This is a genomic window from Pseudoduganella sp. R-31 (assembly GCF_049913235.1).
Classification (GTDB): domain Bacteria; phylum Pseudomonadota; class Gammaproteobacteria; order Burkholderiales; family Burkholderiaceae_D; genus Rugamonas.
Map to the genome: position 1 here is coordinate 5,497,477 of NZ_CP183986.1, position 56,780 is coordinate 5,554,256.

At 62.2% G+C, this 56,780-nt stretch carries 50 protein-coding genes and 1 tRNA gene (2 of these 51 only partly in view); 33 read left to right on the forward strand and 18 right to left on the reverse strand.

From position 1 onward, the window contains the following. Positions 1–126, forward strand: the end of a protein-coding gene (locus ACN9MY_RS25025) for a hypothetical protein (RefSeq protein WP_426318984.1). The gene continues 168 nt to the left of window position 1, outside the view; 126 of the gene's 294 nt are visible here — the last part of the coding sequence; the start codon falls outside the window, past its left edge; the stop codon is at positions 124–126. A gap of 117 nt (positions 127–243) precedes the next feature. Here the strand turns inward: ACN9MY_RS25025 and ACN9MY_RS25030 are convergent, their stop codons facing one another. Genes ACN9MY_RS25030 through ACN9MY_RS25045 form a run of 4 tightly spaced genes read right to left on the reverse strand, consistent with a single transcriptional unit; the run spans position 244 to position 3,293 of the window. Next, positions 244–1,242, reverse strand: coding sequence for a S49 family peptidase (locus tag ACN9MY_RS25030; RefSeq protein WP_426163837.1), 999 nt, complete (start codon positions 1,240–1,242; stop codon positions 244–246). Further along, a complete protein-coding gene (locus ACN9MY_RS25035; RefSeq protein ID WP_426163839.1) occupies positions 1,239–1,604 on the reverse strand; it encodes a Rieske (2Fe-2S) protein in 366 nt (121 codons plus the stop codon). The genes ACN9MY_RS25030 and ACN9MY_RS25035 overlap by 4 nt, the downstream gene beginning before the upstream one ends. Further along, positions 1,604–2,263 carry an HAD-IIIA family hydrolase gene (locus ACN9MY_RS25040; protein WP_426163841.1) on the reverse strand — a complete coding sequence of 220 codons (660 nt, stop codon included), beginning with the start codon at positions 2,261–2,263 and terminating at the stop codon, positions 1,604–1,606. Before ACN9MY_RS25040 ends, ACN9MY_RS25035 begins: the two co-directional genes overlap by 1 nt. A gap of 10 nt (positions 2,264–2,273) precedes the next feature. Then, positions 2,274–3,293, reverse strand: a complete 1,020-nt coding sequence (locus ACN9MY_RS25045) for an RluA family pseudouridine synthase (RefSeq protein WP_426163843.1) — start codon at positions 3,291–3,293, stop codon at positions 2,274–2,276. A gap of 563 nt (positions 3,294–3,856) precedes the next feature. On the opposite strand from ACN9MY_RS25045, the gene ACN9MY_RS25050 reads away from it, so the two are divergent. Genes ACN9MY_RS25050 through glp form a run of 4 tightly spaced genes read left to right on the forward strand, consistent with a single transcriptional unit; the run spans position 3,857 to position 11,383 of the window. Further along, the gene (locus ACN9MY_RS25050) at positions 3,857–7,006 is read left to right on the forward strand and encodes an Rne/Rng family ribonuclease (protein ID WP_426318985.1); all 3,150 of its coding nucleotides are present in this window, start codon (positions 3,857–3,859) and stop codon (positions 7,004–7,006) included. After that, complete coding sequence (gene chrA / locus ACN9MY_RS25055) at positions 6,999–8,360, forward strand: chromate efflux transporter (protein ID WP_426318986.1); 1,362 nt, start codon at positions 6,999–7,001, stop codon at positions 8,358–8,360. The genes ACN9MY_RS25050 and chrA overlap by 8 nt, the downstream gene beginning before the upstream one ends. A 13-nt stretch (positions 8,361–8,373) precedes the next feature. Next, the gene (gene moaA, locus ACN9MY_RS25060) at positions 8,374–9,486 is read left to right on the forward strand and encodes a GTP 3',8-cyclase MoaA (protein WP_426163849.1); all 1,113 of its coding nucleotides are present in this window, start codon (positions 8,374–8,376) and stop codon (positions 9,484–9,486) included. Between the two features lie 7 nt (positions 9,487–9,493). After that, a complete protein-coding gene (gene glp / locus ACN9MY_RS25065) occupies positions 9,494–11,383 on the forward strand; it encodes a gephyrin-like molybdotransferase Glp (protein WP_426318987.1) in 1,890 nt (629 codons plus the stop codon). A gap of 36 nt (positions 11,384–11,419) precedes the next feature. Here glp and ACN9MY_RS25070 read toward each other — a convergent pair whose 3' ends face one another. From ACN9MY_RS25070 to ACN9MY_RS25080, 3 genes are read right to left on the reverse strand one after another with little or no spacing between them, the layout of a single operon-like run. Then, a complete protein-coding gene (locus ACN9MY_RS25070; protein WP_426318988.1) occupies positions 11,420–11,755 on the reverse strand; it encodes a hypothetical protein in 336 nt (111 codons plus the stop codon). A 3-nt stretch (positions 11,756–11,758) separates the two neighbouring features. Continuing rightward, a complete protein-coding gene (locus tag ACN9MY_RS25075) occupies positions 11,759–13,009 on the reverse strand; it encodes a DNA recombination protein RmuC (protein WP_426163858.1) in 1,251 nt (416 codons plus the stop codon). Beyond that, positions 13,009–13,401, reverse strand: a complete 393-nt coding sequence (locus tag ACN9MY_RS25080) for a group II truncated hemoglobin (protein WP_426163861.1) — start codon at positions 13,399–13,401, stop codon at positions 13,009–13,011. The genes ACN9MY_RS25075 and ACN9MY_RS25080 overlap by 1 nt, the downstream gene beginning before the upstream one ends. 91 nt (positions 13,402–13,492) lie before the next feature. On the opposite strand from ACN9MY_RS25080, the gene ACN9MY_RS25085 reads away from it, so the two are divergent. Together ACN9MY_RS25085 and ACN9MY_RS25090 are read left to right on the forward strand one after the other, a co-directional pair. After that, complete coding sequence (locus ACN9MY_RS25085) at positions 13,493–14,722, forward strand: sensor histidine kinase (protein WP_426163864.1); 1,230 nt, start codon at positions 13,493–13,495, stop codon at positions 14,720–14,722. 3 nt (positions 14,723–14,725) lie between these two features. Beyond that, the gene (locus ACN9MY_RS25090; RefSeq protein WP_426163867.1) at positions 14,726–15,721 is read left to right on the forward strand and encodes a response regulator; all 996 of its coding nucleotides are present in this window, start codon (positions 14,726–14,728) and stop codon (positions 15,719–15,721) included. A 57-nt stretch (positions 15,722–15,778) separates the two neighbouring features. Here the strand turns inward: ACN9MY_RS25090 and ACN9MY_RS25095 are convergent, their stop codons facing one another. Together ACN9MY_RS25095 and ACN9MY_RS25100 are read right to left on the reverse strand one after the other, a co-directional pair. Beyond that, positions 15,779–18,304, reverse strand: coding sequence for an ABC transporter permease (locus ACN9MY_RS25095; RefSeq protein ID WP_426318989.1), 2,526 nt, complete (start codon positions 18,302–18,304; stop codon positions 15,779–15,781). A gap of 6 nt (positions 18,305–18,310) precedes the next feature. After that, the gene (locus ACN9MY_RS25100) at positions 18,311–19,324 is read right to left on the reverse strand and encodes an adenosine deaminase (RefSeq protein WP_426163873.1); all 1,014 of its coding nucleotides are present in this window, start codon (positions 19,322–19,324) and stop codon (positions 18,311–18,313) included. Between the two features lie 346 nt (positions 19,325–19,670). Here ACN9MY_RS25100 and ACN9MY_RS25105 point away from each other — a divergent pair, with 346 nt between their 5' ends. From ACN9MY_RS25105 to ACN9MY_RS25190, 18 genes are all read left to right on the forward strand, one after another. Then, positions 19,671–21,593, forward strand: coding sequence for a PrkA family serine protein kinase (locus tag ACN9MY_RS25105; protein ID WP_057260456.1), 1,923 nt, complete (start codon positions 19,671–19,673; stop codon positions 21,591–21,593). Positions 21,594–21,642: 49 nt separating this feature from the next. Beyond that, on the forward strand, positions 21,643–22,911 hold the full coding sequence (locus ACN9MY_RS25110; RefSeq protein ID WP_130310792.1) for a YeaH/YhbH family protein: 1,269 nt from the start codon (positions 21,643–21,645) through the stop codon (positions 22,909–22,911). 5 nt (positions 22,912–22,916) lie between these two features. Next, complete coding sequence (locus ACN9MY_RS25115) at positions 22,917–24,446, forward strand: SpoVR family protein (RefSeq protein ID WP_426172297.1); 1,530 nt, start codon at positions 22,917–22,919, stop codon at positions 24,444–24,446. Positions 24,447–24,810: 364 nt separating this feature from the next. After that, entirely contained in the window at positions 24,811–25,473 is a 663-nt protein-coding gene (locus tag ACN9MY_RS25120) for an energy transducer TonB (RefSeq protein WP_426163877.1), read from the forward strand. A gap of 87 nt (positions 25,474–25,560) precedes the next feature. Next, a complete protein-coding gene (locus ACN9MY_RS25125) occupies positions 25,561–26,484 on the forward strand; it encodes a MotA/TolQ/ExbB proton channel family protein (RefSeq protein ID WP_426163880.1) in 924 nt (307 codons plus the stop codon). 4 nt (positions 26,485–26,488) lie between these two features. Continuing rightward, positions 26,489–26,917: an ExbD/TolR family protein gene (locus ACN9MY_RS25130; protein WP_028101866.1), complete on the forward strand. Its 429-nt coding sequence runs from the start codon at positions 26,489–26,491 to the stop codon at positions 26,915–26,917. A 55-nt stretch (positions 26,918–26,972) separates the two neighbouring features. After that, positions 26,973–27,395 carry an ExbD/TolR family protein gene (locus tag ACN9MY_RS25135; protein WP_200953793.1) on the forward strand — a complete coding sequence of 141 codons (423 nt, stop codon included), beginning with the start codon at positions 26,973–26,975 and terminating at the stop codon, positions 27,393–27,395. Positions 27,396–27,479: 84 nt separating this feature from the next. Further along, positions 27,480–28,691 carry a tetratricopeptide repeat protein gene (locus ACN9MY_RS25140; RefSeq protein WP_426163883.1) on the forward strand — a complete coding sequence of 404 codons (1,212 nt, stop codon included), beginning with the start codon at positions 27,480–27,482 and terminating at the stop codon, positions 28,689–28,691. 103 nt (positions 28,692–28,794) lie between these two features. Next, positions 28,795–29,754, forward strand: coding sequence for a bifunctional riboflavin kinase/FAD synthetase (locus ACN9MY_RS25145; protein WP_426318990.1), 960 nt, complete (start codon positions 28,795–28,797; stop codon positions 29,752–29,754). A 53-nt stretch (positions 29,755–29,807) separates the two neighbouring features. Further along, positions 29,808–32,672 carry an isoleucine--tRNA ligase gene (gene ileS / locus ACN9MY_RS25150; protein ID WP_426318991.1) on the forward strand — a complete coding sequence of 955 codons (2,865 nt, stop codon included), beginning with the start codon at positions 29,808–29,810 and terminating at the stop codon, positions 32,670–32,672. A 91-nt stretch (positions 32,673–32,763) separates the two neighbouring features. Further along, a complete protein-coding gene (gene lspA, locus ACN9MY_RS25155) occupies positions 32,764–33,276 on the forward strand; it encodes a signal peptidase II (RefSeq protein WP_426163890.1) in 513 nt (170 codons plus the stop codon). A gap of 10 nt (positions 33,277–33,286) precedes the next feature. Next, positions 33,287–34,507 carry a bifunctional phosphopantothenoylcysteine decarboxylase/phosphopantothenate--cysteine ligase CoaBC gene (gene coaBC / locus ACN9MY_RS25160; RefSeq protein WP_426336286.1) on the forward strand — a complete coding sequence of 407 codons (1,221 nt, stop codon included), beginning with the start codon at positions 33,287–33,289 and terminating at the stop codon, positions 34,505–34,507. Then, positions 34,504–34,953, forward strand: coding sequence for a dUTP diphosphatase (dut, locus tag ACN9MY_RS25165; protein WP_130310784.1), 450 nt, complete (start codon positions 34,504–34,506; stop codon positions 34,951–34,953). Before coaBC ends, dut begins: the two co-directional genes overlap by 4 nt. 10 nt (positions 34,954–34,963) lie before the next feature. Continuing rightward, positions 34,964–36,064 (forward strand): M48 family metalloprotease, encoded by a 1,101-nt coding sequence (locus ACN9MY_RS25170; RefSeq protein ID WP_426318993.1) that lies wholly within the window; start codon positions 34,964–34,966, stop codon positions 36,062–36,064. Next, positions 36,061–36,450, forward strand: a complete 390-nt coding sequence (locus ACN9MY_RS25175) for a surface-adhesin E family protein (RefSeq protein ID WP_426318994.1) — start codon at positions 36,061–36,063, stop codon at positions 36,448–36,450. The genes ACN9MY_RS25170 and ACN9MY_RS25175 overlap by 4 nt, the downstream gene beginning before the upstream one ends. Positions 36,451–36,470: 20 nt before the next feature. Further along, on the forward strand, positions 36,471–37,478 hold the full coding sequence (locus tag ACN9MY_RS25180; protein WP_426163899.1) for an XdhC family protein: 1,008 nt from the start codon (positions 36,471–36,473) through the stop codon (positions 37,476–37,478). A gap of 163 nt (positions 37,479–37,641) precedes the next feature. Then, positions 37,642–38,541 (forward strand): DMT family transporter, encoded by a 900-nt coding sequence (locus ACN9MY_RS25185; protein ID WP_426336287.1) that lies wholly within the window; start codon positions 37,642–37,644, stop codon positions 38,539–38,541. Further along, on the forward strand, positions 38,538–39,449 hold the full coding sequence (locus ACN9MY_RS25190; protein WP_426336288.1) for a DNA-3-methyladenine glycosylase 2: 912 nt from the start codon (positions 38,538–38,540) through the stop codon (positions 39,447–39,449). The genes ACN9MY_RS25185 and ACN9MY_RS25190 overlap by 4 nt, the downstream gene beginning before the upstream one ends. A 2-nt stretch (positions 39,450–39,451) precedes the next feature. Here the strand turns inward: ACN9MY_RS25190 and ACN9MY_RS25195 are convergent, their stop codons facing one another. Further along, positions 39,452–41,692, reverse strand: coding sequence for a hypothetical protein (locus ACN9MY_RS25195; protein WP_426336289.1), 2,241 nt, complete (start codon positions 41,690–41,692; stop codon positions 39,452–39,454). After that, positions 41,689–42,456 (reverse strand): hypothetical protein, encoded by a 768-nt coding sequence (locus tag ACN9MY_RS25200; protein ID WP_426336290.1) that lies wholly within the window; start codon positions 42,454–42,456, stop codon positions 41,689–41,691. The genes ACN9MY_RS25195 and ACN9MY_RS25200 overlap by 4 nt, the downstream gene beginning before the upstream one ends. A gap of 116 nt (positions 42,457–42,572) precedes the next feature. On the opposite strand from ACN9MY_RS25200, the gene ACN9MY_RS25205 reads away from it, so the two are divergent. Next, entirely contained in the window at positions 42,573–43,586 is a 1,014-nt protein-coding gene (locus tag ACN9MY_RS25205; protein WP_426163909.1) for a MerR family transcriptional regulator, read from the forward strand. 55 nt (positions 43,587–43,641) lie between these two features. Here the strand turns inward: ACN9MY_RS25205 and ACN9MY_RS25210 are convergent. After that, positions 43,642–43,718, reverse strand: a tRNA-Met gene (locus ACN9MY_RS25210). Positions 43,719–43,842: 124 nt separating this feature from the next. On the opposite strand from ACN9MY_RS25210, the gene ACN9MY_RS25215 reads away from it, so the two are divergent. The 3 genes from ACN9MY_RS25215 to ACN9MY_RS25225 are packed head-to-tail and all read left to right on the forward strand — an operon-like array spanning position 43,843 to position 45,904. Beyond that, positions 43,843–44,421, forward strand: coding sequence for an NUDIX hydrolase (locus ACN9MY_RS25215; RefSeq protein WP_426163911.1), 579 nt, complete (start codon positions 43,843–43,845; stop codon positions 44,419–44,421). Continuing rightward, the gene (gene aat, locus ACN9MY_RS25220) at positions 44,418–45,125 is read left to right on the forward strand and encodes a leucyl/phenylalanyl-tRNA--protein transferase (RefSeq protein ID WP_426336291.1); all 708 of its coding nucleotides are present in this window, start codon (positions 44,418–44,420) and stop codon (positions 45,123–45,125) included. Before ACN9MY_RS25215 ends, aat begins: the two co-directional genes overlap by 4 nt. A 26-nt stretch (positions 45,126–45,151) precedes the next feature. Next, complete coding sequence (locus ACN9MY_RS25225) at positions 45,152–45,904, forward strand: arginyltransferase (protein WP_426163915.1); 753 nt, start codon at positions 45,152–45,154, stop codon at positions 45,902–45,904. Here ACN9MY_RS25225 and ACN9MY_RS25230 read toward each other — a convergent pair. Next, complete coding sequence (locus ACN9MY_RS25230; RefSeq protein ID WP_426336292.1) at positions 45,870–47,183, reverse strand: amidohydrolase; 1,314 nt, start codon at positions 47,181–47,183, stop codon at positions 45,870–45,872. The two genes, ACN9MY_RS25225 and ACN9MY_RS25230, sit on opposite strands and share 35 nt — an antisense overlap. 60 nt (positions 47,184–47,243) lie before the next feature. On the opposite strand from ACN9MY_RS25230, the gene ACN9MY_RS25235 reads away from it, so the two are divergent. The 4 genes from ACN9MY_RS25235 (at position 47,244) to ACN9MY_RS25250 (ending at position 52,806) form a co-directional block, all read left to right on the forward strand. Then, on the forward strand, positions 47,244–48,284 hold the full coding sequence (locus tag ACN9MY_RS25235) for a quinone-dependent dihydroorotate dehydrogenase (protein ID WP_426336293.1): 1,041 nt from the start codon (positions 47,244–47,246) through the stop codon (positions 48,282–48,284). Between the two features lie 2 nt (positions 48,285–48,286). Then, the gene (locus tag ACN9MY_RS25240; RefSeq protein ID WP_426336294.1) at positions 48,287–49,333 is read left to right on the forward strand and encodes an aldo/keto reductase; all 1,047 of its coding nucleotides are present in this window, start codon (positions 48,287–48,289) and stop codon (positions 49,331–49,333) included. A gap of 163 nt (positions 49,334–49,496) precedes the next feature. Then, a complete protein-coding gene (locus tag ACN9MY_RS25245) occupies positions 49,497–50,978 on the forward strand; it encodes a Tar ligand binding domain-containing protein (protein ID WP_426336295.1) in 1,482 nt (493 codons plus the stop codon). 139 nt (positions 50,979–51,117) lie between these two features. Further along, on the forward strand, positions 51,118–52,806 hold the full coding sequence (locus tag ACN9MY_RS25250; protein ID WP_426163925.1) for a methyl-accepting chemotaxis protein: 1,689 nt from the start codon (positions 51,118–51,120) through the stop codon (positions 52,804–52,806). On the opposite strand, the gene ACN9MY_RS25255 is transcribed toward ACN9MY_RS25250, so the two are convergent. The 5 genes from ACN9MY_RS25255 to ACN9MY_RS25275 all read right to left on the reverse strand — a co-directional run. Then, positions 52,803–53,732, reverse strand: a complete 930-nt coding sequence (locus tag ACN9MY_RS25255; RefSeq protein ID WP_426163928.1) for a CysB family HTH-type transcriptional regulator — start codon at positions 53,730–53,732, stop codon at positions 52,803–52,805. The two genes, ACN9MY_RS25250 and ACN9MY_RS25255, sit on opposite strands and share 4 nt — an antisense overlap. Next, positions 53,729–54,793, reverse strand: coding sequence for a sulfate/molybdate ABC transporter ATP-binding protein (locus ACN9MY_RS25260; protein ID WP_426163930.1), 1,065 nt, complete (start codon positions 54,791–54,793; stop codon positions 53,729–53,731). The genes ACN9MY_RS25255 and ACN9MY_RS25260 overlap by 4 nt, the downstream gene beginning before the upstream one ends. A 1-nt stretch (position 54,794) precedes the next feature. Further along, positions 54,795–55,679, reverse strand: a complete 885-nt coding sequence (gene cysW, locus ACN9MY_RS25265) for a sulfate ABC transporter permease subunit CysW (RefSeq protein WP_426163933.1) — start codon at positions 55,677–55,679, stop codon at positions 54,795–54,797. Then, entirely contained in the window at positions 55,676–56,554 is an 879-nt protein-coding gene (gene cysT / locus ACN9MY_RS25270; RefSeq protein WP_426336296.1) for a sulfate ABC transporter permease subunit CysT, read from the reverse strand. The genes cysW and cysT overlap by 4 nt, the downstream gene beginning before the upstream one ends. Positions 56,555–56,659: 105 nt before the next feature. Further along, positions 56,660–56,780 carry the 3' portion of a sulfite exporter TauE/SafE family protein gene (locus ACN9MY_RS25275; protein WP_426163938.1) on the reverse strand. It continues 653 nt past the right edge of the window, so the window shows 121 of its 774 coding nt (coding positions 654–774); its start codon lies beyond the right edge, outside the window; it ends in the stop codon at positions 56,660–56,662.

The window sequence follows — 56,780 nt, forward strand, 5'->3', positions numbered from 1 at the left end:
TCAACCGAAGACCAGGGCGCAGAAACGAAAACAGCGGCCAGGGGCCGCCGTTCTCTTGCCTCCCAAAGAGACAGTGACGAGGAATGTGAATTCACTCAAGTCCGCATCCGTAATGCGGCTGCGTAGTCTGCCTCAAGAATTGATTGCTAATCGCCCTCCCCTTGAATCGAACTACACCGTCAATATAGTCCACGTCGGGGAAATGGCAAGCAAAAATGCCAATGTTGACTGCTGAGCCAAGTTTCAGCGCAAGCTCGGCTTGGCAGCATCGGCGGCGGCCTTGATGGCGCCATAACCAACTGCTGCGCCAAACTTCTTCAGCACGCGCTCTGGCAGGTTTTCATGCTGGGTATAGTCGACGATGTCTTCCGCTTTCACGATGTCGCGCGCCACGCTGTCGACGCTGCCCAGGTCATCGGCCAGTCCCATGTCGATGGCACGCGCGCCAGTCCAGTACAGGCCGGAGAACATGTCGGGGGTTTCCTTCAGGCGCTTGCCGCGGCCGGTACGCACCACGTCGATGAATTGGGCATGGATTTCCTTGAGCATGGTCTGCGCATGCTGCTTCTGCTTGTCCGACTGGGGGCTAAACGGATCCATGAAACCCTTGTTTTCGCCAGCGGTGAGCAAGCGGCGTTCCACGCCCAGCTTTTCCATGGTGCCAGTGAAGCCGAAGCCATCCATCAGCACGCCAATCGAGCCAATGATGCTGGCCTTGTTGACGTAGATGCGATCGGCGGCCGAGGCGATGTAATAGCCGCCCGAGGCGCAGATTTCATCGACCACCACGTATAGCGGCTTTTGCGGGTAGCCGTGGCGCAGGCGGCGGATCTCGTCCACGATCATGCCGGCCTGGACCGCGCTGCCGCCCGGGCTGTTGATGTGCAGGACGATGGCCACCGAGCCGGTATCCGAGAAGGCTTTGTTCAGCGCGGGAATCACCACATCCGCCGCACCGCTGCCTTCCGACTCGATACTGCCTTCGATTTCGATCAGGGCGGTATGGCGGCCCAGGGCCTCGGCATCGCCGCCCATCAGGTTGACGCCGAAGTAGCTGGCCAGGGCGAAGAAAATGATCGCCAGTGTCGACACCTTGAAGAAAATGCTCCAGCGGCGATTGGCGCGCTGCTCCTTCAGCGTAGCGAACACCAGCTTTTCCAGCACTTCACGCTCCCACTTGATGGGAGGATTCTCGGCCGAGGGCGCTGGCTGGGTGTTATTGTTGTCGTTGATATCACTCATGGTCGTGGGCGCACGTAATCGTCAGGCTGCCAGTAAATGTTTTCGTCTCGCTCAATCACGGCAATCGGACGCAGTCGACCGCCGCGGCATGGGCCGCCGGCACATTGGCCATTCTCAGGCATATAAATGGCGCCGTGTGTGGAACACATGATATAGAGGCCGCTCGATTCAAAGAACTCGCCCTCAGCCCAGTCCAGCTCGATCGGCACGTGGGCGCAGCGGTTCAGGTAACCATAGACCTTGCCGCCGTAGCGCACCACGAAGCCGGTGCTGTCTTCGCCACCGGCGCGCAAGGGAAAACGGATTCCCTTGCCGCCTTCCAGCAAAGCCTCGGCAGCGCAAACCAGGATGTCAGCATCCATCAAGCGTTCTCATTCAGCCATTGGTGCAATTGCGGCACAGTCCGCGCCGAATACACCGGGTTGCAGGCAGCCAGTTGTTCCAACGGATGGGCGCCATATTCGACGGCGATGCCAGAAGATCCCGCATTTTGCGCCATCATCAGGTCATGTGTGGTGTCGCCAATCATCACGGTCCTGCGCAAATCCTGGCCCAGTTCGCGGGTCAGTTCCTGCAGCATGGCCGGATGCGGCTTGGAGAAAGTCTCGTCGGCGCAGCGCGTCGCATCGAAAGTCGACAACAGTCCGGCGGCGTTCAGGGAACGATTCAGGCCGACCCGGCTCTTGCCGGTCGCGACAGCAAGAAAATAGCCTTGCTGCGACAAGTCCTGCAACATTTCGTGCACGCCATCGAACAGTGTCAGCTCGTGGTCTTTCGCCAGGTAGTGATAGCGGTAGCGCTCCATCACGCGCGGATAAATCTTCGGGTCGAGGTTCGGCATGGCGACCTGCATGGCTTCTCCCATGCCCAGCCCGATCACGTGGGCGGACTGTTCCCTGCTCGGGATAGGCAGGCCCAGGTCCTTGGCGGCAGCCTGGATGCACTTCACGATGGTGGCGGTGCTATCCATGAGCGTGCCATCCCAATCGAAGACGATCAGGTCAAATTGCTTGCGCGGCATTATTTTTTTCTCAATTCAATGGTTTCCCCAAGCTTACCAAGAATCGCTGGCATTCGGCGGCCAAAGGCGCATTCAAGGTCATCGGCTTGCCCGTTTCAGGATGGGTAAACGTAATCTGGTGGGCGTGCAGGAACATGCGTTTCAGCGCGCCACGCGTTTCCGTGGCTTTCTGCAGCGCCTTGTTCAGTGCAAAATCGCCGTATTTATCGTCACCTGCAATCGGAAAGCCCGAAGATTGCAGATGAACGCGAATCTGGTGGGTTCGGCCGGTCTTCAGCTCGGCCTCCAGCAGCGCAAAACCATCAAATTTCTGCAGCAGGCTGAACACGGTATGCGAAGCCTGGCCGTCGGCTTGCACGCGCACGCGGCGCTCGCCGTCCGGAAGCGTGTATTTATGCAATGCAAGCTTTACGTGCTGGCGCTTGTTCTTCCAGTCGCCCACCGCCAGGGCCAGGTAGCGCTTGTCGGTCAGTCCGTCGCGCATCTGGTCATGCAGGTTGGTCAGGGCAGTACGCTTCTTGGCGATCAGCAGCAGGCCGGACGTTTCCCGGTCCAGGCGGTGCACCAGTTCCAGGAACTTGGCGTCCGGGCGGGCTGCGCGCAACTGCTCGATGACGCCAAATGAAACGCCGGAACCGCCATGGACGGCAACGCCGCAGGGTTTGTTGATCACCAACAGGTTGGCGTCTTCAAAAATGACGTCGAATTCGGCGGCCGGAACGGTTGCCTCTTGCTTTTCAGCAATGCGAATCGGTGGAATGCGCACCAGGTCGCCGGCATTCAAGCGGTACAACTGGTCGATGCGGCCCTTGTTCACCCGCACTTCACCCGAGCGCAGGATACGATAGACGTGGCTCTTCGGCACACCTTTGCAAACACGCAACAGGTAGTTATCGATCCGCTGTCCGGCCTCTTCTTCAGTGATTGTGACGAATTGTGCTTGCGGCAGGACCTGTTGGGGGGAAGCGGAATCGGCTTTTTGCGACTTGTTTTGGCCCGGCTTCCCAGAATTTCTCTCTAAGTCCTTCATTTTGAATATATAATCGTTATGCCGCGGTTTAATCTGCTGCAAGTGTAAAGAATTAAACGTACATTTTACACAGGGGCGTATCTGCTGGCCTCGCCAAACGCAAATTCGGTGGAAAAAATTGTATACGCACATTCGTGCGCCGATCAGGGTCGCAACCGCTGTTGCCATCGGCTCGAGCGCTCGTGTGCTGAATTAGACTGGCTGGATTGTTAGGATAAGTCCGGCGAGCAAGCACTACAGTCGTTGCTCGCTGGTTGATGAAGTGGATAACGCTTGCCGTTTCGCCAAGGCACCATACAAGATGCCCTGGCCCGACGATGTGCGCACGCCTGCATTCTCCCGCCACCCGGCAACGCTCGGGCCGTTGGATGATGTTGCACGCAGTGCGCAAACTCGGCATGACGATTTGCTTCATGCGCCCAATGCGGCGGCAGCGCTTCGCGCCCGCCGCATGACGAGGCATTTCCCCCTACAGCCTCCTTAATTCACGCGTATATCCTTGTACTTCGCCGTCTCCACGGGGGCGGCTTTGACATGGCCCAAGGGTCGCGGAGTTAATAAAAATGAAACGCATGTTGTTTAATGCTACGCAGCAAGAGGAGTTGCGCGTAGCAATTGTCGACGGTCAAAAATTGATCGACATCGACATCGAGACCGCCGGACGAGAGCAGCGCAAGTCCAATATCTACAAAGGCGTCATCACTCGAATCGAACCCTCCCTCGAAGCTTGCTTCGTCAGCTACGGCGAAGACCGCCACGGCTTCCTCCCCTTTAAAGAAGTTGCCCGTTCCTATTTCCGCGAAGGCGTCGACGTGCGCAATGCATCCGTCAAGGAAGCGCTGCGCGAAGGCCAGGAAATCATGGTGCAGGTGGAGAAGGAAGAGCGCGGCAATAAGGGCGCGGCACTGACCTCCTTTATTTCGCTGGCTGGCCGTTACCTGGTCCTGATGCCGAACAACCCGCGCGGTGGCGGTGTTTCCCGCCGTGTCGAGGGCGAAGAGCGCCAGGAGCTGCGCGAAACCATGGACAAGCTGGACCTGCCGCAAGGCATGTCGGTGATTGCCCGTACCGCCGGCATCGGCCGTACCGTGGAAGAGCTGCAGTGGGACTTGAACTACCTAATGCAACTGTGGCGCGCCATCGAAGGCGCCTCCAAGGCAGCCTCCGGCGCTTTCCTGATCTACCAGGAATCGTCCCTGGTGATCCGCGCCATTCGCGACTACTTCCAGCCTGATATCGGCGAGATCCTGATCGATACCGACGAGATCTACGAACAGGCGCACCAGTTCATGTCGCACGTGATGCCGGACATGGTGCACCGCGTGAAGCGCTACAGCGACGACGTGCCGCTGTTCTCGCGCTTCCAGATCGAACACCAGATCGAAACCGCGTACTCGCGCACGGTTCCGCTGCCATCGGGTGGCGCCATCGTGATCGACCACACTGAAGCCCTGGTCTCCATCGACGTCAACTCGGCCCGCGCCACCCGCGGCTCGGACATCGAAACCACCGCCTTCCACACCAACTGCGAAGCCGCCGACGAAGTGGCCCGCCAGCTGCGCCTGCGCGACCTGGGCGGCCTGATCGTGATCGACTTCATCGACATGGAAGTGTCGAAGAACCAGCGTGAAGTCGAACAGCGCCTGAAAGACGCCCTGCACCACGACCGTGCACGTGTCCAGATGGGCAAGATTTCCCGCTTCGGCCTGATGGAACTGTCGCGCCAGCGCCTGCGCCCTTCACTGTCGGAAGGCTCGCACGTGACCTGCCCGCGCTGCTCGGGCACCGGTCACATCCGCGATACCGAATCGTCCGCCCTGCAGGTGCTGCGCATCATCCAGGAAGAGGCGATGAAGGAAAATTCGGCCGCCATCCACGTCCAGGTGCCAGTCGACGTGGCTGCCTTCCTGCTGAACGAGAAGCGCGGCGAAGTGCTGAAGATCGAGACCCGTCACCGCATCACCGTGATCCTGATCCCGAACAAGCACCTGGAAACCCCGCACTACAAGCTGGAACGCATCAAGCACGACGATCCACGCCTGGAAGACCACGCTGCCTCCTACACCATGGCTGAAGCTGCCGAGACCGACATGTCGTTCTCCAAGCGCCACAAGGAAGAAGCCAAGCCGCGCCAGGAAGCCGTCGTCAAGACCATTACCCCAGAGCAACCAGCTCCAATGGTGGAACATAAGCCGGAAGCTGCCAAGCCAGCCGCCGCCGCTCCACGCGCGGCTGCTCCAGCAGCCCCGGCTGAAAAGGGCTTCTTCGCCAAGCTGATCTCCTTCTTCACCGGTGGTGAGAAGGAAGAGCCAGTGCAGCCGAAAGCGCCAGTCATCGTCACCAAGGCGCCAGCCAACGCAGAACGCGGCGACCGCAAGGATCGCGGCCAGCGTGGCCGTAACCGTGGCGGCAAAGGCGGCCGCGGCGAGCGCGAAGACCGCGAACCAGGCACCCGTCCAGGCGCCGAGGAAGCGAAACCGGCAGCAGAAGCCCGCAAGCCGCGCGAACAGCGCGAGCCACGTGAACCGCGTGAGCCACGCCAGCCGCGTGAACCACGCGAGCAGCGCGAAGGCGCCGAGGCGGCCCAGGCCCAAGGCCAGCGTGCCGAGCGCGAACCACGCGAGCAGCGTGAGCCACGTGAACCGCGCCAGCCTCGCCAGCCACGCGAGCCGCGCGCCGAGAAAGCAGTTCCAGCGGAAGCCAAGGCCGAGGAATTGGCACTGGCAGCAGCAGGCGTCGGTCCAGTTGGCACCGGCACCGGCGCGCCTGAGACGCCAGTACTGGTGAAAGCAGTTGGCAACACCGGACCAGAGGGTGAAGAGCATGAAGGCGCGGAAGGCGGCGACGAGCCACGCCGCCGCCGCCGTCGCGGTGGCCGCAACCGTAACCGTCGTGAGCGTGAAGGCGCTGAGGGCGTGGAAGGTGCGGAAGGCGCGACCGAGGCAACGTTCACCGTTGCGCCGGCTGAAGGCGAAGCAGTTCCAGTGGCCGCCGCTACCGAAGCTGTGTCGGCCCCAGTTGCTGCCCCGGCTGCTGTCACCGCCGAGCAGGCATCCACTGAAGCTGCGAGCGCTGCCGCTGCCGAAGGCGCCGCTGCGCACGCCGCTGCAGCCACGGCTGTCGAGGCGCCAGCGCTTGCTGAACCGGTTGCCGTAGCCCCTGTAGTAGCTGCGCCAGTCGAGCCCGCACCGGTAGCTGTCGCGCCAGTCGAGCCAGCCGCCGTGGACTTGCCAGTCGCTGCTCCAGCAGCCGCTGAGCCAGTCGCAGCGGAGCCTGTGGTCAGCGCGCCAGCATCGCCACAAGGCGTGCTGCCTTTCGCTGAAGCCGCGCCGGCCGCAACCGAACCGGCAACTGCCGAAGAAGTTGCTGCCGACGTCGTCGAGCCAGCGGCTGCCGCAACTCCAGCTCCAGCCGAGGCAGCGCCAGTCGCCGCCGCGCCGGCACCGGCCCCAGTTGCGCCAGCGCCAGCGCCAGCACCAGCTCCTGCCCCGGCAGCACCTGTGCCGGCCGCTGCCAAGGCAGACGTCGATGCCATGCTGGCTGCCGCCGGACTGTCGATGGCAGTGACCGACCCGGCCAAGGTACGCGCGGCGCAGGAAGCTGCCGCCGCTGCCGCGACCGCCCAACCGATCCGCGTGCCACGCGAGCGCAAGCCGCTGCCACCGGTTGCCAGCGAGCCGCTGGTGCAGGTTGAAACCAAGGCGAATGGCTAACCGGCCTTTCGCAGACGAAAAAGGGAAGCCAGGTGCTTCCCTTTTTCATGTCCCATTGTGGGAAGCATTCCTGTATTGGCTCAAGCTGGGCTTCATCAGCTTCGGCGGCCCGGCCGGACAGATCGCCCTGATGCACACCGAGCTGGTTGAGCGCCGGCGCTGGATTTCCGAACACCGCTTCCTGCACGCACTGAATTACTGCATGCTGCTGCCCGGCCCGGAAGCCACGCAGCTCGCCATCTACATCGGCTGGCTGATGCACCGCACATTGGGCGGCATCATTGCCGGCGTGCTGTTTGTACTTCCCTCGCTGTTGCTGCTAATTGGCCTGTCCTGGGCCTACATGGCTTACGGCAGCCTGCCCGCCGTCGCCGGCATCCTGTACGGCATGAAGCCCGCCGTAGTCGCCATTGTGCTGGCTGCCGCATGGCGCATCGGCAAACGCACGCTGCGCAACCGCCCATTGATGGCCATCGCACTGTCTGCCTTCGTCGCCATCAGCTTTATCAAGCTGCCATTCCCGGCGATTGTCGGCGCGGCCGCCCTGCTGGGCTGGGCCGGCGGCCGGCTTCGTCCCGAACTGTTTGCCCTGGGCGGCGCCGGGCACGGCCCTGCCGCCACGCAAGCCGCCCACCCTCCCGCCCTGATCGACGATGACACGCCAACGCCGCAGCACGCGCGCTTCAGCTGGACCGGACTGGCGCGCGTCGCCGCTGCCGGCATCGTATTGATGGCTGGCGGCTGGCTGCTGCTCGCCTGGCTGTTCGGCATCGACAAACCGCTGGCGCAGATGGCCTGGTTCTTCAGCAAAGCCGCCATGATGACTTTTGGCGGGGCCTATGCTGTCCTGCCCTATGTCTACCAGGGCGGTGTCGAGCACTTCCACTGGCTGACGCCTGCCCAGATGGTCGATGGCCTGGCCTTGGGAGAAACCACGCCTGGCCCTCTGATCATGGTGGTGGCGTTCGTCGGCTTCGTCGGCGCCTGGACGCAGCAAGCCGTGGCCGGCCACCCTGCCCTGGCAGGCATGCTGGGCGCCGCTGTCGCCGCCTGGTTTACCTTCGTGCCGTCCTTCGTCTTCATCCTGGCCGGCGGCCCGCTGGTCGAATCAACGCGCGGCAATATCCGCATGACCGCCCCGCTGACCGCAATCTCTGCCGCCGTGGTGGGAGTAATTGCCAGCCTGGCACTATTTTTTGGCATCCACGTGTTCTATCCAGCCGGCCGCTGGGAGTGGCCGGCCGTCGCAATCGCCGCTACCGCAGCCATAGCCTTAATGCAGTACAAGCAAGGAACAATCCGCGTATTGCTGGCCTGTGCAATTGCTGGCATCGTGCTATCGTACCGGGTGTAACCACGCACCCAGCATGACCGAAAAAATCATCCTCCTGAACGATGGCCGCAGCCAGGCGCCGGCCATCCCCGCAACGTTAGAGGCGCCAACCGGCCGCCTTCAGGACAGGTTCGCCCGTCCGCTGCACGACTTGCGCATTTCCATCACCGACCGCTGCAATTTCCGCTGCGTCTACTGCATGCCGAAGGAAGTGTTCGACAAGGACTACCAGTACCTGCCGCACAATGCCCTGCTCACGTTTGAGGAGATCACGCGCATTGCGCGCCTGTTCGTCGAACACGGGGTTGAAAAGATCCGCCTGACCGGCGGCGAGCCGCTCTTGCGCAAGGACCTGGAACGACTGGTCGCCATGCTGGCCGAACTGCGCACCGTGAGCGGCAGGCCGCTCGACCTGACCCTGACCACCAACGGCTCCCTGTTGGCGCGCAAAGCGCAATCGCTGAAGGACGCCGGCCTGCAACGCGTCACCGTCTCGCTCGACGCGCTGGATGACGCCACCTTCAAGCGCATGAACGATGTCGACTTCGCAGTAGAGGATGTGCTGCACGGAATCGACGTGGCGCACAGCGTCGGCCTTGGTCCTGTCAAAGTGAACATGGTGGTCAAGCGCGGCATGAACGAACAGGAAATCCTGCCGATGGCGCGCCACTTCAAAGGCTCGCCTTCCATCCTGCGCTTCATTGAATTCATGGACGTCGGCACGTCCAACGGCTGGAATATGCACGACGTGGTGCCATCCGCCGAAGTGGTGCGCATGATCAGCGCCGAAATGCCTTTGGTACCGGTCGATCCGAACTATACCGGCGAGACGGCCGAACGCTGGCGCTACGTCGATGGCGGTGGCGAAGTCGGCGTGATCTCCAGCGTGACGCAGGCCTTCTGCAAGGATTGTTCGCGTGCCCGCCTGTCGACCGAGGGCAAGCTGTACACCTGCTTGTTCGCATCGCGCGGCCACGACTTGCGCGCACTGCTGCGCGAAGGCCGCAATGACGCAGAAATCTCATCCGCCATCACTGCGCTGTGGCGCGTTCGTGCCGACCGCTATTCGGAACTGCGTACCATCAATACCGAAGGCCTGGCGCTGGGCGCCGACCGCAAAGTCGAAATGTCATATATCGGGGGCTAAGCTGGCGATGGAACAAAACATCAGTGGATTGATCCTGGCAGGTGGCCGCGGCACCCGCATGGGCCGTGTGGACAAAGGCTTGCAGCCCTTCCGGGGCGGCACGCTTGCCTCACATGTGCTGCAGCGGCTTGCGCCGCAAGTGGCCAGCGTCGCCATCAACGCCAACCGCAATCTGGGCGCCTACGGCGCGCTCGGCGTGGAGGTGCTGCCGGACGAACTGGAAGGCTACGAGGGCCCGCTGGCCGGTCTGCAGACGGGCCTGCGCCATTGCACGACGGACCTGCTGCTGACAGCGCCCTGCGACTCCCCTTTCCTGCCGCCCGACCTGGCGCAGCGGCTTTACGAGGCGCTGAACGCGCAGGGCGCCGACCTCGCCGTGGCATCTACGCTGGAAACCGACGACGATGGCAAGACGCGCACGCAACTGCATCCTGTTTTTTGCCTGGTGCGCAAAAGCGCCCTGCCGGCGCTGGACGATTACCTGCAGACCGGCTCGCGCAAGATGGATGGCTGGTACAAATCGATCAAGGTGGCCGAGGTGCTGTTCAACGAGGCCGCTGCCTTCCGCAATATCAACACGTTGACCGAGCTGCAGAACGAGGAAGAAGCTGCCGCCAACCCTTCGCTGAAAGATGTGGCGACCTGCCTGTCTGGCTACGATCCCGACGCCCTGCCTGTGCGGAATGCACAGCGCATCATCCGTGAATTCATCCGGCCCGTGCGCTGCATCGAAAAGGTCGCGCTGCGCAGCGCCCTGGACCGCGTGCTCGCTGCCGATGTGATCTCGCCGATCAACGTCCCCGCGCACGACAACTCCGCGATGGACGGATTCGCGTTTGCCGGCGGGCAGCTCAAAGCCGACGGCAACACCACGCTGAAGGTGATCGGAACAGCCTACGCGGGCCGCCCTTCGGCGCTGAAGCCCGGCCCCGGCGAGTGCGTGCGCATCATGACCGGCGGCGTCATGCCGGATGGCTGCGACACCGTGCTGCCGCAGGAGTTGGCGGCGGACCTGAGCGACGTCGCCGTCACAATCTCGCCGAACACCGTGCGCACTGGCGACAACCGCCGATTCAAAGGCGAAGACCTTGCAGCCGGCACTCCCGCACTTCGCAAAGGCAAAGTATTGCGCCCGGCCGACCTGGGCCTGCTTGCCTCGCTGGGCCTGGCCGAAGTGCCGGTGCAGCGCCGCCTGCGCGTGGCCTTCTTCTCCACGGGCGACGAGCTGCGCTCGATCGGCGAACCGCTGGCGGAAGGCTGCGTCTACGACAGCAACCGCTACACCCTGTTCGGCATGCTGCAACGCCTTGGCTGCGACATCGTCGACATGGGCATCGTGAAGGATGACGCGGCATCGCTCGAAGAAGCCTTGCGCACTGCCTGTGAATGTGCCGACGCCGTGATCACATCCGGCGGCGTATCGGTAGGCGCAGCGGATTACACCAAGCAGGTCATGGCCACGCTGGGCGATGTGCATTTCTGGAAGATCGGCATGCGCCCTGGCCGCCCGATGGCGTTCGGCCGCATCCGCTCGAACGGCCACAGTGCCTACCTGTTTGGCCTGCCTGGCAATCCAGTGGCCGTCATGGTCACCTTCTACTTCTTCGCGCGCCACGCCCTGCTGCGCATGATGGGCGCCGATGCACCAGGCGACCAGTTGCTGCGTGTCCGCTCGGCCCAGGCGATCCGCAAGAAACCCGGCCGCACCGAATATCAACGGGGCATCCTCTCCACGGCGCTGGACGGCACGCGCGAAGTGCGCATCACCGGCTCGCAAGGCTCCGGCATCCTGCGTTCGATGTCCGAGGCAAACTGCATGGTGGTGCTGCACGACGAGCAAGGCAATGTGGCGGAGGGTGACCTGATTGACGTGATAGTTTTTGAGGGGCTGGTCTGACTCGCCTGACCTGCATCAGCCCGGCCCCAGAAAGACTCAATAGCGGTAGCAGTGCGCTTGCTGCGGCTCGCTGCGCATAAGAGGCGTGGTCCAGGCGGGGTTGGTGGCTTGCTGGCACTTTATCAGGACTTCCGACCATGCTTTCAAATTCGCTTCGGAAGCATCCTTCTTCCATGCCTCGTTCATTGCGCGCGCCAAGGGCGTTTGGCTGCCTGGGACACCCAAAGGCCGGCCGAAGCTGTCGCGGGCGGGTTCTAAATCAAGCTGTGTTCGCACAACAGGCTTCGCGGCAGGGAGTTCCAGTTCGCCGGCCCATACGCCAGTTGATGCTGGCAGCAGCAATGCCAGCGCGAAGTGGGCAGCGAGCTTCATCGCTCAGTTGGGGCTGTCGGTGTCCGCGTCAGCGCCGTCGGATGCGCCCAGCATCAACAGGGCCGCTTCGGCAGGTAGCGCTTCCACTGATTTCAGCTTGCGCGCCATCTGGCGGCTGCGTACTTCCGCGTTTTCGATGTTGCGGGCGGCTTTTTCCAGTGTCATCTTGGTCGTTGCAAGGACGTCGCCGAATTTGGCGAATTCGGTCTTTACAGCGCCCAGCACTTGCCACACTTCCGACGAGCGTTTTTCCAGCGCCAGGGTACGGAAGCCCATTTGCAGGCTATTCAGCAGCGCGGTCAGCGTGGATGGGCCGGCGATGCTGACCCGATTCACACGCTGCAGTTCATCCGCCAGGCCGGGGCGGCGCATCACTTCTGCATACAGGCCTTCGGTCGGCAGGAACAGGATGGCGAAGTCGGTGGTCAGCGGGGGCGAGACGTATTTTTCAGCGATCGTCTTCGCCTCGCCGCGCACGGCGCGTTCCAGCTCACGGCCGGCAGCGGCAACTGCATCGGCATCGGCGCGGTCGGCCGCTTCCAGCAGGCGCTCGTACTGCTCTTTCGGGAACTTGGCGTCGATCGGCATCCATACTGGCGCGCCGCCCTCTTTCTGGCCCGGCAGCTTGAGCGCGAATTCGACGCGGGCGTTGGATCCCGGGATAGTTTCGACGTTCTTGGCGTATTGATCCGGCGTGAGGATCTGCTCGAGCAGCATCTCGAGCTGCACTTCGCCCCAGGTGCCGCGCGTTTTCACATTGGTCAGCACGCGTTTCAGGTCGCCAACGCCCAGCGCCAACTGCTGCATTTCGCCCAGGCCCTGGTGCACGCGCTCCAGGCGTTCGGACACCTGGCGGAATGATTCAGTCAGGCGTGTTTCCAGCGTTTCGTGCAGCTTTTCATCGACAGTCTTGCGCATCTCTTCCAGCCGCGCACCGTTGTCGGCCTGCAGCTCGCGCATCCTGGTTTCCAGCGCCACGCGTACTTCCAGCAGGCGGCGCGTGTTGGATTCGGTCAGCACCTCGATCTGGCGGCGCATTGTTTCAAGCTGCTGGACTGTCGCTGCGTGCGACTGCGCAAGGATATTGCCCATTTCCTGGCGCTGCGCCTGTGCCGTGGCCTGAAGCTGCAGGCGCACTTCGCGTTCGACTCGGTCCAGTTGGTCGGCGACGTCGCTGCCGCGGCTGCGCAGCAGCGCGACAATTTGCAGGACGATGATGACGGCGGCCAGCGCCAGCAGGATGGTCAATTCCATCAATCGGCCTTGTTCCGCATCCAGTCGGCGGTCTGATAGAACGACTCCATCAGCCGCAGCCGCAAATCTTCGGCGATGCCGACGTCCTGCATCGCCCACGCCATGCAGCGCAGCCACTGGTCGCGTTCACTCGAACCGACAGCGAACGGCAGGTGGCGCGCGCGCAGGCGCGGGTGGCCGAAACGCTCGATGAACAGGTCCGGGCCGCCCATCCAGCCGCTGAGGAACCAGAACAGCTTGTCGCGCGAGCCGTCGGTGCTGGGCGGGTGCATGGCGCGGATGCCGGCGAACTCCGGCTCCAGCTCCATCAGGTCGTAAAAACGGTCAACCATCTCGCGCAGCTTGGTTTCTCCGCCGATGACTTCGTAAAGGGTGCGTGCTTCATCATTCATAAAGCAATGATAGCGCATGGACGTATTGATGTGGATCAAGCATAGTGCTGATTTCACGCAAAAAGCGCCAACAAACCGCCATGATTGCCAGATGATCCGACGCCTTATCCGAACCCGACTGCACGCCCGCAGTGCCGGGGAAATCGCCGACCTGCGCCTCGCCGCCCTGAGCTGGCTCGGAATCACCTGCTTTCCGCTGTATTACGCGATTTTCGGCTGGCTGGTGCCGCAGCCGTACGAAAACCTGATGGCGCGCGCCGTCGGTACCGCGCTTGGACTTGGCGGCCTGTTGGCGCGGCGCCTGCCGGCGCGACTGCGCGACCGCTACACCCTGGTGCTGGTGACTTACGAGCTGCCCTTCTTCTGCACCTTCATGTTCCTGATGAATCACGCCAACGTCACCTGGTCCCAGGTGATGCTGGTGATGCTGGTTGCGCTGTTCCATTTCGAAGTTCGTCTCGCTTTGCGCGCCGGCGCAATCGGCATTTGCGCCGCCGTGCTGCTGGCGATTGCGCTGGGGGCCGGTGAGGTCATCGCCTCGGCGGCGGTGCTGCAATTGCTGCCGGTGCAGTTGTTCCTGGTCGGCTGGATGTGGGTGTTTTCGCAAAGCCGCAAGGCGCTGGAAGAAGAAAAGCTGGAAGGGCTGGGCGAAGGACTGGGCGCTGTGGCGCACGAGATGCGTACCCCGCTGGCCAGCCTGGACGCCAATGTGCGCGGCCTGTCGCGCATGCAGCAGCGCGCGGGACAGGATAATCCGGCAATGCGCCAGGCACTGGGCCGCATGCAGTACGAAGTGCGCCATATGAATCATATGATCGACCTGTTCCTGCTTAGCGCGCAGGCGGTGCGGCAGAAGCTGGATCCGCACGAAACCGTGTCCATGCTTGATACCGTTGAATCGGCGCTGCGCCGCTATCCCTTTACCGGCGAGGCCCAGCGCCAGCTGGTCGCGCTGCAGGTCCGCAGCGATTTCCGCTTCGGTGGACAGAACGAGCTGGCCATCATGCTGCTGCTGAACCTCCTGCGCAATGCCATGCAGGCGGTGCAGCGCGCCGGCAAGGGGCGGGTCAGGATCGTGATCGATGGTTGCCGGCCGGTGCCACGCGTCCTGGTGATCGATACGGGCTGCGGTATTGCACCGCACCATCTGCCGATGATTTTCCAGCGTTTCTTCACTTATCCGGAGCACAATGGCGCCGGCATCGGCCTGGCACTGTGCCGCCAGGTGATGCAAGCGTGGGAAGCGAAACTACATTGTGTCTCCCGCGAGCACGCATATGCTATCTTTGTGCTTGAATTTCCCTTACAAGCAAGCCGTTGAACCATGAAACTGCCCGTTTACGCCCACCCAACCATGACCGTCCTGGTGGACGACAGCGATACCTTCCTTCACAGCCTGGTATTCCAGCTCGATCCGATGCAGGCCAGCGTGTGCTTCCACGACCCGTTGCAGGCGCTGGAATGGTTCAAGGCCAATGCCCGCAGCAGCGAACTGCCGCTGCAGGTGGATTTCGATAATCCGAACCAGTCGGCGGAGCAGCGCAACGTGGCGGTGGACCTGGAGCAGATCTACCGGATTTCCGCCCAACGCCAGCGTTTTTCCATTCCATCGGTGCTGGTGGTCGATTATTCAATGCCACAGATGAACGGCGTGGCGTTTTGCCAGGCGATCCAGCACCTGCCCTGCAAGAAGATCCTGTTCACCGGCCAGGCCGATGAAAAGATCGCGGTCGACGCCTTCAACCGCGGCCTGATCGACCGCTATATCAAGAAAAGCGCAGACGATGCGCTGGACCGGCTGGAGGAGGAAGTGGCTGCGCTGCAGAAGGCGTTTTTCCAGGAGCAGTCGGAGACCCTGTTGGACATGCTGGTGCTGCACGAATTCAGCTTCCTGCGCTGCGGTGCGCTGGCCAAGGTCGTGCAGCAGCTGTACCAGGAGCACGGCTTCGTCGAGCACTACCCTTTCCCGAGCCCGAGCGGCATCCTGTTCTTCAAGGCCGACGGTTCGGCGCAGCTGATGGTGGTGGAAACCGAACGGGGCTACGAATCGCAGGTGGAAATGGCTCGTGACAGCGGCGCCCCGCAATCGCTGGTGGAAGCGCTGGAAGAAAAGCGCATGCTGCCCTTCTTTCCGCCCGACGGCATGTATTCCGACGAAGTGGGCCAGCATTGGCACCGCTACTGCAAGGCGCCGCAGGTGTGCAAGGGCCTGGAAACCTACTACTGGGCCCTGTTCGAGGTCGAACCGACGCTGCTCGATATCCAGCCCACCCCTTACGCGGAATTCCTGCGCCAGCATACCCCGCCGCTCGCAGCGTGACGGTCCAGCCCGTGTCACACTTGGGGTGTGACCCCAGGGTGTGACACGGGCCCAGCCTTATGCCTCGCGCAGCGTTTGCAGCGGGGGGTGGTTCAGGACGTTGCGCAGGCCGAGCCAGCCGCCGATCACGGCGCAGATCGCGCCTGCCAGCAGGCCTGCCAGCCAGACCCAGGGACTGAAGGTCCAGGCGAACTTGAACTGGTAGGTTGCCAGGCCCCATCCCATCAGGCCGGCGCCGGTGGCGGCCAGCAGGCCTCCCAGGCCGCCGACCAGCATGAACTCGATCAGTTGCGCTTGCGAGAGCTGGCGGCGGGTGGCGCCGAGGGCGCGCAGCAGGCCGGCTTCGCGCCGGCGTTCGTCCTGGGAGCCCATCAGCGCGGCATAAAGCACCAGCACGCCGGACAGCAGGGTGAAGGCAAACAGGAATTCCACCGCCTGGATCACCTGGTCCAGCACCGATTGCACCTGGCGCAGGATGCCGCCAACGTCGATGATGGTCAGGTTGGGGAATTCGCGCGACAGCGCGTTGCCGGCAGCCAGGGCATGCTTCGGCAAGTGGTACGAGGTAATCCAGGTTTGCGGCGTGTCGGCCATCACTGCCGGGTTGATGATGACGAAGAAGTTCACCCGCATCGATCCCCATTCGAGCTTGCGCAGGCTGGTGATCTTCGCTTCCACCGGCGAGCCGGCGATATCGAAGCGCATCGTGTCGCCCAGTTTCAGGCCCAGCGTCTTGGCGATGCCCTCCTCGACCGAGGCTTCGCCCGCCGTGCCCCCCATCGCCCATTTGCCGGAGGTGACCTGGTTCTGCGCCGGCAGTTCCGTCATCGTCGACAGGTTGAATTCGCGTTCGGCCAGTCCTTTCGCCCGTTCGTCGGTGTAGGTCTCGCTGGTGATGGCCTTGTCGTTCACCGCCACCAGGCGGCCGCGGATCATGGGGAACATCGGCACGTCCTTCACGCCGACTGCCTTCAGGCGCGCAGCGATGACGTCCTTCTGGTCTGGCTGGATGTTGATGATGAAGCGGTTCGGGGCATCAGGCGGCATGGTATTGCGCCAGGCCGACATCAAGTCGCCGCGCACCACGGTCAATAGCAGCAATGCCATGAGGCCAAGCGACAGCGATACCACCTGCACCACGGTGGCGCCGGGCCGGCGGCGCAGGGAGGTCACCGCGAAGCGCCATGCCTGGTGCGGGAATGCATTGCGCAGCGGACGCAGGGCTTGCAAGCCGAGCCAGCCCACCAGGGCAAACAATGCGAAACCAAGCAGGAAGCCGCCGCCGGTCACGCCGGCGAGCTTGACGTCATTCGATTGCCATAACAGCAGCGCGCCGAAAGCGGCGATGCCGAGCCCGTAGGTGGCCAGGGCGGCAGGCTTCGGCGCGGCGGCCTCGCGCCGAATCACGCGGTTGTGCGGCACGTTACGCAGCTGCAGGATCGGCGGCAGCGCGAAGCCGGCCAACAGGATCATGCCGGTGGCGAGGCCCTGCAGCGCCGGCAGGATGGTCGGCGCCGGGATGTCGGTAGCGACAAGGCTGCCAAGCAGTTGCAGCAGAACATAGTGGGCGCCAAAGCCGACCAGGACCCCGAGCAGGCTGCCCGCCAGCCCGACCAGCAGGAATTCGACGAGGTAGATCAAGGTCACCTGGTTCTGCGTCAGCCCCAGGCAGCGCAGCATGGCGCAGGAATCGAGATGCCGCTGCATGAAGCGGCGCGCAGCCATCGCCACCGCTACCGCAGCCAGCATGGCCGACAGCAGGCCGACCAGCGACAGGAAGCGGTCGGCGCGGTCGAGGGTGGCGCTCATTTCCGGGCGCCCCTCTTCCAGCGATTCGAGGCGCACCCCGCGTACATTGTCCTTCCTGATCAAGGTTTTCAGCCATTCGCCATATTCCTGCGTCGCCCTGGAGCTGGCGCCGGGGCCGGCCACCAACAGCCGATAGCCGACGCGCGACCCCTCCTGCACCAGATTGGTCGCCGGCATATCGGACAAGGCAAGGAAAACGCGCGGGGCAAAGTTGATGAAACCGCCGCCGCGATCCGGTTCCGCGGCAATCAGCTGCGTTACGCGGAACTGCTTGTCCCCCAGTTGCACCGTGCCGCCGACTGCGACGTCGAGCGACGTCGCCAGCGCCGGGTCGATCCAGACCGTGCCCGGTTCAGGCGTGGCCGGTGCCGGAGTGCCGATGCTTTCGTTCGCTTGCGCGACGTCGGTATTGACCTTGACGCGGCCGCGCAGCGGATAGCCCGGGCCGACGGCTTTCAGCGTCACCAGCACGGAGCGGGCGGCATCGCCCTGCCCTGCCTGCGCCATGCTGGGGAAGGCCAGCGTATCGGTCACCAGCAGGCCGCGCCGCAGCGCTTCTTCGCGCCAGGCGCCGGGCACCGGGTTGTCGGCGACGATCACCAGGTCGGCGCCCAGCAACTGGTGCGCATCGCGATTCAGTCCGCTGCGCAGGCGATCGATGAAGAATCCGGCGGCCGACAGCGCCGCCACTGCCACAACCAGCGCTACCAGCAGGAAGCGCAACTGCCCGGCGCGCCAGTCGCGCGCCGTCATCCTCAGGGCTTGTTGAAACATTGATTGTCAGACCACGTTAAAGGCAGAGAAATAGGTATCGACTTCGTCCAGGAACTTCTGCTTTTCCTCGGCGGGCAGGAAGGCTGCTTCGAAGCTGTTGCGCGCCAGCTGGTGCGCATGGGCCAGGCCAAGCGGCAGCGCGTCGAACACGGCGACGAAGTTATCGTTCATATAGCCGCCAAAGTACGCCGGGTCGTCCGAATTCACCATCGCCACCAGGCCCGCGTCGAGCAGCGCCAGCAGGTTATGGTCCTTCATCTGGTCGAACACGCGCAGCTTGGTGTTGGACAGCGGGCAAACGGTCAGGGGCATGCGCAGCGCGGCCAGGCGCCGTGTCAATGCAGGATCTTCCAGGCAGCGTACGCCGTGGTCGATGCGCTCCACCTTGAGCAGGTCGACCGCCGTTTCGATATAGGCTGGCGGCCCCTCTTCGCCGGCATGCGCCACCAGGTGCAGTCCGAGGTCGCGGGCGCGTGCGAACACGCGGGCAAATTTCTCCGGCGGGTGGCCGACTTCGGAAGAATCGAGGCCGACGCCGATGAATTTGTCGCGGTACGGCAGCGCCGCTTCCAGCGTGGCGAGCGCGTCTTCTTCGCTCAGGTGGCGCAGGAAGCACAGGATCAGCTTCGCGCTGATTGGCCCTTCGGTGCAAGCGCGATGGATACCATTAATCACATCGCCAATCGGCACGCCGCGCGCGGTATGGGTCTGGGGGTCGAAGAAAATTTCGGCATGGCGTACATGATCGGCCCTGGCGCGCTGCAGGTAAGCCATGGTCATGTCATAAAAGTCCTGCTCTTTCAGCAGCACGCTGGCGCCGGCGTAGTAGATGTCGAGGAAGGATTGCAGGTTGGTGAAGGCATATGCCGCGCGCAGTGCTTCCACCGACGGGTAGGCCAGCTTGACGCCATTGCGTTCGGCCAGCGCGAAAATCACTTCCGGCTCCAGCGAGCCTTCAATGTGAATGTGCAGTTCTGCCTTCGGCATATTCTGCACGATGGAGCGCATTTGGGTAGTCATTTTTTGTTCTCTTTCACCGCTGATAAGTAGTTGGCATCTTACTCCAAGATAGTGTGCTGCAGAGTCGGGCCAGCCGTGCTACTGTGGTGCCATAGGCGAGGGGATCGAGCATTGGCGGTACTACTGGCTTTACTTCTAGATCCAATAGAGCAATAATAAATTTCATCAACGTAAGATGCGTTTCGAGCCCGGCAACCATCCCCCCGCCGGCTAATAATGATCCAGCTCCGAGCCTCGGGCAATCCCTGGCAACTCAGGCAAGCTGGCAAAGCATTGAGCAGGCCTGCAGCCCACGCTACGACTGCCGACCATGTGACTAGTAGATTTTTCATTAAAGGACATTCACATGACCATTTTTGACAACTACGCAGCACGGTATGAGCGCACCAAGGAAGAGGAAATGTCCCTCTCCGAGTATCTCGCGCTTTGCAAAAAGGACCGCCTGACTTACGCTTCGGCGGCGGAACGGATGCTGGCTGCGATCGGCGAACCGACCCTGGTTGATACGCGCAACGATACGCGCCTGTCCCGCATCTTCGCCAACAAGGTCATCAAGATTTATCCCGCCTTCCGTGAGTTCTACGGCATGGAGGACGTCATCGAGCAGGTCGTTGCCTACTTCCGCCATGCCGCCCAGGGCCTGGAAGAGCGCAAGCAGATCCTCTACCTGCTGGGCCCTGTCGGCGGCGGCAAATCGTCGATTGCGGAAAAGCTCAAGCAACTGATGGAAGAAGTGCCGTTCTACTGCCTGAAAGGCTCGCCGGTGAACGAATCGCCGCTCGGCCTGTTCAGCGAGGCGGAAGACGGCACCATCCTGGAAGAGGATTACGGCATCCCGCGCCGCTACCTGCGCAATATCCCTTCGCCATGGGCAGTCAAGCGCCTGCACGAATTCAATGGCGATATCAACCAGTTCCGCGTGGTCAAGCGCTACCCTTCCGTACTGAAGCAGACTGCCATCTCGAAGACCGAGCCGGGCGACGAGAACAACCAGGACATTTCTTCGCTGGTGGGCAAGGTCGATATCCGCAAGCTCGAAGACTACGCCCAGGACGACCCGGACGCCTACAGCTATTCCGGCGGCCTGTGCCTGGCCAACCAGGGCCTGATGGAATTCGTCGAGATGTTCAAGGCGCCGATCAAGGTGCTGCACCCCTTGCTGACCGCCACCCAGGAAGGCAACTACAAGGGCACGGAAGGCTTCGGCGCCATCCCCTTCGAGGGCATCATCCTGGCCCACTCGAACGAGTCGGAGTGGAAGAGCTTCAAGAACAACCGCAATAACGAGGCATTCCTCGACCGTATCTATATAGTGAAGGTGCCGTACTGCCTGCGCGTCACCGACGAGATCAAGATTTACGAGAAGCTGCTGCACAATTCCTCGCTCGACAAGGCGCCTTGCGCTCCCGGCACGCTGCGCATGATGTCGCAGTTCGCCATTCTGTCGCGCCTGAAAGAGCCGGAAAACTCCAGCATTTTCAGCAAGATGCTGGTGTACGATGGTGAAAACCTCAAGGATACCGACCCGAAAGCCAAGTCCATCCACGAATACGTGGACTATGCCGGGGTCGACGAGGGCATGAGCGGCCTGTCGACGCGCTTCGCCTTCAAGATCCTGTCCAAGGTCTTCAACTTCGACTCGACCGAGGTGGCGGCCAACCCGGTGCACCTGCTCTACGTGCTCGAACAGCAGGTCGAGCGCGAGCAGTTCCCGCCGGAGACCGAGCAAAAGTACTTCTCCTATATAAAAGAGCACCTGGCCCAGCGCTATGTCGAGTTCATCGGCAAGGAAATCCAGACCGCCTACCTGGAGAGCTACTCCGAATACGGCCAGAACATCTTCGACCGCTACGTGACCTTTGCCGACTTCTGGATCCAGGACCAGGAATACCGCGACCCGGATACCGGCGAAAGCTTCGACCGCGAATCGCTGAACAACGAGCTGGAGAAGATCGAGAAGCCGGCCGGGATTTCGAACCCGAAAGACTTCCGTAATGAGATCGTCAACTTCGGCCTGCGGGCGCGCGCCAATAACGGTGGCAAGAACCCGGCCTGGACCAGTTACGAGAAGTTCCGCACGGTGATCGAGAAGAAAATGTTCTCCAATACGGAGGAACTGCTGCCGGTGATCTCCTTCAATGCCAAGGCCAGCGCCGAGGACGCCAACAAGCACGCCGACTTCGTGGCGCGCATGGTGGAAAAGGGATACACGGCCAAGCAGGTCCGGCTGCTGTGCGAATGGTATCTGCGCGTGAGGAAGTCGTCCTGATAGAGAAGTGGGATAATCAGGACGCGCCAATCAAGCAGGCAGGAGGCACATGACTTACCTCATCGACCGTCGTTTGCAGGGCAAGAACAAGTCCGCGGTCAACCGCGAACGATTTTTGCGGCGTTACAAGGGCCAGATCAAGGATGCGGTCGGGCGCGCCATCAAGGGGCGCTCGATCACCGACATCGAGAATGGCGAAAAAGTATCGATTCCCGTCAAGGACGTGAACGAGCCCTCGTTCGGCCACGCCCATGGCGGGATCTGGGAAGTGGTTAATCCCGGCAACGAGGAATACCAGAAAGGTGATTTGATCAACCGCCCCAAGGGCGGCGGGGGCAGCGGCCGCGGCCGCGCAGGCAACAGCGACCAGACCACCGAGGATGATTTCATCTTCGAACTGTCGCGCGAAGAATTCATGAACTACTTCTTCGAAGACCTGGAACTGCCGCACATGATCAAGACCCAGCTCACGGCGACCACGGAATTCAAGCCGCAGCGCGCAGGTTATACGGTATCGGGCACGCCTTCGAACATCCACGTGCTGCGCTCCCTGCGCGGCGCCCTCGGCCGCCGCATTGCGGTGGGCGGCAGTTCACGCAAGCGCCTGATCGAGGCGGAACGCGAACTGGAGGAACTGCTGGTGGCCGGCGCGCCCCTCGACGACCCGCAGGTCATCGAGCTGAAAAAGCTGATCCACCACTTGCATACGCGCTTGCTGGCCATTCCCTACATCGATCCCTTCGACCTGCGCTATTCGAACCGCATCAAGGTGCCGAAGCCGATGACCCAGGCCGTGATGTTCTGCATCATGGACGTGTCGGGCTCGATGGACGAGCAGCGCAAGGATACCGCCAAGCGCTTCTTCATCCTGCTCTACCTGTTCCTCAAGCGCGTGTACGACAAGATCGAGGTGGTGTTCATCCGCCACCATACGGCAGCGTCGGAAGTGGACGAAAATGAATTCTTCCATTCGCGCGAATCGGGCGGTACCGTGGTGTCCTCGGCCTTGCACCTGCTGAACAAGATCATTGACGAGCGCTTCGGCGGCGGCAGCTGGAATGCCTACGTGGCGCAAGCATCCGACGGCGACAACTGGGACAACGACTCCGTGCTGTGCCGGCAGCTGCTGGTCAACACCATCATGCCCAAGGTGCAGTACTACACCTATGTCGAGATCACCGACGGCCCGCCGCAGAACCTGTGGGAGCAATACGCCCAGATCCCCGAATACCACCAGCACTTCGCCATGCAGAAGATAGTCACGCCGGCCGATATCTACCCGGTGTTCCGCGAACTGTTCAAGAAGCAGCCAAAATGAACCAGATGACCAAGCGCCCCCCGCATCCACGCGCCCTGCCGGAGCAATCCGAATGGACGTTTGAACTGATCGAGCAGGCGCACGAAGAAATCCGCCGCGTAGCGCAGAACTTCGGGCTGGATACCTATCCGAACCAGCTGGAGATCATTACTGCCGAGCAAATGATGGACGCCTACACTTCAGTGGGCATGCCGGTGTCGTATGCCCACTGGTCGTTTGGCAAGCACTTCCTGGCGACAGAAAAAGGCTACAAGCGCGGGCAGATGGGGCTGGCTTACGAGATCGTCATCAATTCCAACCCCTGCATTGCCTATCTCATGGAGGAAAACAGCCTGACCATGCAGGCGCTGGTCATTGCCCACGCCGCCTATGGCCACAACTCCTTCTTCAAGGGCAATTACCTGTTCAAGACCTGGACCGATGCCGATGCCATCATTGATTACATGGTGTTTGCCAAGAATTACATCACCGAGTGCGAACAGCGGCATGGTATCGATGCCATTGAATTGCTGCTCGACTCCTGCCACGCGATCCAGAACTATGGCGTGGACCGCTACAAGCGTCCGGCCAAGCTGTCGCTGGCGCAGGAACAGATGAAGCAGAAGGAGCGCGAAGCCTACCTGCAATCGCAGATCAACGAACTGTGGCGCACCGTGCCGCGGCGCGAAGAAGAGGCCGTCGACAAGCCGGCGCCGCGCTTCCCGCCTGAGCCGGAAGAAAACCTGCTGTACTTTATCGAGAAGTACGCGCCGCTGCTGGAACCCTGGCAGCGCGAGATCGTGCGCATCGTGCGCAAGATCAGCCAGTATTTCTACCCGCAGCGCCAGACCCAGGTCATGAACGAGGGCTGGGCCACGTTCTGGCATTACACCATCCTCAACCAGTTGTACGATGAGGGCGTGGTCAGCGATGGCTTCATGATGGAATTCCTGAAGAGCCATACCAATGTGGTATACCAGCCGCCGGTGCACAGCCCCTACTACAACGGCATCAATCCGTATGCACTGGGCTTTGCCATGATGTCTGACATCCGGCGCATTTGCGAGAATCCGACGCCGGAAGACCGCGAATGGTTCCCCGATATTGCCGGCAGCGACTGGAAGAAGACGCTTGACTTCGCCATGCGCAATTTCAAGGATGAAAGCTTCATTGCGCAATATCTGTCGCCGCGCCTGATCCGCGAGTTCCACTTCTTTGCTGTATTAGATGACGACAAGAACGACAAGCTGGCCGTCTCGGCCATCCACGATGAGCTGGGCTACCGCTATGTGCGGCAAATGCTGGCCGACCAGTACAACCTGGGCAACCGCGAGCCGAATATACAGGTATGGTCCGTCAATACCCGCGACGACCGCGCCCTGACACTGCGTCACACGCAGTACAACCGCCGTCCCCTCAACCAGCAGGCCAATGAAGTGCTGAAGCACGTGGCCCGTCTCTGGGGATTTGACGTTCACCTGGATACGGTTTCGCCGGATGGCCAGGTGATCAGCACCATCGAGTGCAAGCGCGAGAAGCGCAACCGGGTGATCTGACCGCCGCTTTTGACAGAGTTACGTCGAAGCAACACACTTCGCCAAATTTCCTTAGCCTCGCCAGGGTCGCTGGCGAGCAATATTTCGTCTTGAAGAAAAAGTGATGAAGATCAATCGCAGGGGCGAAAAAATGGTCAATTTTCTCTTGCTTTTTCTGCCAGACCACTTTGGCACAGCCTGGTAACAGCCTGCCAATATGGGGCTAAGGGCATGAAATTTAAACGGTTTTCGGGACAAAATTCTATGCAAAAATCCAAAATTCGTATGTATAATTCGCCGACGTCCCGGATGCGGCTGTAGCTTTGTGTCGCCATTTTGGGGGTTTAAAGTAGCAACACAAGAGTTGGTATTGGAGAAAGCAGGCATGAATTTCAGTGATAACGAGAAAATTGCCGGGAAGAAGAACTATACGGGCATCGTGTTCGTCGTAGTCCTGCACATAATTGCTGGTTACGGTATTGTTTCCGGCTTGGGCAAGAAAATGATTAGCAAGATGATCGAACCGGTGGAGACCAAGATCATCGAGGAGGTTGCCCCGCCTCCGCCAAAAGAACTGCCACCACCGCCACCGCCACCAGAGATGAAGGCACCCCCACCGCCATTCATTCCTCCGGTCGAAGTGAACGTGCAGCAACCGCCGCCAGCGCAGAACGTGATCGCCAACGCGACCAACGTGAAGCCAGCAACCACCGATATTCGCCCAGCCCCTCCGGCACAACCTGCACCTCCAGCCCCTGCGGCAACCGGTGTACGTACCCCGGCTGTGGTCGACTTCAGCACCTGCGCCAAGCCAGAATGGCCGAAGTCGTCGCTGCGTAACGAAGAGACTGGCACTGTGACCATGTCCTTCCTGATCGGTGTGGACGGCCACGTAGCTGAGGCAAAAGTAGTGAAATCTAGTGGTTTCCGTGACCTGGACAAGGCCGCACAAGTTGGTATTTCCAAGTGCAAATTCAAGCCTGCAACGGTCGACGGCAAGCCGCAAGAAGGCTGGCAACAGATGCAATACGTCTGGACGCTGGAATAAACCTGAGACAGAGCACCGTCTCGCAACTAAGTAAGTCCGTTGTCGTTTAAGCCAGCGAACTGATTATTTTTCAAATTTGGAGGAAGCATGTTTAAGAATACCCGTTTGTCCGCTGTACTGGCCGCTGTGCTGTTCTCGGTGACCGCAGCTACCGCCCTGGTAAGCGCCCCAGCCATGGCTGACGCGCCTGCCTCGGCAGCCGCTTCGGCTCCAGCCGCTGACGCACCTGCAGCTCCAGCAGCTGACGCGGCAGCCGCTCCAGCAGCAGAAGCAGCCGCTCCAGCTGCTGCCCCAGCTGCTCCAGCCGCTAAAGAAGAAGTCGAAAACCCATTCGGTATCTCCGCTGTGTGGGAAGCCGGCTTCGTGGCTCGTGCTACCCTGATCATCCTGTCGATCATGTCGATCGGTTCCTGGTACATCATCGTGACCAAGATCATCGACCAGCAGAAGATCTTCAAACAGCAGAAAGAAACCTCTGCCAAGTTCTGGAAAGCATCGTCGATCGCTGCCGGCACCGCGACCCTGACCGAAGGTTCCCCATTCCGCTTCATCGCTGAATCCGGCACCAAGGCCACCGCTCACCACGACGGCGCCCTGCTGGAACAGATCGACCTGTCGACCTGGGTGACCATGTCCATCCAGCGCGCTGTTGACAAAGTGCAGTCCCGCCTGTCCGATGGCCTGTCCTTCCTGGCAACCGTTGGTTCGACCGCTCCGTTCATCGGCCTGTTCGGTACCGTTTGGGGTATTTACGGCGCGCTGACCAACATCGGTATGACCGGTAACGCATCGATCGACAAGGTTGCAGGTCCAGTGGGTGAAGCGCTGATCATGACCGCTTTCGGTCTGCTGGTCGCAGTTCCTGCCGTTCTGGGTTACAACTGGCTGCTGCGTCGTAACAAGACCGCAATGGAAGATGTACGCTCCTTCTCCGCAGACGTGCACTCCGTGCTGATCTCCGGCGCAATGTCCACCTCGAACGCTGCTGCTTCGTCGAAAAAAGTAGGTTAATACCATGTCGATGTCTGTAGGCTCCGATACCGGGGGAGAAGAGCAGCTTAACAGTGAGATCAACACGACTCCGCTCGTGGACATCATGCTGGTTCTGCTGATCATCTTCCTGATCACGAGCCCGGTCGTTCTCAAACTGCAGAAGATCAACCTGCCGGAAGAGATCAACCAGGCAATCCAGACCAAACCAGAGAACGTCAACATCGTTGTTAACAAAGATGGCGACATCTACTGGAACCAGAAGAAAATGCGCGACGCGAATGAGCTGTTCGATTTTCTGAAAGAGGAAGCTGTGAAGGTGCCTCAGCCTGAAGTTCATGTCCGCGGCGACAAAGACGCGAAATATGAATCGATCGGCCGTGTGATCTACACCACCCAGCGCGCTGGCATCCAGAAGGTCGGTTTCATCACCGAACCGCCTGATAAGATGTAAGAACAAGCCGCCCCTGGCTGTAGCGGGGGCGGCCTTCTGAAAAGGAACACATTTCATGAGTATGAGCGTAGGCAGTTCCGGCGGTGAGTCGGAACCGATGATGGAAATGAACATGACGCCGATGATCGACGTCATGCTGGTTCTGATCATTCTGCTGATCATCACCATTCCAAAAGCGAACCACTCGGTCAACCTGAACATGCCGGTCGGCACCCCGCCACCGCCAACCAAGGAACCAGTGGTCGTGACCATCGACGTTGACTTCGACGGCACCATCCTGTGGGACAATGTGGTCGTTCCTGACCGCCCTGCCCTGGAGAACAAGCTGATCGCCGTAGCGGCACAGGCTGACCAGCCTGAAGTGCACCTGCGTCCGAACAAGCTGGTTAACTACAGCGTGGTTGCAGGCGTCATGGCTTCGGCACAGCGTCTGGGCGTCACCAAGATTGGCCTGGTCGGCAACGAGCAGTTCCAGTAAATAATTGGGCCAAAACACCCTTTATTTTCCTAAATAGGCAGGTTATCCTGCCTATTTCGCATTTTGAAGAAAGAAAATCACCCCATGATTAAGTTTCGTCTCGCACACCTCGGCCTGGTAATGGCCGCTATCGGTTTCAACGCTGCTGTCCCGATGGTGGGCCTGTCCTCGATCGCGTATGCCGAGGCCGTGCGCGCAGAAGTTGGCAAGCCACTGCAAGAAGCCCAGAAACTGGCCTCCTCCGGCCGTTACAAGGAAGCCCTGGCGAAACTGAAGGAAGCAGACGCTGTCGGCGGCAAGTCCGAACTGGAAAAATTCCAGATCGAATACACCCGCGGTTCCGCTGCTGCCGCTGCCGGCGAGAATGAGACCGCCGCCCGCGCCTTCGAGCAAGTGCTGGCATCCGGCAAGCTGTCGCCAGCCCAGGCACCAAAGATCACCGAAGCCCTGGCCAGCATCTACCTGCGCGCCAAGGATTATCCAAAAGCCATTACCTACATCCAGAAGGTCCTGAAGGATAATCCGAACAACTCCCAGATGCGCGAGCAACTGATCCAGACCTATTACCAGAGCGGCAAGCTCAACGAAGCCGCCAAGGAACTGCAAGGTGCCAAGTCCGAAGGCAGCCTGCAAATGCTGGCCAACATCCAGCTGAAGCAGAACGACAAGGCTGGCTACGTGCAGACTCTGGAAAAGCTGGCTGCATCCTATCCAAAGGCATCCTACTGGGCCGACCTGCTGAACCGCGTGATCGGCAAGCCAGGCTTCTCCTCGTCCCTGAACCTGGACGTGATGCGCCTCAAGCTGGCCCTGAAGCAGATCACCAAGCCGTCCGAATTCATGGAAATGGGCCAGTTGGCCCTGCAAGCCGGCAACCCTGCTGAAGCCCTGAAGATCGTCGACGAAGGCTACAAGAAAGGTGCCCTGGGCACCGGCGCCGACGCCGGCCGCCACCAGCGCCTGAAAGACCTGGCAACCAAGACCCTGGCCGACCAGCAGAAGAACGCTGCCACCCAGGAAGGCAACTTCCGCAAGGAAAAGGATGCTGACGGCCTGGCCAACCTGGGCTATGCCATGGTTTCCGACGGCAAGGCCGATGGCCTGAAGCTGATGGAAGAAGCGATCAAGCTGGGCACCGGCCGCAAGCCTGAAGAAATGAAGCTGCACTATGGCGTGGCACAGTACATCGCCGGCAAGAAGGCTGCTGCCATCAGCACCCTGAAGTCGGTGAAAGGCACCGCTGGCGAGCCAGAACTGGCCCGCTACTGGACCATGTACATTAACAACCCGGTCTGAACAAAGCCGGGCTGAGCCAAGAAAAGCGCTGCCTGCACCCGCAGGCAGCGCTTTTTTACATTGAGAACGTATAATCAAGCATTTGAGCCTGATAGCAAGATAAATGAAGGTATTTCGCGGACTTCCCAATGCAGCGGCGCGCGCGCCCTGCGCCCTGACGATCGGCAACTTCGACGGTGTCCACCGCGGCCACCAGGCCCTGCTGGCGCGCGTGCGCGCGGCCGCCGATCGCCTCGGGCTGGAATCGGCCGTGATGACCTTCGAGCCCCATCCGCGCGAATTCTTCGCCCACAAGATGGGCGATATGTCGAAAGCCCCGCCGCGCATCGCCAACCTGCGCGACAAGCTGCAGGCCCTGGAAAACAATGGCGTGGACCGGGTGATCGTCGAGCATTTCTGCGATGCCTTTGCCGGCCAGTCGCCGCAAAGCTTCGTCGAAAAGGTGCTGGTCGAAGGCCTGCACGTGAAGTGGCTGATGGTGGGGGACGATTTTTGTTACGGCGCCAAGCGCGCCGGCAATGTCGCCATGTTGGCCGAAGCTGGCAGGCAGTATGGCTTCGAAGTCGAAGTACTGCCGACCGTGCGCAATGGCGAAACCCGTATTTCCTCCTCCGCCGTGCGCAGCGCGCTTTCCGAAGGCGATTTCCCGCATGCGCAGGCCTTGCTGGGCCATCCCTACTCGATTTCCGGCCACGTGATCCACGGCGCCAAACTGGGGCGCGATATCGGCTTCCCGACGCTGAACCTGCGCGTGCCGCACCGTCCTGCCCTCTCCGGCATCTTTATCGTGCAGGTGCACGGCCTGGGCGACAGGCCATTGCCGGCCGTTGCCAGCCTGGGCGTGCGTCCCACGGTGGAAGACGCCGGCCGCGTGCTGCTGGAAGTCCATGTCTTCGACTTCGCCCGGAACTGCTACGGCAAGGTGGTGCGCGTCGAATTCCTGCAAAAGATACGTGACGAAGAAAAGTTCATTGACCTGCCTACCCTGGTCAAGGCCATCGAGCGCGACGCCGACCAAGCGCGCGCCTTCTTCGCCGCCAACTCCGTCACCGACCGAATTTAGGCCTTGCCCAACTTCGCAAGCGCCAACCGAAACACAAACTTAAAGCATTCATCATGTCTGACAACAAACCAAAGAAGCAAGAGAGCAAGTACCCGGTCAATATGACCGAAACCCCATTCCCGATGCGCGGCGACCTGGCCAAGCGCGAACCGGGCTGGGTCAAGCAATGGCAGGACAAGAAGATCTACGAACGCGTGCGCAAGGCCGCCAAGGGCCGCCCGAAGTTCGTGCTGCATGATGGTCCTCCCTACGCCAACGGCGACATCCACATCGGCCACGCCGTCAACAAGATCCTGAAGGACATCGTAGTGAAGTCGCGCACCCTGGCCGGCTTCGACGCGCCTTACGTGCCGGGCTGGGATTGCCACGGCATGCCGATCGAGATCCAGATCGAAAAGCTGTTCGGCAAGAACCTGCCGACCGCCGACGTGCTGACCAAGGCGCGCGCCTACGCGCACGAGCAGGTGGAGCGCCAGAAGAAGGACTTCATCCGCCTGGGCGTTCTGGGCGAATGGGACAATCCTTACCTGACCATGAACTATGGTAACGAAGCCGACGAGCTGCGCGCCCTGGGCAAGCTGCTGGAGAAAGGCTACGTCTATCGCGGCCTGAAACCGGTGAACTGGTGCTTCGATTGCGGCTCCGCCCTGGCGGAAGCGGAGGTGGAATACCAGAACAAGCGCGACCCGGCGATCGACGTCGGCTTCGCCTTCCATGAACACGACAAGCTGGCAGCCGCCTTCGGCCTGCCTGCCCTGCCGGCCGGCGACGGCTTCGTCGTGATCTGGACCACCACCCCCTGGACCATCCCGTCCAACCAGGCCCTGAACATGCACCACGAGGTGACCTACGCGCTGGTGCAGACCGAGCGCGAAGGCAAGCCGCTGCTGCTGATCCTGGCCAAGGACCTGGTGGCCTCCTGCCTGGAGCGCTACAAGCTGGAAGGCAGCGTCATCGCCACCGCCACCGGCGACAAGCTGGCCGGCATCGCCTTCAAGCACCCGCTGCACGCCAGAGACGCGTTCTACGACCGCCTGTCGCCGGTCTACATCGCCGACTACGTAACCACCGAAAGCGGTACCGGCGTGGTGCACTCGGCCCCGGCTTACGGCCAGGACGACTTCATCTCCTGCAAATCGCACGGCATGAAGGACGATGACATCCTGAAGCCGGTGATGGGCGACGGCAAGTACATCCCGTCCCTGCCGCTGTTCGGCGGCATGAGTATCTGGGAAGCCTCGAAGCCGATCTGCGAGGCGCTGCGCGAAGCGGGCGCCCTGTTCGAACTGAAGATGTTCGACCACAGCTACATGCACTGCTGGCGCCACAAGACCCCGATCGTCTACCGCGCCACCTCGCAGTGGTTCGCCGGCATGGACATCCAGCCGCTGGACGGTGGTTCCACCCTGCGCGAGACAGCGCTGGAAGGCATCGAAGCCACTGAATTCTTCCCGGACTGGGGCAAGGCGCGCCTGCATGGCATGATCGCCAACCGTCCGGACTGGACCCTGTCGCGCCAGCGCCAGTGGGGCGTGCCGATGGCCGTGTTCGTCCACAAGGAGACCGGTGAGCTGCACCCGCGCACCGCGGAACTGCTGGAGCAAGTGGCCAAGCTGATCGAGCAAGGCGGCATCGACGCCTGGCAGGCGCTGGACCCGGCTACCCTGCTGGGCGCGGAAGCCGAACACTATGTGAAGAACAAGGACACGCTGGACGTGTGGTTCGACTCCGGCTGCACCCACCAGACCGTGCTGCGCGGCTCGCATCCTGAGCAATCGCACTTCCCGGCCGACCTGTACCTGGAAGGCTCGGACCAGCACCGCGGCTGGTTCCACTCCTCGCTGCTGACCTCTTCGATGCTGAACGGCCGTCCGCCGTACAAGGCGCTGCTGACCCACGGCTTCGTGGTCGACGGCGAGGGCAAGAAGATGTCGAAGTCGATCGGCAACACCGTCGCGCCGCAGAAGGTGTCCGACACCCTGGGCGCCGATATCCTGCGCCTGTGGGTGGCCGCCACCGACTACACCTCCGAGCTGTCGATCTCCGACGAGATCCTGAAGCGCGTGACCGAGTCCTACCGCCGCATCCGCAACACCCTGCGCTTCCTGCTGGCCAATACCTCGGACTTCGATCCGAAGGCGAACGCCGTGCCGGTTGCCGATCTGCTGGAAATCGATCGCTACGCGCTGGCCAATATGGCTGCGCTGCAGGCCGACCTGTCGCGCCACTACGAGCGCTACGAATTCCACCCGGTGGTGTCCAAGCTGCAGAACTTCTGCTCCGAGGACCTGGGCGGCTTCTACCTGGACATCCTGAAGGACCGCCTGTACACCAGCGCCGTGGATTCCAAGGCGCGCCGTTCCGCGCAAACCGCGCTGTGGCACATCACCCAGTCCCTGCTGCGCCTGATGGCGCCGGTGCTGTGCTTCACCGCCGAAGAGGCGTGGGCTTCATTTGCCGGCGAGGAATCGTTCAAAGCCAGCGACGAAACCATCTACACCCAGACCTGGTGGCAACTGCCGGAACTGGCGGACGCCGAAGCCCTGATGGCCAAGTACGCGACCATCATCGCCGTGCGGGCCGACGTGACCAAGCAACTGGAAGAACTTCGCGGCTCCGGTGCGATCGGCTCCTCGTTGCAGGCGGAACTGGAGATCAAGGCCGCCGGCGACAAGTTCAAGGCGCTGGCATCGCTGGACGACGACCTGAAGTTCATCTTCATCACTTCGCTGGCCAAGGCTGTCGAAGTGGCATCCGAAGCAGATGAAGCCGTGAACGTGGCAGCATCGACCGCGCAGAAGTGCGAGCGCTGCTGGCACTACCGCGCAGACGTGGGCTCGCACGCCGACCACCCAGGCCTGTGCGGCCGTTGCCACGCCAACCTGTTCGGCGCCGGCGAATCCCGCAAGTACGCCTAACCCAAGTCTGCGGCCGCCGCAGATGAGTGTCTGACCCTGCGGGTCAGACACTGGTTCCCCGGTTCTGGCAAGCACAAAGAAAAAGCTATTTATGGCCACCAAAAAGACCACCACCTTCAGCAGCAAACCCGCCTCCGGCAGCATGGCCCCGTGGCTGGGCATCGCCTTCATCATCATCCTGCTGGACCAGCTAAGCAAGATCACGATCAACAAGCTGTTCGTATACGGCGAAGAGAAAGTCATCACCAGCTTCTTCAACCTGGTCCTGGCCTACAACAAAGGCGCCGCATTCAGCTTCCTCGCCAACGAAGGCGGCTGGCAACGCCACCTGTTCACCGCCATCGGCGTGATCGCCGCGCTGTACATCGTCTACCTGCTGATGCGCCACAGCGGCCAGCGCATGTTCTGCTGGGCCCTGTCCCTGATCCTGGGCGGCGCAGTGGGCAACGTGATCGACCGCATCTGGCACGGCCACGTGATCGACTTCCTCGATTTCCACTGGAGCGGCTTCGGCCACTTCCCGGCCTTTAACATCGCCGACACCGCCATCTGCATTGGCGCCGCACTGTTCGTACTGGACGAACTGCGCCGCGTGAACAAGTAGGAGCAGCAAAATGGAACTGACTGGCAAGAAAATCGTCCTCGGCCTGTCCGGCGGCGTAGCCTGCTACAAGGCCGCTGAACTGTGCCGCGCGCTGACCAGGGAAGGCGCCTCGGTGCAGGTCGTGATGACCGACGCCGCGACCCACTTCATCACCCCGGTGACGATGCAGGCGCTGTCCGGCAAGCCGGTCTTCAACAGCCAGTGGGATCCGCGCGTGAACAACAATATGGCCCACATCGACGTCACGCGCGACGCCGACGCCATCCTGATCGCGCCCTGCTCCGCCGACTTCATTGTCAAGCTGGCGCACGGCGTGTGCGACGACCTGCTGTCGACCATGTGCCTGGCCCGCCCAAGCCGTGTGCCGCTGCTGATCGCGCCCGCCATGAACGTGGAAATGTGGTCCAATCCCGCCACCCAGCGCAACGTGGAGCAGGTACGCGAAGACGGCATCACCGTGTTCGGTCCCGCCGCGGGCGACCAGGCTTGCGGTGAAGTGGGACTGGGCCGCATGCTGGAACCGGAACAACTGCTGGCGGAAATGATCGCCGCCTTCCAGCCGAAAGTCCTGGCCGGCAAGCGCATCCTGGTCACTGCGGGCCCGACTTTCGAAGCCATCGACCCGGTGCGCGGCATCACCAACCTTTCCTCCGGCAAGATGGGTTACGCCGTAGCGCGCGCCGCGCGTGAAGCGGGCGCCGAAGTGACCCTGGTGTCCGGCCCTGTCGCGCTGGAGACGCCGTACGGCGTGGAGCGCCACAACGTCAAAAGCGCACAGCAGATGTTCGACGCCGTAATGGATCACGTCGGCGGCCAGCACGTGTTCATTTCCGTGGCCGCGGTGGCGGACTGGAAGGTCGTGAACCCGAGCGCGCAGAAGGTCAAGAAAACCGGCGACAACAGCGTGCCGGAACTGAAGTTCGAACAGAACCCGGACATCCTGGCCAGCGTGGCCACCCGCACCAGCCTGGCCGGCTGGCCTTATTGCGTCGGCTTCGCCGCCGAATCGGAAAACCTGATCGAATACGGCGCCAGCAAGCGCGAACGCAAAGGCATCCCGCTCCTGGTCGGCAATATCGGCCACAACACCTTCGGCCAGGACGACAACACCATCATCCTGTTTGACGAGAACGGACATACCATCCTGCCGCGCGCCGACAAGCTCACGCTGGCGCGCCAGCTGATTTCCGAAATCGCCAAACGCATCGACAAGAACTCGCTATTCCAATGAAAACTGTAGACGTCAAAATCCTCGATCCGCGCATGAAAGACCAGATGCCGGCCTACGCAACGCCTGGCAGCGCCGGCCTCGACCTGCGCGCCTGCATCGATGCGCCGCTGGTCATCGAACCTGGCCAGACCGTGCTGGTGCCGACCGGCCTGGCGATTCATATCGCCGATCCGGGCTATGCCGCCATGATCCTGCCCCGCTCCGGCATGGGCCACAAGAACGGCATTGTTTTGGGGAATCTGGTAGGCTTGATTGACTCCGATTACCAGGGACAATTGATGGTGTCTACCTGGAACCGGGGCTTCAACACGTTTACGCTGAATCCAATGGAGCGCCTGGCGCAATTGATCATCGTGCCCGTGCTGCAGGTTGGCTTCAATGTTGTCGAAGACTTCGAGGCCAGCGACCGCGGCGCCGGAGGTTTCGGCAGCACAGGCAAGCACTGAGGAAATATTTATGGCAGTAGAGCAACGCTACAATTCGAATTCGCCGCTTACCTGGCCCGCGATTGCGGCCTCGCTCCTGCTCTCAGCCTGTTCAACTTTTCAATCCGGCAGCGAGCCGGCCGCCCCGGCTCAGCCAACGCCGCCGTCGGCGCCAGTTGCCCCGGTGGTGACGCCGCAGATGCAGGCCGCACGCGACAACCTGAAGGTGATCGCCAGCCTGCAGGAACGCCTGTACCGCATCGCCGCCCCGCTGTTGATCAATAACGCTGACCTGTGCAAGGCGCAGGCGCGCAACCTGCTTGGGTTCACCGCCAAGAACAAATACTCCTATCCCGGCGAATACGGCGACGCATCGGCCGCCGTGCTGGGCTACGACGATGTACTGCAAGTGTCCGGCGTACTGGCTGGCAGCGGCGCCGCCAAGGCCGGCCTGCGCAAGGGCGACGACCTGATCGCCGCTGGCGGCAAGCCGCTGCCGAAAGGCCATGATGCCGAAAGCAAGGCTGCAGCCGTCTTCGGTCCTTTGACCGCCAACAGCGCCACCTTGAGCATGACCATTGCACGCAATGGCAACAGCCAGACGCTGAACGTGCCCGTCACCCGCGCCTGCGCCTTCCGCGTCGACCTGGGCAACTCGGACAATGTGAACGCCTACAACGACGGCAGCCGCGTCATGCTGACGCGCGGCATGATCAACTTCGCGCAGAACGATGAAGCCGTGGCTTACGTCATGGCGAAAGAACTGGCGCACAACATTCTCGGCCACGCCGGCACCATGCGCAGCACCGCCACCATGGCCAGCATCATCGACAACCTGGCATCGGTGCGGCCTGACCTGACCATGCTGGTCGGAACAGCCGGCGTACGGCCAATGCCTGCCGATTACGACGTGGCAGCCGACAACCTGGCGCTGTACATGCTGGCGCGCGCCGGCTACAACATCGGCAATGCACGCAACTTCTGGCAACGCCTGTCCGGCCAGTATCCAGCGACGGCGCTGAATGGCTACACCGCGATCCACCCGAACGTCACCGTCCGCCTGGCCGCGATAGACCGCAGCGTTTCCGAAATCAAGGCCAAGCAGGCCGCCAAGCGCCCGCTGCTGCCATGAAAACAGCGGTCCTGATGCTCGCCCTGGCGCCCGGCGTGGCGCTGGCGGGGCCCTGGACCACCGTCTCCAGGGACAAGGACAGCACCCTCCTGCTCGACAGCAAATCCGTGCGCAGCGCTGCCGAAGGCCGCAAGGCCTGGACCATGGAAACCTTCCGCAAGCCGCAAACCGCGCCCGACGGCAAGATGTATCTCTCGGTGCGCTCGCTGCACCTGTATGCCTGCGAGGCCGGCACCCGCACCCTGCTCAGCCAGACCTTCCACGCCGACGTCCTGGGCAACGGCGAGCCGGTAGGCACCTTCAAATACGAAGCCTACGATCCCGAAACGATCGCCCCCGACAGCCTGCCGGAAAAGGCCTTCAGGGCCGTCTGCAAAAAGCGCTGACCCTTGCTATAGTTCGATGCATGGACAGCATCGACCTCGAAGTACTCAAGACTTGCTCCGCCTGGCTGGCCGCGGGACACCGCTGCGAACTGGTCACGGTCATCCGCACCTGGGGCTCCAGCCCGCGCCCGATCGGCGCCACCCTGGCCATCTGCGACGATGGGCGCGTAGTCGGCTCGGTCTCCGGTGGCTGCATCGAAGACGACCTGATCGAGCGCGTGCGCAAGGAAGGCATCGTGCGCCAGTTGCCGGAGGTCGTCAGCTACGGCATCACGGCCGACGAAGCCCACCGTTTCGGCCTGCCCTGCGGCGGCACCATCGAACTGGCGCTGGAACCCCTCGGCCCGCACAGCCGCATTGACGAGCTGCTGGAACGACTGGCGGAGCACCAGCTGGTGGCGCGCACGCTAGACATGGGCAACGGCGCCGTCACCCTCGAACGTGCCCGTCCCGGCGCGGTGCTGGAACGCAGCGGCGATTTGCTGGTCACCCAGCATGGCCCGCGCTGGCGGCTGCTGATCATTGGGGCCGGGCAGCTATCGCGCATGCTGGCACAGATCGCCACGGCCATGGACTACCACGTCACCGTCTGCGACCCGCGCGAAGAATACCGCGCCGGCTGGGCCCTGCCCGAAGTGCCGCTGGTGCACGCCATGCCCGACGACCTGGTGCTGGAGATGCAGCTCGACTCGCGCAGCGCCGTGGTCGCGCTGACGCACGACCCCAAGCTGGACGACATGGCATTGATGGAAGCGCTCAAGTCCGACGCCTTCTACATCGGCGCCATTGGCTCGCGCGCCAACAACAACAAGCGGCGCGAACGGCTGTTGCAGTTCGACCTGACCGAGAAACAGATCGCCCGCCTGCACGGCCCGATCGGCCTGTACATCGGCAGCAAGACACCGCCCGAAATCGCGATCTCCATCCTGGCCGAAATGACGGCGGTAAAAAACGGCGTTCCCGAAGTCCTGCAGATCAACCACGCCGCCGCCCTGGCCACAGCCCCCGGCCCCGCCTGCCCGACATGAATTCAATAGCAAGAATCAGCTTGCCACAGCCCAGCCCGTGTCACACCATGGGGTCATCACGGGGAGGCCGAGTCCCCAAGTGTGACACGGGCTCAACCATGTTACAGACGAGCTCGTGTCACACTCGGGGTGTGACCCCATGGTGTGACACGAACTGAACAATATGAATACTGCGAACCTTCTTAAACTGATTTTGCTGGCTGCCATCTGGGGTGGCTCCTTTCTGTTCATGCGCATTGCGGCGCCGGTGCTGGGGCCGGGTGTACTCATCGAGTATCGGGTGACGTTCGCGGCGGTCTTCCTGGCCGTGGTGGCGCTGGTGCTGCGCAAGCGGCTTGACCTGGGCCAGCATTGGAGGCATTACCTGGTGCTGGGCTTCTTCAACTCTGCCCTGCCCTTCCTGCTGTTCGCCTTTGCGGCGAAGACGCTGACCGCTTCCGTGCTGTCGGTCTTGAATGCGACCGCGCCGATCTGGGGCGCTATCGTCGGCGCCGTGTGGCATCGCCATATGATTTCGGGGCGAGTAATGCTTGGGCTGGCTTTGGGCACGGCGGGCGTGGCGATGCTGGTCGGCTTCGACCATGTGAGCAGCAAGGATGGCGCCGGATTGGCTATCGCCGCAGCTACCCTGGCTGCCTTCAGTTATAGCATCGCCACTACCTATACCAAGGTGGCCAGGTCGGCGCAGGGCGTTGAGCCTTTCGCCAACGCTCACGGCAGCATGTGGGCTGCGGCCTTGCTGACCATCCCGTCCCTGGCGATCTTCCCGCAACCGGGCGAGCCGACCATCGGCATCATGGGCGCTGCCCTGGCGCTGGGTGTGCTGTGCAGTGGCATCGCTTACCTGCTCTACTTTGGACTGGTGCGCGACGTGGGGCCGACTTCGGCGCTGACCGTTACCTTCCTGAATCCCTTGTTCGGCATCCTGTGGGGTGCGCTGTTCCTGCACGAAGTGGTGGGCTGGTACACGGTTGCCGGCGCGGCCATCGTCATTGCCGGCACCATGCTGGTCACCGGTTACAAGGTCAAACTGCCCTGGATGCGGAATACCGAGGCTGCATGAAGCATACATTTTCACTGGCCCTGCCCGCCGCGTACCGGGTGCAGGACGTACTGGCCTTCCATAGCCGCGATGCCGAAAGTGTCGCGGAACAAGTGAGTCCGGATGCGATCCGCAAAGGCATGTTGCTGGATGGCGTGCCGGTGCTGCTGGCCATCGCGATGCCCAAGGGCCGCGCACGTTCCGCCGTCTGCGATGCCGACATTGACCTGCCGCGTGCCCGTAAGATTCCTCCGGCGCTGGCGGCGCGCATCGAAGCCGCTGCCCGCAACATCCTCGGCCTTCACATTGATCCCGCACCGTTCGTTGCGTTTGCTCGCGGGGACGAGCTGCTCGGCCCGCTGGTCGCCCGCCAGCCTGGCCTGCGGATCGTGCAGTCGGCAACCGTGTTCGAGGCGCTGACCTGGGCCATCATCGGCCAGCAGATCAACCTGTCCTTCGCCATCGCCTTGCGCCGCACCTTCATCTTGCAGGCGGGGCGCCAGCACAAGGCTGGTCTGTGGTGCTATCCCGAGGCGGCGGATGTGGCCAGGCTCGCCGTGGAAGACCTGACCACCCGCAAATTCTCGCGCGCCAAGGCTGAAACCCTGCTCCGCTTCGCCCAGCTGGTTGCGGCCGGGGAGCTCGATATCGAGGAGCGCGAGGAAAATCCGATCCCGGCGATCTGTCAAAACCTGCTGGCGGTGAAAGGCATCGGGCCGTGGACTGTCAACTACGCCCTCCTGCGCGGCTACGGCTTCGCCGACTGCTCGCTGCATGGCGACGTGGCCATCCGCGCGGCGCTGCAACGGTTGCTGGGCGAAGAGAGCAAGCCTGACATGGCGCGTACTGAGGCCCTGCTGCAGCGCTACTCCCCGCACCGCACGATGGCGGCGGCCCACCTGTGGGCCAGCCTGGCCTTCGAGGGCTAGCCTCAGTAGTAGTATTTGGTTTTCCTGGCCCAGTCGCTGTTCGGGTACAGCTTGTGCAACATGGCGAAAGCTTGCCTGGAGTACTTGTTGCGCAACTCCGTTTGAGCAGGCAAGCGCTCCTCGGCAGCATAGACCCAGGGGCTTTCGTTGCGCATCGATGCCACCAGCAGATGCAAGGCCTTCGGCGCCTCCGCGTCATTCGGCTTGGCCGAAGCCCATGCCATCAGCGTCGGGGCCAGGAAAATCGAACGCAATGAGAGTTGGCGCAAGCTTTGCTGCTCGCGTTCTGCTTCGGCGCGCTGCTCCTCGCTCAGGAAGCGCGGCGCCGGTGCCGGCCGCTCGCCGATACTGACCGGTTTGCCGTAGACATCGTTGCCGACAGCTGCATTGCTGATCACATGCGGCCGCAGTTCCGGCGTGTTCACCAGGATCAGCGCCGCGGCCAGCTTGCGTTCCGCTCCGCTGGCAGCCTTGCGATAACGCGCGTACAAATGTGCGGTAGTCTTGCGCCCTTCGGCGACGCCATCCAGCAGGGAGAGCGCGGTCGCTTCGTCATTGGCAATCAGGGCGCGCGTGAAGATGGCCTCGCGCAGCTCCACTTTCGAGGCCGGAAGCAGGCCGGGGTGGGCGTACAGCGCCTTCAGGCTGGCCATCGGCAGGTAGCGGTAGACCGCCACGTAAAAATCGCCGTCGGTTCCTTCCGGATCTTTTGCCGCATCATCGATCGGTGCGCCGCGTTCCACGGGGTCCTGGACTCTTCGCCCGGCCCTGACAAAACCGTCCAGCGTACTTGCCGTCAGCATTTTCAGCGCCAGGAAGCGGTTGGTGGTTGCCACCGACATGGCCTTGCCCTGGCTTGCCAGCAGGCGGTCGACGTCCTTGTCCGCTTGCGCCAGGCGGTTTTCAGAAACAGCCAGGCGCACAAGGTTGTATTGCATTGTCTGGTAGAGCGGATGGCCGGCGGGCACTGCCGCGGCGGCCTTCTTTTCTGCCTCGCCAAGCTCACCGGGCCGGGCGAATGTCAGCAGGGGTGCCAGCCACAGGGCGTCTCCATGCTTCTGCCATTGCTGGCGCGTCACCTCCAGTGCCAGCTTGCGGCGCTCCTTCACTTCCGGATTGTCGCTGCTGTCATACCAACCGAACGAGTCGCCTTGCATGGTGCCGATCCATGCCGTCAGCGGCTCCCTGGCTTCGATCATTTCATTGCGCGGCAGCTTGTCGAGCAGCAGCAGGTAGTCGCTCAGCATGCGCGGCGTGTCGGCGCTGAAAGGTTCCTGCTCCAGGCGGCGCGCCAGCACCTTCACCTGCGCTGAGGGATCGAGGCGCGCGTCGATCAGGAGCATCATTTGCCTTGCTGGCGCGTAGGAAGGCGCCAGCGCTTCAAGCTCTTCGCGTGCCTGCCTGAACCTGGCGATACGATTGTCTCCTGCCCCCTCCCTTTGCAGCGTGGCCATGCGGATCAGGCATCGTGCTGCCAGGTAGGCGCCCAGCGGCTGCCAGGGCGAGTTCGCATCCTGCGCCACGGCCTGGAACTGGCGGCGCGCGGCTTCCAGGTTGCCCGAATAGAAATTGGCTGCCGCTTCCTGATACGCGCGGTCTGCCTTCAGCCATGCGGGCGCGTTCTCCGGTATCGCGGGCGGCAGCACCGGACTCGATGGTCCGCCTGTAAAGCCGCAATTGGCAAATACCGCGTCCTGCCCTTCCAGCCATGCTTTGAACCACTGGTCAGGCTTGCCGCCCGGGCCCAGTTGCGCGCGCGCCTTTGCGGTCGCGGCGGCGCGGCGGAAGGCATCGGAGTGGCAATTCACATAGCTGCCCCAGTCTTCGCTGCCAGTGATCCTGACTTCGACCTCGGCCGGCAAGCCTGCCTGCACTGCGAGCGGCGTACGCGCCTTGAACCACTCCCCGCTGCCATTCTTCTCCGCGTTGCCGACGTAGTCCCAGGCCCTGTGGCCTTCGCCTACATGCCAATCCCACACATGGAGCGAAGCCACTTGCGCCGGCGTGAGGCCGCGCCCTTTGGCTGCCTGGTAAGCAAGGTAGAGATAGACGCGCCAGTAGCTGCTCGACAGCACGCCAAGGTTGCCGGCCGCGTATTGGGGCAGCGCGCGCGGTGCGACCATCAGTTCATTGGCGTAGAGGTTGTAGGTGAAGCCATCGAAGCCGCTGGAGAAAGCATATTGCGGCAGGACGACTAGCGCGGTCATGGCTGCGAACTGGCGCAAACTGGAGAAACGTTTCATGGAGAGCGGACCTTGGTTGGTGCATGGAGGGCTTGCCATTGCGCAGCCGTCCAGGAACGAGGGGAAAAATAATAGCTGCGCGGAGCCAGCCGGCGCAGCCGCGGTTCATCGGTCGCGTAGCCGGCGGCCTGGCGGCAATAGGGCTGGGTGAATCCTTGCCAGCGCAGGCGCTGGCGAAGCTCGTGCTGCTGTTGTCCCATGCGGAAGGCCATCGGCACAACCTCGTCAGCCATGCCTTCGGCCAGCCAGGCATCGTCGAGGCACCAGGACGCCAGCGCCGTCACCGATAGCGCCATGTCGGGCGCCAAGCTGCGGCGGATGGCGGCGACAGTGCGGGCCAGGAAGGGACGCTGCGAGCGCCGCACTTCAAAATCGAGCTGCACTACTTGGCGGTTGGCTCCCGGCGCAATGCGCAGCAGTTCCTTGACGATGGCCTGTAGCTGCGCTTCGTTCAATGCCGGCGGCTCGCGTCCCGACATGTCGACGTGCAGCACCGGCACGCGCGCCGTGGCAGGCTCCATCAACAGGCGCGCGGTGCGTGGACGCACCAGCGCTTCATCGCCTTGCAGCATGATGCTGGAGGCGACGAACGCCACCCCGGCATCGCCCGGCAGCCAGCGCAGGTCTTCCGGCCGCTCCCAGGCCCAGGCCATCTGCAGGGGCAGCATGGCCAGCGCGGGATGGGCATTCGGCACGTGGCCGCTGTCGGCGCGCCACAGGACGGCAAGCAGCAGGGTCGCGATGAGTAAAAACAAACGTTGCATGTCCAACATCATAAGGGATGGATCGCTTACCATCATCTTTTTGCACGCAGCGCTTGACCCTCACCTAGCGTGAGGCTCCAGCATGGCAGTAACGTAACGAAGAAAGGAGCGGGAAGATGATGTTGAAAGTAGGTGAACTGGCGCGCCGTTGCGGCCTGACCGTGCGCACCCTGCACCATTACGACAGCATCGGCCTGCTCAAGCCTTCGGGACGTTCCGACGCCGGCTACCGCCTCTACAACCGCGACGACGTGGCGCGCCTGCACCAGGTGCAGGCGCTGCGCCGTTTCGGCATGGCGCTGGCCGACATCGGTCACTTCCTGGCCAAGCCCGGCTCTTCCCTGCCCGACCTGATTTCCCGCCAGATCGATTCGCTCGACCGGCAAATCGCCGAAGCCGCCAAACTGCGCGAGCAGTTGACGGCCCTGCGCGGGCAATTGCTGGCGGGCGAGGAGCCGGAACTGGCCACCTGGCTAACCACACTGGAGCAAATGACCGTGTACGACAAATACTTTACCAAGGAAGAACTGGCTCAACTGCCAATCTACAACGACCCAGCCGCGCCCGAAGAGTGGTCGGAATTGATCGAAGCCGTAGGGCAGAAAATGGCGGCGGGCATCCCGCCGTCCGATCCTGCGGTTCAAGCGCTGGCCGAAAAATGGATGGCGACCTTCAGCCGCCAGGCCGGCCACAGTGTCGACATCATGCATCGGCTCGACAATATGTGGTCGCGCGAAGAGGAATACCGCAAGCAAAGCGGCGTGACGCTCGAGATGCGCAACTATATTGCGGCGGCCAGCGGCCAAGGCAAACTGGCGCTGTATGCCAAATATATGCGGCCGGAGGAAATCGAGACCATGCACAAGCATTTCCGCACCCGCGCCCACGAATGGCCGGCACTGATCGGCGAAATCCGCGCGCAAATGGCCGCCAATCCCTCGCCATCGGCGCCTGAAGCACGTGCGCTGGCCCAGCGCTGGTTTGAACTGTTCACCGATATGGTCGGCAATGCGCCGGGCGTGCGTGAACGCTTCCGCGAGGCGCTCGAAAGCGAGCCGGCGCTCCGTGCCGGCCGCATGATGAGCGACGAAGTGCTGGATTTCCTGCGCCAGGCCCACGCAGCGGCGTAAAAAGACGAAAAAAAACCGTCATCGCTAGCTGCTGATGACGGTTTCTTCTGAATTCTGGTTGCGGGGACAGGATTTGAACCTGTGACCTTCGGGTTATGAGCCCGACGAGCTGCCAGACTGCTCCACCCCGCGTCTGATGCGAGTATTATAGGGCGTCTCGCCAATTTAGGCAATATTTATCCCACTTCTTCTTACGATAGCTCGAATATATTTCGCTGAATTCCGGCAACGAGCCGTTCGGTGTACAGTAGACCCTATGAAATTTTGCTCAGAATGCGCCCACCCTGTTGAGTTGATGGTGCCGGCCGGCGACAACCGGCCGCGTTATGTTTGCGTCAACTGTTCGGCAATCCATTATCAAAATCCCAAAATGGTGATCGGTACGGTCCCGGTCTGGGAGCGTGATGGCGAGTTGCAAGTTTTGCTGTGCAAGCGCGCGATCGAGCCGCGCCGCGGATTCTGGACCCTGCCGGCCGGCTTCATGGAAAACAATGAAACCACCGCCGAGGCAGCCCAGCGCGAAACCGAAGAAGAAGCCGGCGCCAATATCGACCTTGGCAGCCTGTACACCCTGCTCAACGTGCCGCGCGTGCACCAGGTGCACATGTTCTACCTCGCCACCCTGCGCGACCTCGATTTTGCGCCGGGCGAAGAAAGCCTGGATGTGAAGATGTTCACGGAAGCGGAAATCCCATGGGATGAGCTGGCCTTCCCCACCATCCGCACCACGCTGGAATTCTTCTTTGCCGACCGCGCCAAAATGCGCGAAAGCGGCAGCTACGGCTTCCATACCCAGGACATTACCCAGCCGATGCGCCAGTCATCCGACACATGATTCCCTGGCTCGACGTCAACACGCCCTTTCCCGACGTCTCCGAAGCCTTGACCACGGACGCGCCGGGCCTGCTGGCCGCCGGCGCTGATCTGTCGCCGAAGCGGCTGCTGGCCGCTTACCAGCGCGGCATCTTCCCCTGGTTTTCCGAGGGCCAGCCCATCCTGTGGTGGAGCACCGATCCGCGCATGGTGCTGCACACCGCCGACTTCAAGATTTCCGACAGCCTGCGCAAGACGCTGAGGAAGATTGCGCGCGACGGCCAGCGCTGGGAAGTGCGTTTCGACAGCGCCTTCGAGCAGGTGATGCGCGCCTGCGCCGCACCACGCCGCGACGGCCCCGGCACCTGGATTTCGGAAGACATCATCGCCGGCTACACCGGCCTGCACCAGCAGGGCTTCGCCCATTCCTCCGAGTTGTGGCTTGACGGCGAACTGGTGGGCGGCGCCTACGGCGTTTCCATCGGCACCATGTTCTACGGCGAATCGATGTTTGCGCGCGTCACCGACGGTTCCAAGGTGGCCCTGGCCTACCTCGTGCATTTTTTGCGACAGCACGGCGTGGAGCTGATCGATTGCCAGCAGGAGACCGGCCACCTGGCATCGCTCGGCGCTCGGCCGATCCCGCGCAAGGACTTCATCGCGCACTTGCAGAAAAGTATTGTGATGCCACAGATACGCGATTGGTGCCCTGTCGCACCGTTTTAAGCCGCGGACGCGTTATGATATGACTCATGACGCAGCTTAACGACCTTCCCTTCGCAACGTTGCAGTTTTATACAACGGCGCCTTATCCGTGCAGCTACCTTGATGCGCGCCAGGCACGTTCGCAAGTGGCAACGCCCTCGCACCTGATCAACGCCGACGTCTACTCGGAGCTGGTGAAGAACGGTTTCCGCCGCAGCGGCATCTTTACTTATCGTCCATATTGCGACGGCTGCCAGGCTTGCATTCCGGTGCGCGTCGTGGCCGCCGGCTTCAAGCCGACACGCGGCCAGCGCCGCGCCTGGGCGCGCCACGGCAACCTGGAGGCGGGTGTTGCCAGCCTGTCCTTCTCGGATGAGCACTACGAGCTCTATCTGCGCTACCAGAGCACCCGCCACGCGGGCGGCGGCATGGACCAGGATTCGCGCGACCAGTATGCCCAGTTCCTGCTGCAAAGCCGGGTCAATACGCGCCTGGTGGAATTCCGCGAGCCCGATGGCACGCTGCGCATGGTGTCGATCATCGACGTGCTGTCGGATGGCCTGTCGTCGGTCTACACCTTCTTCGACCCTGACGTGCCGGGTGCGTCGTTCGGTACCTACAACGTGATGTGGCAAATCGCGCAGGCGCACGAGCTGGGGCTCGATTTCGTCTACCTGGGCTACTGGATCGAAGACAGCCCGAAGATGAACTACAAGATCAAGTTCCAGCCCCTGGAAGCCCGCATCAAGGGCGTGTGGGGACCGCTCACATCTTCATCAAATCCAGCAGCGCAACCGTAGTTGCCAACACGCCGGTCTGGATCGACTTTTCCGCATCGGCGCGGAACAGCGGGCTATGGTTGTAGGCAATCGTGCCTTTGCCGGCGCGTGCCGCTTCCACCTGCGCGGCCGGCGTGCCGCCCACCATGAAATACACGCTCGGGATGCCCTGGCCGTAAATGAAGTGGGCGTAGTCCTCGCCCACCATGCTGCCGCGCTGGTAGCCCTTGTCGAAAATGCCCTCACCCAGTTTGCTGGACCATACGGTACGCAAGCGCTGCAGCATCGCTTTGTCGTTCAGGGTTGGCGGCACGGGCCGGTCGGTGTGGCGGATTTCCGGCAGCTTGTCTTCCGGTACGCCTGCAGCCCGCGCGGTGTTCTCGGCCACGCGCTTGATTCCCTCCAGCAGCCTGGCGCGCGTCTCGTCGCTTTCCGAGCGCACGGTCAGCTCCAGGCGCGCCGTATCGCTGATCACATTGCCCTTGGTGCCGGCGTGGAAAGAGCCGACGGTGATCAGGGCCGCTTCACGCGGGGCGATGTCGCGTGTGACCACGGTTTGCAGCGCCAGCACGATCTGCGATGCGATCACGACCGGGTCCTTGCCTGTATGCGGACTGGCGCCGTGCGTGCCGATGCCGTGCACCACGATCTCCATCAGGTCGGCGCCGGAAAACGGCGCCTCGCTGGCCTCGATCTTGCCGGCTTCGATGTCGGCGCCCACGTGCAGCGACAGCGCGTAATCCGGTTTGCCAAAGCGTTTGTAGATGCCGTCGGCCATCATGTCCAGCGCGCCGCCGGTGCGTTCTTCGGCCGGCTGGCCGACCAGCATCAAGGTGCCTTTCCACTCGCCCTTGTGCGCCGCCATCTGGTGGGCCGTGCCGACCAGGCTGGTCATGTGCACGTCGTGGCCGCAGGCATGCATTACCGGTACCAGGTTGCCGCTCGAATCCTTGACCTTCACCTTGGAGGCGTTCGGCGCATCCGATTTCTCTTCCACGGGCAGCGCATCCATGTCCGCGCGCACCATCACGGTCGGGCCTTTGCCGTTGCGCAGTATGGCCACCAGGCCGGTCTTGCCCACGCCTTCTGTCACCTCGAAGCCTGTTGCACGCAATTCCCTGGCCATGCGCGCGGCCGTCTGCACTTCCATATAGGACAGCTCTGGATTGGCGTGCAAGTGGTTGAACAGGGGCTCCAGGCTGGCTTTGTAGTCGCGCGCAATGGCGGCGGAGAGCGGGTTTTCGGCGGCAACGACGGGCAGGGAAAGGCAGGCCAGCAAGGCAAGTCCAGGCTTGATCACGGAAGGTCCTCCAGGGAGCGCAGTGTAAAATGCTACAAAAATACACCAAAGCTGCCCACAATGTCCGACAAATTCCTGTACTCCCTCGCCCGCCCCATCCTGTTCTCGATGGACGCGGAATCCGCCCACCATTTCACCCTGCCGGCACTCAAGCGCCTGTCCGCACTGGGCCTGACCCGCGCCATGGTGCGCCGTCCGAAAGACGATCCGCGCACCGTCATGGGCCTGACCTTCCGCAACCCGGTCGGCCTGGCCGCTGGCCTGGACAAGGATGGCGCCTTCATCGACGCGCTGGCCGACCTCGGCTTCGGTTCCATTGAAGTGGGCACCGTGACTCCGCGCGCCCAGCCGGGCAACCCGAAGCCGCGCATGTTCCGCATTCCTGCGGCGCAAGGCATCATCAATCGCATGGGCTTCAATAATGGGGGAGTCGATGCTTTCGTGGCCAATGTGCAGTCGTCGCGCTTCTACCAGAACCGCGAGGGCGTGCTGGGCCTGAACATCGGCAAGAATGCCGATACGCCGATCGAGCGCGCGGTCGACGACTACCTGCATTGCCTGGACAAAGTCTATCCCTACGCCAGCTACGTCACCGTCAACATCTCCTCGCCGAATACCAAGAACCTGCGCCAGCTCCAGGGCGCGTCGGAAGTCGACGGCCTGCTGTCGCAGCTGAAGCAAGCGCAACTGCGCCTGGCCGACCAGCACAAGCGCTACGTGCCGATGACCCTGAAGATCGCGCCCGACATGGATGGCGACCAGGTTAAGAATATCGCCGACGCGCTGCTGCGCCACAAGATCGACGGCGTGATCGCCACCAATACCACCCTGAGCCGCACTGCGGTGGAAGGCATGCAGCACGGCGCTGAAGCCGGCGGCCTGTCCGGTGCACCGGTATTCGAACTGTCCAACAACGTGATCCGCCTGCTGAAAGCGGAACTGGGCGATGCGCTGCCGATCATCGGCGTGGGCGGCATCATGCAGGGCAAGGACGCCAGGGCCAAGATCGAAGCCGGCGCGCAACTGGTACAGCTCTACTCCGGCCTGATCTACGCCGGCCCGGCGCTGGTACGCGATTGCGCGGACGCCTTGCGAGCCTGAACATGGAAAAAATCGCCCTTGGACGCAGCGACCTGAAAGTCAGCAAGATCTGCCTGGGCACGATGACTTTCGGCCAGCAGAACACGGAAGCGGACGCGCACGCCCAGCTAGATTATGCTCTGGAGCGCGGCATCAATTTCATCGATACGGCGGAACTGTATCCGGTCATGCCGTCCGCCGCGACCCAGGGCGATACCGAACGTTTCATCGGCAGCTGGCTGAAAAAGTCCGGCCGCCGCGCCAGCGTGGTGCTGGCGACCAAGATTGCAGGCCCCAACCCTTACATGCACTGGATCCGCAAGGGCAAGAGCAACCACAACGCGTCCAATATCCGCGCTGCCGTGGAGACCAGCCTGCAGCGCCTGCAGACGGACTGCATCGACCTGTACCAGCTGCACTGGCCAAGCCGGAATGTGCCGATCTTCGGCGCCAGCCAGTTCGATCCTGAAAAAGAGCGCCACAGCATCGCCGTCGAAGAAACGCTGGCAGTGCTGGGCGACTTGATCAAGGAAGGCAAGATCCGCCATATCGGCGTGTCGAACGAAAGCAGTTGGGGCGTATCCGAATTCGTCAAGCAAGCCGAGATGAAGGGCTTGCCGCGCATTGCCACTATCCAGAACCTGTACAACCTGACGGCGCGCCATGTCGAAACCAGCTTCCTCACCGAGACTTGCTTCCGCGAGCAAGTAAGCCTGATGGCATATAGCCCGCTGGCATTCGGCCAGCTCACGGCAAAATACCACGACGACCCGAAGGCGCACGGCCGCCTGACGATCTTCCCGCCGACCTGGAGCCCGCGCTACCTGCGTCCAGGCGTGCTGGAGGCGGTTGCGCAGTACGCAAAACTGGCGCGCGACAACGACATGACGCCAGCCCGGCTTGCGTTGGCATGGTGCTACTCGCGCTGGTTCGTCGCCTCGACCATTATCGGCGCCACCACGCTGGCGCAGCTCAAGGAAAACATCGATGCCTTCGACGTGCGGCTGTCGCCGGAGGTCGTGGCGGCAGTCGACGCAATCCACGCCAGGCTGCCCAACCCGGGCCAGTAACCGCAAGGTCAGGCCTTTTCCTGACCATGAATTCATTTGCTGCGCGGGAATGTTGTTGATACTATTCCCCATTCAGGTTGCCTGCGCCCGCAGGCCATGCCGTCCCTGATTCTTTGCCGCCCCCTCCCTGCGGCCTTGTCAAACTCCCCAATAAGAAATCGACATGTTCAAGAACCTGACCATCAGGGCGCGGCTTGTTGCCGTCCTTTCCATGTTGTCCATCCTGCTGCTTGCCGTTGGGGGCGCCGGCCTGGCCGGCCTTGGCAGAAACCACGACGCCTTGCGCACCGTGTATGAAGAACGGTTGATGTCACTTGGCCATCTCGACAACATGATGCGCATCATGCTGCGCAACCAGCTCGCGCTTCACCGCGCTGCGAATTCGGCCCCCGCTGCCTTGCCGGCGGCGATCGAGCAGATCGAACAGGATCGCGATGCCACCAGCCGCCTGTGGCAGCAGTACAGCGCATCCTTCGCCTCCGAAGAAGAAAAGGAAATCGCCGAACGATTCGACGCGGCGCGCAAGCATTTCATGCTCGATGCCCTGGCCCCTGCCCTGGTGGCCGGAAAAGCCGGCGATATCGAGACCATGCGTGCATTGGTGAACGGGCCTATAGAACATATGTTTCCAAAGATCCGGATCGAGATGGACAAGCTGATCGCCTACCAGCTGGAGCATGGCAGGGTCCAATATGCAATGTCCGCGGCAAACTACGCCAGGCAGCGCACGCTGGTGACTGCCCTTTTGGCAGCAGGCTTCGTGTTGGTCGCAGTCGTAGGCCGGTGGCTGGTGCGCAGCATTACCGTTCCCTTGAACCGCGCTGTGGCGATCGCGCAAGCCGTTGCCCGGGGCGACCTGACGCAACAGATCGAGGTTCGCACGCATGACGAAACTGGCAAGCTCCTCGCCGCGCTAAAGGAAATGAACGCGAACCTCGCTGCCATGGCCGGCCACGTGCGCCAGTCTGCGCAGGACATCGCTGCTGCCTCAGGCCAGGTTGCCTGCGGCAGCCTGCATCTCTCGCAACGGACCGCGTCCCAGGCGAAATCACTGGAGGAAACCGCGGCGTCGATGGAGGAGCTGGCCAGCATCGTGCGCCAGCATGCCGACAATGCCCGGCAGGCGAATCATCTGGCACAGCGCGCGTCGCATGCCACGACGCGCGGCGGGGCGGCAGTGTTCCTGGTGTTTGGCAAAATGGAGGCGATCAGGCAGGCGTCGCGCGGCCTGGAAGAGGTCAGCGGCGCCGCGGAGTGCGCTCCACTGCAGGCCGGCCTGCTTGAACTGGATGCCGCCGTGGCAGCGGCGCATGCCATCATGGGCGAGGTCGTGCAGGCCGTGCACCAGGTTGGCGACACCATTAACGAGATCACCGCGGCCAGCCATGAGCAAAGCGTTGGCATCGACCAGCTCAATGGGGCGCTCATCCAGATTGATGCGGACACGCAGCGCAATGCTGCGCTGGTCGAGCAGGCAGCCGGCGTTGCAGCTGCCATGCAGCGGCAGTCCGCCGTGCTGTCGGAAGCTGCCTGTGCTTTCCGTCTTGTCGGGGAAGCGTCATTGGCAAGCCGACATTCGAACGGCGCGGTGCGCGCTCCGGCGGCGGCGAATACGCCACATTCTCACCAAATCTCACTTGCCTAGCGGGAACCTTGTTGTTAGCATCGGGTTCCGGGGTGCCGCATGGCCGGCCCAAACACCCCCGAAGCCCGCCGCCTCGCCCACGCGGCATGTTGAACTCCCCCCTACAATGCCGGCGCACCTGCGCGGGCCGGAGCCGTACATGCTGAACAACCTTACAATCAAAGCCCGCCTGGTAGCGGTCCTGGCCATCCTGTCGGTCATGATGACGGTGATCGGCATTGCCGGCATCGCCAGCCTCGCCAACACGAATGCATCGCTGCAGACCGTCTATGAAGACCGGCTCGTCGCGCTGGGCCAGTTACAGGAAGTCATCCGCACGATTAACCGCAACCAGCTGGCCATGTCCGACGCCCTCACCGTCGGTCCGGCAGCGTTGCCGGAAATGGTCAAGACTGTCGAAGAAGGCCTGGCCAAAACCGACAGTACCTGGAAAGCCTACGCCGCCACCAAGATGACGGATGAAGAAAAATCGCTGGCGGAACGCTTTGCCGCGGCCCATGCAAGCTTCCTCCAGGAGGGGATGAATCCGGCCCTGGAAGCCGGGCGTGCCGGCGATATGGAAAAGATGAAGGCGCAGATGCACGGCCGCATGAAAGAGAGCTTCCTGCCGGTGCGCGACCTGATCAACCATCTCGTGCAATTGCAGATGGATGTCGGCAAACAGGTCTACGAGTCCTCGCAGGCCAGCTACGCAAGCTTCCGCCTGGTGGTCATTGGCATGCTCGCCGGCGGCCTGGCGCTGGCGACCGGCATTGGCTGGTGGCTGGTGCGCAGCATTACCGCCCCACTGGGCCGTGCGGTGCGCATCGCCGAAAGCGTGGCGGCCGGCGACCTGACGCAGCAAATCGACGTCACTTCGCAGGACGAAACCGGCAAGCTGCTGGCGGCCTTGCGTGAAATGAACAATAGCCTGGTTGGCATCGTCGGCAACGTGCGCAGCGCCACCGATTCCATCTCCACCGCCTCGTCGGAAATCGCCACCGGCAATATGGACCTGTCGGCGCGCACCGAGCAGCAAGCCGGCTCGCTGGAGGAAACCGCCTCGTCGATGGAAGAACTGACTTCCACCGTGCGCCAGAACGCCGACAATGCAAGGCAGGCCAACCAGCTTGCGGGGAACGCCTCGGAAGTGGCCCGGCGCGGCGGCGCGGTGGTAGCACAGGTGGTCGACAAGATGAGCGCCATCAACGAGTCGGCCTACAAGATCGTGGAAATCATTTCGGTCATCGACGGCATCGCTTTCCAGACCAATATCCTGGCGCTGAATGCGGCCGTGGAAGCGGCGCGTGCCGGCGAACAGGGCCGCGGCTTTGCCGTCGTTGCGTCGGAAGTGCGCAACCTGGCGCAGCGCGCCGGCAATGCGGCCAAGGAGATCAAGCAGCTGATCGACAACTCGGTGGCCCAGGTCGAGGAAGGCAGCCGGCTGGTCGACCAGGCCGGCGCCACCATGGGCGAAGTGGTCAACAGCGTTCAGCAGGTGACCGACATCATCGGTGAAATCTCGGCTGCCAGCGGCGAACAGAGTTCGGGCCTGCAGCAGATCAATGCGGCCGTGGTGCAGATGGACAGCGCCACCCAGCAAAATGCCGCATTGGTGGAGCAAGCTGCCGCAGCAGCAGGCGCCTTGCAGGAGCAGGCTGCGTCATTGTCGCAGGCCGTCAGCGTGTTCCGCCTCGCCGCATCGGTGCAGGAAGCGATGCCGGCCCGCCGCAGTGCCGTGGTCACCCAGCTCAAGCCGCGTGCAGCCGCCCTCCCTGCTGCTCCGGCAAAGCTGAAGCGTGGCGCCGTCGCGGCCAATGGGACGGCCGACGGCTGGGAGGAATTCTAGGCCTCGCAGCCCAGCATGGCCTGTTCGATCTCGGCGCGCGTCAAATCAGGGGCAAACTGCGAAATGAATTCATAAGCGTAGGTACGCAGGTAAGCCCCTTTGCGCACCGCCAGCCGGGTGGTATTCGCTGCGAACAGGTGCGATGCCTCAATGGCGCGCAGGCCCTTGTCGCGGCCATGGTCAAACGCCATGGAGGCCACCAGCCCAACGCCCAGGCCAAGCGCTACATATTGCTTGATGACGTCTGAATCCATTGCGGTCAGCACGATGTCGGGACGCACGCCGGCCTTGTCGAAGGCGGCATCGATGTGGCCACGGCCGGTGAAGCCGACGTCGTAGGTGATCAGTGGGTATTCGGCCAGGTCTTCCAGGCGGATCGGCGAACGTGTCAGCAGCGGGTGGCCATCGGGCACCACCACCAGGTGGCTCCAGCGGTAGCATGGGAAGGACACCAGGTCGGGGAATTGCGACAGGCCTTCAGTGGCAATGCCGATATCGGCCTTGCCCGACAGGACCCATTCGGCGATATGGTCCGGCGCGCTTTGCTGCAAGGCGATGCGCACGTCCGGGAACGCATTGCGGAAATGCGACACCGCCTTCGGCAAAGCATAGCGTGCCTGGGTGTGCGTCGCCGCAATGGTCAGCGTGCCGCTTTTCTGGCCGGTGAATTCCAGGCTGGCCTGCTGCAGGTTTTCCGCTTCCACCAGCAGGCGGTCGACGATCTTCAGGATGCCTTTGCCAGGCTCGGTCAGGCCGGTCAGGCGCTTGCCGTTGCGTTCGAAGATGATGACGCCCAGTTCATCTTCCAGTTCGCGGATCTGGCGGCTCACGCCCGGCTGGGACGTAAACAGCGCATTGGCCACTTCGGTCAGGTTGTAGTTGCGGCGAGCCGCTTCACGCACGGAGCGTAATTGCTGGAAGTTCATGCATGTGCCCCTTCATCGACAAAGACGCGCAGGCGCTTGGGCCGCACCACCAGGGTTTCGCCGTCTTTCAGGTTAAGCTGGATATAGCGTTCATTGGAGATCGTGGCTTCGATGATCTGGGCATTGTCGGCGCGCTCCAGGTCGAGCTGGGCCAATGGGCCGATGGCGTGTGCGCGGCGCAGCTTGACCACGATGCCCTCCGCCCCCGGCACATAGCGTTCGACCTCCAGGTCGTGCGGGCGAATGTACGCCGTGCCCTTGCCGCTGCCGTGGCCTTCCACGTCGAATTCGACGCCGTCGCTGGCCAGCACGCCTTCATGCACGCGGCCGTGGAAGACGTTGACGTTGCCGAGGAAGCCGTACACGAACGGCGACGCAGGATGGTTGTACACCTCGTCCGGCGAACCCAGTTGCTCGACGTGGCCTTTGTTCATCAGCACCACGCGGTCGGCCACTTCCAGCGCTTCTTCCTGGTCGTGGGTCACGAAGATCGACGTCACGTGCAGTTCATCATGCAGGCGGCGCAGCCAGCGGCGCAGTTCCTTGCGCACCTTGGCATCCAGCGCGCCAAACGGTTCGTCGAGCAGCAGCACGCGCGGTTCAACGGCCAGCGCGCGGGCCAGGGCGATACGCTGGCGTTGGCCGCCGGAGAGCTGCGGCGGGTAACGGTCGGCCAGCCAATCCAGCTGCACCAGCTCCAGCAGCTCTTTCACCTTGCGGCGGATCTGCTCTTCCGATGGACGTTCCTTGCGCGGCTTGACGCGCAGGCCGAAGGCCACGTTTTCGAAGACGGTCATGTGCTTGAACAGCGCGTAGTGCTGGAACACGAAGCCTACCTGGCGCTCGCGCACGTGGCGGTCGGACGCGTCCGAGCCGTCAAGCAGCACCTGGCCCGAGTCCGGGTGTTCCAGGCCGGCGATGCAGCGCAGCAGCGTGGTCTTGCCGCAGCCCGATGGGCCGAGCAGCGCGGTCAGCTCGCCTTGCGGGAAGTCGAGCGATACATTGTCCAGTGCGACGAAGTCGCCGAAACGCTTGTTGATGTTCTTGACTGCGATCGTCATATCAATGCTCCTTGGCGTCGTCGCCGTAATTTTCGTGCAGGCGCCATTCGATAAAGGTTTTCACTGCAAGGGTGACCAGCGCCAGCAATGCCAGCAGCGAGGCCACGGCAAAGGCGGCGGCAAAGTTGTATTCGTTGTAGAGGATCTCGACCTGCAGCGGCATGGTGTTGGTTTCGCCGCGGATATGGCCCGACACCACCGACACCGCGCCGAATTCGCCCATGGCTCGCGCATTACACAGGATCACGCCATACAGCAGGCCCCACTTGATGTTCGGCAGGGTCACGCGGAAGAAGGTCTGCCAGCCGTTTGCGCCCAGCACCACGGCCGCTTCTTCCTCCTCGCTGCCCTGGGCCTGCATCAGCGGAATCAGTTCGCGCGCCACGAATGGGAAGGTGATGAACACGGTCGCCAGCACGATGCCCGGCACGGCGAACAGGATCTTGATGTCGTGCTCCGCCAGCCATGGTCCGAACCAGCCCTGGGCACCGAACAGCAGCACGTAGATCAGGCCCGAAATCACTGGCGACACCGAGAACGGCAGGTCGATCAGCGTCAGCAACAGGCTCTTGCCGCGGAATTCGAACTTGGTGATGGCCCAGGAAGCTGCCACGCCGAACACCAGGTTGAACGGCACCGCAATTGCGGCCGTCAACAGCGTGAGCTTGATGGCGGCAATCGAGTCGTCTTCCAGGATGGCGCTGGCATACACGTCCCAGCCCTTTTTCAGCGCTTCGGTGAATACTGCCACCAGCGGCACGAACAGGAACAGGGTCAGGAACGTCAGCGCCACGGTGATCAGCGCGTAGCGCACCCAGCGCGGTTCCAGCACGTCATGGCGTTGCGGCAGTTCGCCGCGGCGGATTGGCGTTACCGATGCGCTCATTTGGCGTTCCTCCCGCGAGACCATGCCTGCAGCAGGTTAATCGTCAACAGCATGAGGAAAGAAGCCACCAGCATGACCACGGCGATGGCCGTGGCGCCGGCGTAGTCGTACTGTTCCAGCTTGGTGATGATGAACAGCGGTGTAATCTCTGACACCAGCGGCATATTGCCAGCGATGAAAATGACAGAGCCGAATTCCCCGGTGGCGCGGGCAAAGGCCAGTGCAAAGCCGGTCAGCAGCGATGGCAGGATGGTCGGGAATACCACGCGGCGGAAGGTCTGGAAGGCCGAGGCACCAAGGCTGGCGGCCGCTTCTTCCAGTTCGCGTTCAGCGTCTTCCAGCACCGGCTGCACGGTGCGCACCACGAAAGGCAGGCCGATAAAGGTCAGCGCAACAACCACGCCCAGCGGGGTGAAGGCGACCTTGATGCCCAGGACGCCTTCGATATATTGGCCGAACCAGCCGTTGGAGGAATACAAGGCGGTCAGGGTGATGCCGGCAACGGCTGTCGGCAGCGCGAAAGGCAGGTCGACCAGTGCATCGACAATGCGCTTGCCCGGGAATTGATAGCGCACCAGCACCCATGCCACGATGCCGCCAAAGAAGACGTTCAGCAAGGCGCCGATGAAGGATGCGCCGAAAGTCAGCTTGTATGAGGCGACCACGCGTTCCGAGGTGACGGCCGTCCAGAAGCCATCCCAGGTCATGGTGAAAGTCTTGAGGAAGATCGCCGATAGCGGGATCAGGACGATCAGGGTCAGGTACAGAATGGTGAAACCAAGCGACAAGTTGAAGCCGGGCATCACGCGGTATGGCGCTTTGCGGGCTTTGACCTCGCCTGCCGGCGTTCTTGTCGGCAACGCAACTGCTGACATGCTTGCTCCCTTATTACATTTTCGACTAACAGGAGCGCATGTTCGCATTCATGCGTTATAAACCAAACTACCCTTTTTTTATTTGCTTAGATGCCAAATCGGCAGTCATGCAACGAGTTTGGCGGCAACAGTCACCAGGACTGTCGCCAGCATGCCGCGCAAGATGCGTTCTGGCACGGACTTGGCGAACCAGGAGCCGATGGTAATACCAGGCACGGAGCCGACC

What these genes read in the sequence shown, in the direction of transcription:
- ACN9MY_RS25030 (WP_426163837.1), bottom strand. Translation starts at nt 1,242, where the DNA reads ATGAGTGATATCAACGACAACAATAACACCCAGCCAGCGCCCTCGGCC.
- ACN9MY_RS25035 (WP_426163839.1), bottom strand. Translation starts at nt 1,604, where the DNA reads ATGGATGCTGACATCCTGGTTTGCGCTGCCGAGGCTTTGCTGGAAGGC.
- ACN9MY_RS25040 (WP_426163841.1), bottom strand. Translation starts at nt 2,263, where the DNA reads ATGCCGCGCAAGCAATTTGACCTGATCGTCTTCGATTGGGATGGCACG.
- ACN9MY_RS25045 (WP_426163843.1), bottom strand. Translation starts at nt 3,293, where the DNA reads ATGAAGGACTTAGAGAGAAATTCTGGGAAGCCGGGCCAAAACAAGTCG.
- ACN9MY_RS25050 (WP_426318985.1), top strand. Translation starts at nt 3,857, where the DNA reads ATGAAACGCATGTTGTTTAATGCTACGCAGCAAGAGGAGTTGCGCGTA.
- chrA (WP_426318986.1), top strand. Translation starts at nt 6,999, where the DNA reads ATGGCTAACCGGCCTTTCGCAGACGAAAAAGGGAAGCCAGGTGCTTCC.
- moaA (WP_426163849.1), top strand. Translation starts at nt 8,374, where the DNA reads ATGACCGAAAAAATCATCCTCCTGAACGATGGCCGCAGCCAGGCGCCG.
- glp (WP_426318987.1), top strand. Translation starts at nt 9,494, where the DNA reads ATGGAACAAAACATCAGTGGATTGATCCTGGCAGGTGGCCGCGGCACC.
- ACN9MY_RS25070 (WP_426318988.1), bottom strand. Translation starts at nt 11,755, where the DNA reads ATGAAGCTCGCTGCCCACTTCGCGCTGGCATTGCTGCTGCCAGCATCA.
- ACN9MY_RS25075 (WP_426163858.1), bottom strand. Translation starts at nt 13,009, where the DNA reads ATGGAATTGACCATCCTGCTGGCGCTGGCCGCCGTCATCATCGTCCTG.
- ACN9MY_RS25080 (WP_426163861.1), bottom strand. Translation starts at nt 13,401, where the DNA reads ATGAATGATGAAGCACGCACCCTTTACGAAGTCATCGGCGGAGAAACC.
- ACN9MY_RS25085 (WP_426163864.1), top strand. Translation starts at nt 13,493, where the DNA reads ATGATCCGACGCCTTATCCGAACCCGACTGCACGCCCGCAGTGCCGGG.
- ACN9MY_RS25090 (WP_426163867.1), top strand. Translation starts at nt 14,726, where the DNA reads ATGAAACTGCCCGTTTACGCCCACCCAACCATGACCGTCCTGGTGGAC.
- ACN9MY_RS25095 (WP_426318989.1), bottom strand. Translation starts at nt 18,304, where the DNA reads ATGTTTCAACAAGCCCTGAGGATGACGGCGCGCGACTGGCGCGCCGGG.
- ACN9MY_RS25100 (WP_426163873.1), bottom strand. Translation starts at nt 19,324, where the DNA reads ATGACTACCCAAATGCGCTCCATCGTGCAGAATATGCCGAAGGCAGAA.
- ACN9MY_RS25105 (WP_057260456.1), top strand. Translation starts at nt 19,671, where the DNA reads ATGACCATTTTTGACAACTACGCAGCACGGTATGAGCGCACCAAGGAA.
- ACN9MY_RS25110 (WP_130310792.1), top strand. Translation starts at nt 21,643, where the DNA reads ATGACTTACCTCATCGACCGTCGTTTGCAGGGCAAGAACAAGTCCGCG.
- ACN9MY_RS25115 (WP_426172297.1), top strand. Translation starts at nt 22,917, where the DNA reads ATGACCAAGCGCCCCCCGCATCCACGCGCCCTGCCGGAGCAATCCGAA.
- ACN9MY_RS25120 (WP_426163877.1), top strand. Translation starts at nt 24,811, where the DNA reads ATGAATTTCAGTGATAACGAGAAAATTGCCGGGAAGAAGAACTATACG.
- ACN9MY_RS25125 (WP_426163880.1), top strand. Translation starts at nt 25,561, where the DNA reads ATGTTTAAGAATACCCGTTTGTCCGCTGTACTGGCCGCTGTGCTGTTC.
- ACN9MY_RS25130 (WP_028101866.1), top strand. Translation starts at nt 26,489, where the DNA reads ATGTCGATGTCTGTAGGCTCCGATACCGGGGGAGAAGAGCAGCTTAAC.
- ACN9MY_RS25135 (WP_200953793.1), top strand. Translation starts at nt 26,973, where the DNA reads ATGAGTATGAGCGTAGGCAGTTCCGGCGGTGAGTCGGAACCGATGATG.
- ACN9MY_RS25140 (WP_426163883.1), top strand. Translation starts at nt 27,480, where the DNA reads ATGATTAAGTTTCGTCTCGCACACCTCGGCCTGGTAATGGCCGCTATC.
- ACN9MY_RS25145 (WP_426318990.1), top strand. Translation starts at nt 28,795, where the DNA reads ATGAAGGTATTTCGCGGACTTCCCAATGCAGCGGCGCGCGCGCCCTGC.
- ileS (WP_426318991.1), top strand. Translation starts at nt 29,808, where the DNA reads ATGTCTGACAACAAACCAAAGAAGCAAGAGAGCAAGTACCCGGTCAAT.
- lspA (WP_426163890.1), top strand. Translation starts at nt 32,764, where the DNA reads ATGGCCACCAAAAAGACCACCACCTTCAGCAGCAAACCCGCCTCCGGC.
- coaBC (WP_426336286.1), top strand. Translation starts at nt 33,287, where the DNA reads ATGGAACTGACTGGCAAGAAAATCGTCCTCGGCCTGTCCGGCGGCGTA.
- dut (WP_130310784.1), top strand. Translation starts at nt 34,504, where the DNA reads ATGAAAACTGTAGACGTCAAAATCCTCGATCCGCGCATGAAAGACCAG.
- ACN9MY_RS25170 (WP_426318993.1), top strand. Translation starts at nt 34,964, where the DNA reads ATGGCAGTAGAGCAACGCTACAATTCGAATTCGCCGCTTACCTGGCCC.
- ACN9MY_RS25175 (WP_426318994.1), top strand. Translation starts at nt 36,061, where the DNA reads ATGAAAACAGCGGTCCTGATGCTCGCCCTGGCGCCCGGCGTGGCGCTG.
- ACN9MY_RS25180 (WP_426163899.1), top strand. Translation starts at nt 36,471, where the DNA reads ATGGACAGCATCGACCTCGAAGTACTCAAGACTTGCTCCGCCTGGCTG.
- ACN9MY_RS25185 (WP_426336287.1), top strand. Translation starts at nt 37,642, where the DNA reads ATGAATACTGCGAACCTTCTTAAACTGATTTTGCTGGCTGCCATCTGG.
- ACN9MY_RS25190 (WP_426336288.1), top strand. Translation starts at nt 38,538, where the DNA reads ATGAAGCATACATTTTCACTGGCCCTGCCCGCCGCGTACCGGGTGCAG.
- ACN9MY_RS25195 (WP_426336289.1), bottom strand. Translation starts at nt 41,692, where the DNA reads ATGAAACGTTTCTCCAGTTTGCGCCAGTTCGCAGCCATGACCGCGCTA.
- ACN9MY_RS25200 (WP_426336290.1), bottom strand. Translation starts at nt 42,456, where the DNA reads ATGCAACGTTTGTTTTTACTCATCGCGACCCTGCTGCTTGCCGTCCTG.
- ACN9MY_RS25205 (WP_426163909.1), top strand. Translation starts at nt 42,573, where the DNA reads ATGATGTTGAAAGTAGGTGAACTGGCGCGCCGTTGCGGCCTGACCGTG.
- ACN9MY_RS25215 (WP_426163911.1), top strand. Translation starts at nt 43,843, where the DNA reads ATGAAATTTTGCTCAGAATGCGCCCACCCTGTTGAGTTGATGGTGCCG.
- aat (WP_426336291.1), top strand. Translation starts at nt 44,418, where the DNA reads ATGATTCCCTGGCTCGACGTCAACACGCCCTTTCCCGACGTCTCCGAA.
- ACN9MY_RS25225 (WP_426163915.1), top strand. Translation starts at nt 45,152, where the DNA reads ATGACGCAGCTTAACGACCTTCCCTTCGCAACGTTGCAGTTTTATACA.
- ACN9MY_RS25235 (WP_426336293.1), top strand. Translation starts at nt 47,244, where the DNA reads ATGTCCGACAAATTCCTGTACTCCCTCGCCCGCCCCATCCTGTTCTCG.
- ACN9MY_RS25240 (WP_426336294.1), top strand. Translation starts at nt 48,287, where the DNA reads ATGGAAAAAATCGCCCTTGGACGCAGCGACCTGAAAGTCAGCAAGATC.
- ACN9MY_RS25245 (WP_426336295.1), top strand. Translation starts at nt 49,497, where the DNA reads ATGTTCAAGAACCTGACCATCAGGGCGCGGCTTGTTGCCGTCCTTTCC.
- ACN9MY_RS25250 (WP_426163925.1), top strand. Translation starts at nt 51,118, where the DNA reads ATGCTGAACAACCTTACAATCAAAGCCCGCCTGGTAGCGGTCCTGGCC.
- ACN9MY_RS25255 (WP_426163928.1), bottom strand. Translation starts at nt 53,732, where the DNA reads ATGAACTTCCAGCAATTACGCTCCGTGCGTGAAGCGGCTCGCCGCAAC.
- ACN9MY_RS25260 (WP_426163930.1), bottom strand. Translation starts at nt 54,793, where the DNA reads ATGACGATCGCAGTCAAGAACATCAACAAGCGTTTCGGCGACTTCGTC.
- cysW (WP_426163933.1), bottom strand. Translation starts at nt 55,679, where the DNA reads ATGAGCGCATCGGTAACGCCAATCCGCCGCGGCGAACTGCCGCAACGC.
- cysT (WP_426336296.1), bottom strand. Translation starts at nt 56,554, where the DNA reads ATGTCAGCAGTTGCGTTGCCGACAAGAACGCCGGCAGGCGAGGTCAAA.